The following is a 53,959-nucleotide window of genomic DNA, read 5'->3' as shown; positions in this document are numbered from 1 at the left end:
ACTAGCGGGTCGGTAGATCTGTTTGGCGCTGAAAAGTCGCTATTAGCGCTTCGAGTCCTGCCTGATCGTCTGCGGTAAAGCGCGCAGGTAGTGGGCTGTCCAGGTCTAGAACGCCCCATAGAAAGCCTTCTATCACAATAGGAATGACCAGCTCGGAGCGTGAGTCGGCATCGCAGGCAATATGGTCTGCGACGGCGTGTACATCATCGACCCGCTGTGTTTGCTGCTGGCGCGCTGCGGCTCCGCATACGCCTTTGCTAAAAGGGATGGGGTGGCAGGCGGGCTTGCCCTGAAAAGGCCCTAGCCCCAGGATCTCGGGTTGACGCTGAAGATAAAACCCCACCCAGTTTAGGTCAGGTACTTCCTGCTGAATAAACGCGCACATTTGAGCGCTGTTGGTAAGCCAGTCACGTGTATCAAGCAGGGCTTCGAGCTGGCGGTTGAGTAGCGCGTAATTAATGGTTGGCATCATTATCTCATCATAAACGCATCAGGCCGACACTAAGGTCGGCCTGATGAGGTGCTTGCTGAAGGGGTTATTCAGTCCAGCCCGGCACGGCAGCGCCTTTAAACAGCTCTTCAGCTTTGGCTGCTACTTCGTCGCGCTGATAGGCATCCACTAGTTGGCGAATATCTTCACGCTCTTCATCACCGCCGCGTACGGCAATAAGGTTCACGTAGGGAGACTCAGGCCCTTCTTTGATCAGGGCATCGTCAAGCTTCAAACCAGCTGGTTGGGCGAACGTGTTGTTGATAAACGCCATGTCGACATCGCGCAATACACGGGGCAACTGGGCAGCTTCAATTTCACGGAAGCGGAAGTTGCGCGGATTCTCGGCGATATCGATCGGCGTCGCTTCCAGATACTCCGGGTCGTTCAGTGTGATCAGGCCTTCGTTATGCATCAAAATCAACGCACGACCTTCATTGGAAGGATCGTTGGGCAGTGCAATCTGCGCGCCGTCGGGCAGATCTTCAATGCTATCGAATTTTTCTGAATAAGCACCGATCGGATAAACAAAGGTATAGCCTGCAACGGCAAGGTCATAGCCGCGATCGCTAACCATGGCATTCAAGTAAGGGGCGTGCTGGTAGGCGTTGGCATCAAGGCTACCGTCGGCCAGCGCAACGTTGGGCGTTACGTAGTCGGTAAATTCGATAATTTCTACATTAAGGTCGTACTCTTCTTTGGCGATCCGCGCCGCCACTTCCATGACTTCAGTTTCGGGGCCGGCAACGGTACCCATTTTCAGCGTGCGGGTTTCTGCGTTTGCAACGTTAACGGCCAGTGCCAAGGCTGTCAGGCTACCAATTATTAGTTTTTGCATGATAAGTCTCCTAATGCGTTGTATCGTCATTTTTTAATAATATTGGAATAAGAAAAATAATTCTAATGTTTTTTTGTTATAAGCGAGCATGACCAATTGCGACCACTATTTGCGATCACTTTTGCGCACCAGATAGTCGCCCAGGCTTTGAAAGCCTTGCACCATGACCACCAAAATAATCACGGTAATCAGCATAATAGTGGGGTTAAAACGGTTGTATCCATAACGGATGCCCAGGTCCCCCAGGCCGCCACCACCTACCGCTCCCGCCATAGCGGAGTAACTGACTAGCGTTACCAGCGTAATGGTTAAGCCTGTAATGATGCCGCCTCGCGCCTCTGGTACAAGTACCTTGCGAATAATCTGCCACGGGGTTGCGCCCATGGACTGAGCAGATTCCACCAGGCCCGGCGACACCTCATTGAGTGCGCCCTCTATCAGGCGCGCCACAAAAGGGATGGCCGCAATGGTTAGGGGAACTGATGCGGCGTTGATGCCTATCGAGGTGCCGACCAGCATGCGTGTGAACGGGATGATGGCTACCATCAAAATAATGAAAGGAATCGAGCGGCCAATATTAGTAATAATGCTCAATACCTGATTAAGCACTGGCTGGGCTAGAATTTGCCTTGGCCGTGTCGCGTACAACAATACGCCTAATGGTAGGCCGAGCAGTGTCGAAATGACGCCAGAGATGGCCACCATATACAGCGTATCCAGCGTGGCCTGTAAAATAAGGTCAAACATTGCGCTGGACATAACCAAGTACCTCGACTTCTAACTGGTGAGACTGAAGATAATCCATTGCCTGTTGCGTCTGCTCTATCGTGCCAAGCAGTTCTGCAATCATAAGCCCTAAGGTGCGGTCCTGAATGGACTCGACTTTGGCCTGTAAAATGCTGACATCCACATTGCACTCGCGGGCCAGGCGGGAGATAAGCGGTGTTGAGACGGCATCGCCAGAAAACGTTAGGCGTACGACGGGGTGAGTGGCCTCTCCTGGCGTATCGCTTAAGCGTTCGATCAGCTCTTTAGGGGGGCTAAGCTGGAGAAAATCGTTCAAAAATTCGCGGCCAAGCTGAGTGCTGGGGGCCGTGAAAAAGTCGCCGACTTCTGCGTCTTCCACTAGTGTGCCGTTGGAAATAAGGCTTACGCGGTGGCAAATTGACTTAACCACTTCCATTTCATGGGTAATCAACAAAATGGTGATACCCAACTGGTGATTAATATCACGCAGCAACTCAAGAATAGAGCCGGTAGTTTGTGGATCTAATGCCGATGTTGCTTCATCACACAGCAGCACATTGGGTTGGCTGGCCAGAGCGCGGGCGATAGCAACACGCTGCTTTTGGCCACCCGAGAGCTGCGCGGGATACTGTTTGGCTTTGTCAGCCAGCCCGACCATTTCCAGTAGCGGAAGTACGCGGTGTTGAATGGCGCTACGTTTTTCACCCATCAGTTCAAGCGGCAGAGCAACGTTATCAAACACGTTCCGCGTAGTAAGCAAGTTGAAGTGCTGGAAAATCATGCCAATGCGGTGACGTGCCTGGTTTAGGGCGCCGCCGTTTAAGCGAGTCATCTCTTGGCCATCCACGGTCACGCTGCCACTGGTTGGTCGCTCAAGTAAGTTAACGCAACGGATTAGCGTGGATTTTCCAGCGCCGGATAGGCCGATAACGCCGTGAATAGCGCCTCTAGGTACGTGCAAATTAACATCTTTCAAGGCGTGAACGGCGTTATTGCCGCTGCCATAAGTTTTACTGACGTTGCTAAGTTCAATCATAGCGTCTGCCTTAATAGGAGGCCAAAGACGGAGTGCAAGGGAGCAAGCGTAGGGCGAGGAATAAAAAAAAGGCCACCCTTTCGGGTGGCCATCAACGCTGGACACACCCTTTTAGCTGCACTTCACCAAACCTGTGGCTTGGTGGGCGCCCGCAATATGGGTACAAATCGGCGCCATTACATGGGCCGAAAGTCTAAGCAGCCCCTTCCTCTTTGTCAATTGAAACCGGCTGCTTTACGCGTGTGGCCGCTTAATTAGGCGCAGTCGTGCGTTTTTAAACGTTTTTAGGCGTACTGCACTTTGCTTTGCGTCCATCAAGGCATTTGATTAGCGTCACGCATGCTGCTCATCATACTTTCCCGGGTGCGGTGTGCGCATTGTTAACTTCTCACGGATAAACTTGCGCCGGGTTGATTTCGTGTTTGAATAGGCGTTTTCAAAGCGACGTAGTAAGGGTGGATTATGTTTACCGGCATCGTACAGGGCACCGCAAGTATAGTAGAGGTGCATGAACTTGACGCGTTTCGAACCCATGTAGTGGCATTACCGCCCGAAATGCGTGAAGGGTTGGAAATTGGTGCCTCAGTAGCCCATAACGGCGTGTGTTTAACGGTTACCGCTATTGATGGCGATAACGTTAGCTTTGATTTGATGCGCGAAACCCTGCGCTTGACTAATCTTGGTGCACTTGAACCGGGTGGGCGCGTCAATATAGAGCGTGCTGCACGGTTTGGCGACGAGATTGGGGGGCACTCGATGTCCGGCCATATTATCTGTATGGCCAGCGTCGTCGCGATAGAAGAAGCTCCCAATAACCGTCGGCTTTGGTTTTCTCTACCCGACACGGTTGGCCGCTTTGTGTTTGAAAAGGGGTATATCGGTGTTGATGGCATCAGTTTGACGGTCGGAGATGTGCGTCGCGCGGCAGATAATAGTGGCATTGAGTTCAGTGTGAATCTGATACCCGAAACGCTCTCACGCACCATGCTCAAAGAGCGTCTGCCTGGCGATAAGGTCAATATTGAAATTGATCCGCAAACACAGGTGATTGTCGAAACGGTCGAGCGCGTGCTGGCTAAACGATTATAAGAAAGCAGCGGGTGGTTGGCTGACCTGCTGGTTCGCTGATGGCCTGAAGATTGCTAGCGTTAGTGTCAGTGGAGGTGGCTCCGCTTAAACCGGCTGTGCGTTAGGTACTCGCATCGCGCGGGAGCTTTCGGTAATATGTGCGGCTTTTCTCGCTCCAAGGGGACGCATACTGCGTTTGCGCGAAGGATAAAACATACATGAAACTTCTGGATAAGTATTTCAAGCTCACTGAGCTAAATACGAATGTGAAAACAGAGGTGGTCGCCGGGATCACAACGTTCCTGACGATGGCTTATATCATTTTCGTAAACCCTAGCATCCTGTCGGAAGCGGGTATGGACTACGGTGCCGTCTTTGTCGCGACGTGCGTGGCGGCAGCGATTGGCTGCTTCGTGATGGGCATTTGGGCTAATTACCCCATTGCGCAAGCACCGGGGATGGGGCTTAACGCCTTCTTCACTTACGGCGTGGTGCTAGGTATGGGATATACCTGGGAAGCCGCGCTTGGTGCGGTCTTCTTCTCGGGTTTGATATTCTTCGTATTGAGTGTTTTTAAAGTCCGTGAGTGGATTATCAACTCGATACCACTCTCGCTACGCTTAGGGATTGCGGCAGGGATAGGGCTTTTTCTGGCCATGATTGCGCTTAAAAACGCAGGTATTGTGGTGGCTAATCCGGCGACTCTGGTCGCGATGGGAGATCTTTCACAGCCAGCGGCTCTTTATTCATTGCTGGGCTTTTTTGTGATTACCGCGTTGGCGTACCTGCGGGTCAAGGGCGCGGTATTAATTGGTATCCTGGGCATTACTCTCATTTCGATGCTGTTGGGCCATAATGCATACAACGGTGTGATGTCGATGCCGCCCTCTATCGCGCCTACCTTTATGGCGATGGATCTGGTGGGCGCCCTTGATGTGGCGATGCTCAGCGTTATTTTTGCGTTCCTGTTTGTTGACCTGTTCGATACATCCGGCACGCTGGTAGGGGTTGCTCATCGGGGTAATCTACTCGACAAGGATGGCAAGCTACCTCGTATCGGGCGCGCCATGATGGCCGATAGCACAGCATCCATGGCAGGCGCGGCTCTCGGCACCTCAACCACCACGAGCTATATCGAATCAACGGCGGGTATTGCATCGGGTGGGCGAACAGGCCTAACAGCCGTCGTGGTCGGTGTACTGTTTTTAATCAGTCTTTTCTTTGCGCCGTTAGCAGGCTCTATCCCGGCTTATGCCACTGCCGGTGCGCTGCTGTACGTTGCGGTACTCATGGCGGGCAGTTTATCCCATGCGAACTGGGAAGACCCAACCGATGCTGCTCCGGTATTAATTGCAGCATTGGCAATGCCGCTGACGTTTTCAATTGCTGACGGTATTGCCTTGGGCTTTATTAGCTTTGTAGGAATTAAAACGCTTTCAGGCCGGTTTAGCGACCTGAATCCTGCTGTCGTGATTCTGGCCTTGCTGTTTGCAGCGAAGTTTCTATTCCTGGGTTAATTACCCAGGCTATTTATTATTAATCTATGAGAGACGCGATGAGCATCTACGGTGACTACATTAAGTCGGTTATTCGCACCGTTCCTGATTGGCCTGAGCAGGGGGTGAACTTTCGTGATATCACTCCGTTATTACAAAACAGTGCGGCGTTTCGCAAACTAATTGATAGTTTCGTGCATCGCTATCAGGAAATGAACCTGGATGCCATCGCCGCGATTGATGCGCGTGGTTTCATTATCGGTGCACCGCTCGCCTATGAGCTAGGTTGTAGCTTTGTACCGGTGCGCAAAAAAGGCAAACTGCCTTTTAAAACGATCAGTGAAACCTACAAGCTGGAATACGGTCATTCGGAAGTAGAACTACATTCTGACGCTTTTCAGGAAGGTGACCGGATCCTGCTGATGGATGACCTGATTGCCACCGGTGGCACTATGCTGGCCGCCGCCAACCTTATTCAGCGTTCTGGCGGGCATGTCGTAGAAACCGCCACTATTATTGACCTACCCGAGTTGGGCGGTTCTCAGAAAATTCGCGATGCTGGCTTCAGCGTATTCGCGGTATGTTCTTTCAACGAAGACGAGTAACGCCTCTCATGAGCAGCGAACGCTATCACCAACACTTCATTATTTCCTGGGACCAGCTGCACCGAGATGTGCGTCAGCTTTGCCACCAAATGATGGAGCGGGACTTCAAGGGTATTGTGGCGATTACCCGTGGCGGGTTAATCCCGGCGGCACTTATTGCACGTGAGCTTAACGTGCGCCTGATTGATACGATCTGTATTAAAAGCTATGACCATATGGATCAGGGCGGTCTGAATATCATGAAGGGCGTTGACCATGATGGCGAAGGTTGGCTGTTGGTCGATGATCTGGTGGATACCGGTAAAACCGCGCGTGCGGTACGTGAAATGATGCCTAAAGCGCATTTTGTCACTATCTATGCCAAGCCAGAAGGGCGCCCCCTGGTTGACCAATATCTCACTGAAGTGGCTCAGCAGTGCTGGATTCAATTCCCTTGGGATATGGGAGTTGCCTATGTTGAGCCTCTCGTTGATCAAGTTAAAAGGACTTATGACTAATCCATTAACGAACGACTGGGGCCGGTGGCTCGGTGATGAATTTCAAGCCGACTATATGAAGGCGTTGAAACAGTTCTTGGCTCAGGAAAAAGCGGCTAAAAAGGTTATTTACCCTCACTCTTCTGATTGGTTTCGTGCGTTTGAACTGACGCCATTGGAAGAGGTGAAAGTCGTTATTCTAGGTCAGGACCCGTACCACGGCCCCCGTCAAGCGCATGGGTTAAGCTTTTCTGTTCAGCCGGGGGTGAAAATCCCCCCGTCGCTTGCCAATATTTATAAAGAACTGGCAAACGATGTGGGCGTTAAACCGGTGCCGCATGGCAGCCTGGTTAGCTGGGCCAAACAAGGCGTTTTGCTGTTAAACACGGCGTTAACCGTTGAGCAAGGCAATGCCGCGTCGCATCGCGGCAAAGGTTGGGAGCCGTTTACCGATCGAGCAATCGAAACGGTAAGTCAGCATGCTCCGCCGTGCGTGTTTTTGTTATGGGGTAGTCATGCGCGCCAGAAAAAAGCGCTGATTGATCAGCAGCGCCATTTAGTGCTGGAGTCTCCCCATCCTTCGCCGCTGTCTGCCCATCGGGGCTTTTTTGGCAATCACCAGTTTTCTCAAGCGAACCAGTTCCTGGTGGGGCAAGGACGTTCGCCCGTTGAATGGCAACTGCCCGAAAGCGCTTAACCTGATGGACAGATGCAGGTAGAATGCGCGCAATTTTGTATGCCTGAAGATGCGGCCTGAGTCGTTATCCTGATATCACACTGCAGTGAGGAAGCCCCATGAGTGTCTACGCCATTAACCATCCGCTTGTTCAACATAAGCTGGGACTGATGCGCGAAGTTGATTTGAGCACCAAGAGCTTTCGTGAACTGGCAGGTGAAGTGGCCAAGCTCTTGACTTACGAGGCCACGAAAGGTCTGGAGCTTGAGGATCACGAAATTCAAGGTTGGAACGGCGAGCCTATCGCCACGCGCCGACTTAAAGGTAAAAAAGTAACGGTTGTGCCCATTCTGCGGGCTGGTTTAGGCATGCTGGAAGGCGTTACGGATTTGATTCCCAGTGCGCGCGTCAGCGTTGTCGGCCTTTATCGCGATGAAGAAACGCTGCAGCCTGTGCCGTATTTTGCGAAATTCGCCAACGATATTGAAGAGCGCATGGCGCTGGTGATTGACCCGATGTTGGCAACCGGTGGTTCCATGATCGCCACACTGGACATGCTGCGTGAGCGGGGCTGTGAGCATATGAAGATCATTGTTCTTGTCGCTGCTCCCGAAGGCATCAAGCGTGTGCAGGATGCTTACCCAGACGTGGAAATTTATACGGCCTCGGTAGACGATCGGCTCGATGAGAATAGTTATATCGTGCCGGGATTGGGAGATGCCGGCGATAAGATATTTGGAACGCGTTAAGCGTTTTGCCTAACGGTGCCCCTTACGCTTTGCGTTGGGGGCATTTTTTTGCCTTTTCGATATAAATTGATTCCTGGGAGTTGAGTGATGAGTAATGCTGGCAGCCGGTCCGAGTCTTGGCCGAAGGTACTGCTGACCGGAGCACAAATGCTGTTTGTCGCATTTGGCGCGTTGGTACTGGTTCCACTGTTAACGGGCCTGGATCCAAGTGTTGCACTTTTTACTGCCGGTGCGGGAACGTTAATATTTCATGCGGTTACTAAGCAGTCGGTGCCGGTATTTTTGGCGTCCTCGTTTGCGTTTATCGCGCCTATCCAGGGGTCTATTGCCAGTTTCGGTGTTTCCGCGACGCTTGGCGGTTTAATGGTAGCCGGTCTTGTGTATGTCATTATTTCCCAGATCATACGCGTACGCGGTATCGGTTGGCTAAATCGTTTATTACCGGCGGTGGTGGTTGGCCCGGTCATCATGGTGATTGGCCTGGCGTTAGCGCCGGTGGCCGTTAGCATGGCAACCGGGGAAACCAGCGACAATATCAGCTATGGTCAAGCGATCTTTTTATCCATGGCCAGCCTGCTGGTGACGCTGGTATTAGCGGTATTTGGGCGTGGCCTGCTGCGCTTGATTCCCATTATGGGGGGTATTGTTACCGGTTATGCACTCTCCCTGGTGATGGGGGTTGTCGATTTTACACCGGTACATGAAGCGGCCTGGCTTGGAATACCCAGTTTTACGGCGCCTAGCTTTCATTGGGCGGCTATTTTATTCATGATTCCTGTGGCCATTGCGCCTGCGGTTGAGCATATCGGAGATATGGTGGCGATTGGTTCGGTAACGCGTAAAAATTATCTCGAAAAACCGGGCCTGCACCGTACATTGCTGGGCGATGGTTTGGCGACCATGGTGGCGGCACTGTTTGGCGGTCCACCCAATACGACGTATTCCGAAGTAACCGGTGCCGTAACACTGACGCGGGCGTTTAACCCTGTTTATATGATTGTCGCGGCGATTATCGCCATTCTGCTGGCCTTTATTTCCAAGCTGGGTGCACTGTTGCAAACGATTCCAGGTCCGGTAATGGGCGGCATTATGACGCTGCTGTTTGGCTCGATTGCTGTCGTCGGAATGAATACGCTAGTACGTGCGGGTCAGTCGCTAACCGCGCCACGCAATCTGGTGGTGGTGTCGTTGATTTTAGTGTTTGGTATTGGCGGCATGCAATTTGGGGGAGGTCAATTTACCCTGCAGGGCGTAAGCTTGGCGGCTCTCGTAGGTATCGTACTGAATTGGCTATTGCCTCGTGAGCGTGAAGGGGAGTAACAGCTCCCTCGTCCTTATCAGGATTCATTACCAGGGAAGGAGACATGTATATGGTAAGTAATGTAGCCACTGCATTTCCCGTACTCGGCGTTGTCGCTTGGAGTGGAACGGGAAAAACGACGCTACTAACGCAGTTGCTGCCACGGTTGCGCCAAGCAGGGCTAAAGGTAGCTGTCATAAAGCATGCCCATCACAGTTTTGAAGTGGATAAACCTGGTAAAGATAGCTATGAGCTGCGTAGCGCCGGGGCGGCACCGATGCTGGTCGCCTCACGGGAACGCTTTGCGCTAATGCAGGAAACGCCGGGTCAGGATGAGCCAGACCTGGCAGCGTTGCTGGCAATGATGGCTTACCATGAGCCAGACCTTGTGATTGTCGAAGGATTCAAAGCATGGCCCATTCCCAAGCTCGTACTGTATCGTAAGGGAATTGGAGAGCCGTCTATTCTTCATGATGCGACGATTCAGGCGGTGGCGCTTGATGATCAACCACCGGTTGAGCTTGACCCCCGGATTACCCCGCTAAACCTTAATGATATCGATGCAATTACTCACTGGGTGCGTACGTGGGCTAGCACTCAACCCAATGGCACATTTTTAAAACATAGGTGATAAACATGCAGCTAACCCACCTCAATACGCGTGGTGAAGCTAATATGGTCGATGTGGGTGATAAGCACGAAACACGTCGTGAGGCCGTCGCCTCGGGGCGGATTTTAATGCAGCCAGAAACGCTGAAGCTGCTAAGTGATGGCGAGTTACCCAAGGGCGATGTCATTGCAACGGCCCGGATTGCCGGTATTCAGGCCGCGAAGCGTACCCATGAATTGATTCCCTTATGTCATTCGTTGGCGCTTTCCAAAGTCTCCATTGAATTTGATATCGACCCTGCGCAGGGCTGTGTCCACGTGACGGCACTGTGCCGATTAAATGGACGCACGGGTGTTGAGATGGAGGCGCTTACCGCGGTGTCGGTCGCGTGTTTAACGCTCTACGATATGTGTAAAGCCGTCGATAAGGATATGTGTATCGACGCTGTTCAGCTTGAAAGCAAACGCGGCGGCGTACGTGGTGATTATCAGCGCAGTGCTCGCCCGCAAGCCCCCATTGTGACGGGAGAAGGGACGGCAGGCGAAGTGACACTAGGCGAACGCTGCGCCTCGCCCTGTGTTCGGGTGAAGTTTTTAGCCGAGCTGCGTGAACGTGTCGGTGTGAGTGATACGGTGCTTGACCTGGACCAGGTGCCGAGCCGTGATATTGCGGGTTTGAAGGCTGCGCTGAGCCAGCGTGATACGCGATTTAGCGTGCTCACCGACCAGCGGACGCTGTGTGCGATTAACCAGGTGATGGCCAACGATAGCGCACGGATTACTGACGAGGATGAAGTCGCCTTTTTTCCACCCGTGACAGGGGGCTAAACGATGAATATCCAGGTCCGAGTCCAGTCAGCGCCTTTTTCATTAGGCGATGGCTATGCGTCGACGCTCGCCCAGCGAACCGATATTGGCGCGGTTGTCAGTTTTACAGGGTTGGTTCGGGACTTTAACGAGTCGCCTGATGTCACCGGGCTTACCCTGGAACATTACCCCGGTATGACAGAGCGGACGCTGGAGCAGATAGGCGAACAGGCGTGGCAGCGCTGGGCGCTTCAAGCGGTTTATATTGTTCATCGGGTGGGCTACCTGGCGCCGGGGGACCCCATCGTTAGGGTGCTGGTGGCGAGCGCTCACCGGCGCGAAGCATTTGAAGCGTGTGACTTTATTATGGATTTTTTAAAAACCCAAGCGCCGTTCTGGAAAAAGGAGCATTCCACTCAGGGTGAGTATTGGGTGAAAGAGCGCGCTACCGATTGGCAAGATGCCGAGCGCTGGTCATAAGGCTATTACAGTGCCCGCCTGGCGAGTGCGCTGCGTTCTACAGGATTCGGTTACGCCTCGTTGCGTTTATAGAGGCGCTTCCGCAGCCATTATTTGTAAGTGGACCTCAGGCATGTGCTGCATGTGGTCCGCCAACCAATGAATCAAGCGTGGCTGTAGCGCAAGGCGCAAATCAGCCAGCGTATCCGCTTTAATCTCCTCCAGCTGATTGTCCAGCCATTCGCTAAAGCTATCTTCGTCGAGCGGGCTGGCGCTACTGCTATCCAGCATCAAGCGACCGATGCGCCACCATCCGGTATCGCTGGCCGCGACAGGCAGGGCGAGAAATAAACTGCCTCGGCGCGTCGTGGTTTTGGTGGCCTCCAGGCCCGGATGCGGTACAACGCTATTTTGATTAACGATACAGGGCGGTTGAGGGTGGCGGGCTTCGCAGCGCAGTCCCAAGTGGTCCATAACGATCATGTCGCCATTAACGGGTGCTAAAGGTGCGCTGATGCCCAAGGAGTCTGCAATCGCTTGGTGGGCCTGCTGGTGGCGCGCTTCGCCGTGCACGGGGATCAAATATTTGGGCCTGATCCACTGGTAGAATGTGATGAGTTCTTCTTGCGCAGGGTGGCCTGTGGCGTGCAGCTCTGGATGATTAACCTCATCAAAGATCGTGACCCCAAGTTGGACCAAGCGTTTTTTGAGCTGCTCAATGGGGCGTTCATTGCCGGGGATAGCTTTGGCAGAGAAAATGACGTTATCGCCAGGCTCAAGGTCAATAAACGGGTGGCGCCCTTGGGCGAGTCGTTGCAGTGCTGCACGAGGCTCACCCTGGCTACCTGTGGCGATAATCACCACTTCATCGGGGGGCAAATAGCCCAAATCATGAGGGGGGACAAGCGCTGGGAAGTCATCCATGTAGCCAAGTCCGCGTGCAATGCTCACCATGCGCTCCATGGATCGCCCCATCAAACTGACCCGACGGCCGCATTGATGAGCCGCCCGGCCAATGGCCAGTACGCGTGCCAGGTTGCTTGCAAAACAGGAGACCACGACGCGGCCTTTGCATTCCTTCAGGCTTTTAGCCAGCGCTTTAGCCACATCGCCTTCACTGCTGGAGTGGCCAGGCAGAGGGGCATTGGTTGAATCACCTACTACTAAATCAATCGGGGCAAGCGCTCGAAAGTGCGCCGCGTTAATGGGCGTGCCAATCAACGGCTCTGGGTCCAGCTTCCAATCCCCTGTGTGCATTATGCGGTAATCGCCCATCACGATGACCAGCGCGCAGCTTTCAGGGATCGAATGGGTAACCGGCAAATAGCGCACCGAAAAGGGTGCCGTTTCCATTGCTTCGCCCGGCTCGATAATCTTAATCGCGGCGCTACTTAGCTGGTGTTCAGCGAATTTTGCACGTAAGAGACCTGCCGCAAGCGGGGTGGCATAGATAGGGCAGTTCCACTTGGGCCATAACCAGGCAACCGCGCCAATGTGATCTTCATGTCCATGCGTTATAAATAACGCTTGGGGCGTTATGTTCAGTGCCTCGGCGGTGCCCAGGTTAGGTACTTGAAGGGGCGAGTTAGGCAAATCCTGGCGAATCATCATGCCGCAGTCGACCGCGATCCAGTGATCGTCGTATCCATACAGCGTTAGATTCATGCCGATTTCACCACACCCACCCAGCGGCAGTAGGCGCAGAGGTGGGCGGCGGCGAGGACGAAGTTGAACGCGTGGTGGATGCATCGGTTATGAAAAGCCTAAAAAGTAATGCCTTAACTATACGGGAAGGCAGGGGCGGCTAACAATGACCCCCGACATTAGATAACGGTGCTTCGTTAATAGGGTTCCGGTACACTAGGCAGCCGTTATTTACGGCGTCGCTATTTAGCCGCTGTTTGCGGCGCCGTTGCACTATGCCAATAGACGATACCAATAGTGGTTTGTCATTTGTATTTCGTAGGTCGTCAAGAGTACTTCACATGTCTCATTATTACCGTTTAGTCGTTTCCTGCCCCGATCAGGTGGGTATTGTTGCCCGTGTGTCTGGATTTATTGCTCAACAAGGCGGCTCTATCACCGAGGCCAGTCAGCATTCTGACTTGCAAACGGGCCGCTTTTTTATGCGTTATGAGATATTGGCCGATTCGCTTGGCATGTCCGTTGAAACATTACGCAGCGCCTTTGAGCCAATTGCTCAAGAGTTTTCCATGCAGTGGGCGCTAATGGATACTCAAAAGCGTCGGCGCGTCATCCTCATGGTCTCCCGTGAGTCTCACTGCCTGGTGGATTTACTTTACCGTTGGCAGGCAGGTGAGCTGGATTGTGATATCGCCGGTGTGATTTCTAATCACGAAGACATGCGCTCAATCGCTGAGTGGTACGGTATTCCTTATCACCATGTGCCGGTGGACCCGAATAATAAGGAAGAGTCGTTTACTCAGGTGCAGGAGCTTATTGATAACGCGCGAGCGGACTGTATTGTATTGGCGCGCTATATGCAGATCCTGCCCCCGTCGTTGTGTGAGCGCTATGCTGGGCAGGTAATTAATATTCACCACAGCTTCTTGCCTTCATTTGCCGGTGCCAAGCCTTACCATCAGGCTTATGAACGTGGCGTAAAACTAATTGGCGCGACGTGCCACTACGTGACGGAAGAGTTGGATGCCGGGCCGATTATTGAGCAGGATATTCATCGCGTGAGCCATTGCCATACGCCAACCGACCTGGTTCGCTTTGGGCGCGATGTAGAAAAAGCCGTATTGGCGCGAGGCCTGCGCTGGCATCTGGAGGACCGCGTTTTGATCCACGGCAATAAGACCGTTGTCTTTAGCTAAGCGTTTTTAAAACTGTTTAAGCTGAACCAGTAACAAAACAAGGGGGTGGTCATGAAAATGGCCACCCCCTTGATGCTTTTAAAATCCAATTTCACGCAAACGGCTTATTAGCCTAGTGCTTGGCCATTACCGCCACGGATGACGCCTACACCTACGCCTTCAATATCCAGGGATTGGGTTCGCAGGTCGATTTCAATCGGTGCAAAATCAGCGTTTTCCGCAATCAGCATGACCTGATGCCCTTGGCGTTGAAAGCGTTTTACGGTGACTTCATCTTCCAGCCGCGCAACGACGATTTGCCCATCACGTACACGGTCAGTGCGGTGCACCGCCAGTAAATCGCCTTCCAGGATGCCCACATCCTTCATGGATAAACCGCGTACCCGCAGGAGGTAGTCGGCTTTAGGGGTGAAATATTCTGCGGGTAGCGGGCAGTAACGGTCGATATGCTCCGCTGCAAGGATCGGACTGCCAGCGGCCACTTCACCGATGACTGGCAAGCCCATCGGCGGAAGATCATTGCTGTTGGCTGCAACGGTGGCGGGTAATTCGCTAACGTCCTGAGCTTCCTGGTTGGGGAGGCGAATCCCCCGCGACGTATTGCGAATAATCCGGATAACGCCTTTACGCTCAAGAGCACGTAGATGCTCTTCAGCGGCATTGGGGGATTTAAAGCCCAAGGCCTTGGCAATTTCGGCGCGGGTGGGAGGGTAGCCGAATTCACCCATGGTTTTTACTATAAAATCAAAAACATGTTGCTGACGTGCTGTGAGTGGCCGCGACATACCAAACTCCATAAACAATAAAAGACAGTCGGTATCTGTCTGCTTGATCAGTATGTGTTTAAGTATACAGTATGTTGCTCTATCCAGTACATGGTTAAAAAAGCAGCTTGTTAAAACACTGTCTGTGAGCGGTAAGACGTTTGAATTAACGCTAATGCGCAGGGTAGCCAAATAAAAAAACGGTGAATAAGGGTGATTGAGCCTGATTAAGATATGACTTACTATTCTGGCATGTTTTAAACACTCGTTTCTCCGGAGGCCATAATGGCACAATCTGACACGGTGTCACGCATTCTGGATACCGCTGAGGTGCTGTTTGCAGAGCGTGGCTTTGCTGAAACGTCACTGCGTAACATTACCAGTAAAGCGCGAGTAAACCTGGCGGCTGTTAATTATCATTTTGGTTCCAAGAAAGCCCTTATCCAAGCCGTATTCTCACGCTATCTAGACCCGTTTACTCAGCGTTTTCATGGTGCGCTCGATGAGCTTGAAGCCCACTATGCCGATCGCGCCATCCCCCTGGAAGAGCTACTTGAAACAATGGCCACCACGGTGCTGGCAGTGCCTGCTGAACGGGATAGCTTGAAAGTCTTCATGCGCTTATTGGGGTTAGCCTATAGCCAAGCGCAGGGGCATTTACGGCGCCATATTCAAGAGCAATATGGGGATGTGTTTACCCGCTTTACCGGGCTTGTGCGTAAGGCGACTCCTGATTTACCCGATGCCGAGCGTTTTTGGCGGCTGCACTTTATGTTGGGTACGGTTATCTTCACCTTGTCGGGGCTGGATGCGCTACGTGATATCGCCTCCAAGGATTATCAGGAGCAGGTGACTGTGCGTGATTTAGTGCGACGCTTGCGCCCTGTGGTCGTTGCCGCCATGAATGCTCCACTGCCGCAAGAGGTTGAAGGAGCGCAGCATGCGAACGCCCCTGTTAGCTGAGTTGCCACCTGAAAAAGACGGCTGGATCGAAATTGATACCGGCGCACAAATCCTGCGCTGGTGGCAGGGTCAAACACCAGACTTTGAGTGCGCTATCTCTACTGGACGCGCTGGCGTTGGCCAGCAAGAAGGAAGTAGCCAAACGCCGCATGGCTGGCACTATGTTCGCGCGGCAATTGGCCACGAACAGCCGGTCAATGCGGTATTTAGAGGCAGGCGTTTTACCGGTGAAATTTTCTCAAGTGACTTGGCCGACGCTCATCCGACACGTGATTGGATTTTGACGCGTATTTTATGGCTGTGTGGGTTAGAGCGAGGATTTAACCGTGCAGGCACGGTCGACTCTCAGCGCCGCTATATTTATGTACACGGAACGCCGCCCGATCAACCGATGGGCAAACCTGCTTCACATGGCTGTGTTCGTATGCGAAACGAGGACCTGCTTTATATCTTTGAGCGCGCCGTGCCTGGAACGCCTGTTTGGCTACATGGCAGCCATCTGTAATGGCCTTACGCAGAGGCTTTTTTGACTCTGTGCGTTGATCGTCTAAAATCATCGGCCCTTTTGTTGGATCCCTGCTAATGACTCAACCTATTGGCCCGGTCATGCTCGACCTGGAAGGGCCTGAATTATCCAATGCTGAAAAGCGCTTGCTGCTTGAACCTGCTGTCGGTGGCGTGATTTTGTTTGCCCGTAATGTGGAAGACGCCTATCAGGTGCGCAAGCTGTGTAGCGATATAAGGCGTATACGGGGCGATCTTTTATTGGCGGTTGACCAAGAGGGTGGCCGCGTACAGCGTATCAAAAAAGGGCTTACCCGCTTACCGGCCATGGCCCGGGTTGGCGAGCGTTATGCTCAAGACCCTGAAGAAGGCCGCTCTCTCGCCATAGACGCAGGTTGGTTGCTTGGCATGGAAATGGCCGCCTGTGGGCTGGATTTAAGCTTTGCACCAGTGCTTGATGTGGATAGCGGAGTTTCTAGCGTCATCGGCGACCGTAGTTTCAGTGGTGACCCTGAGCACGTTGCTCAATTAGGCGCCGCTTTTGTTGAGGGCTTACATCAGGCGGGCATGGGCGCTGTGGGTAAACACTTCCCTGGTCACGGCGGCGTAGCCGCGGATTCCCATGTCGCACTGCCCATTGATGAGCGTTCAATGGAGGCAATTAAACAGCGTGACCTTGTCCCCTTTGAACAGCTAGCCTCCCAGCTGGATGGCATTATGCCCGCGCATGTCATTTATCGAGCGTTTGATACACGCCCGGCGGGCTTTTCGCCCAGTTGGTTGGGGATGCTGCGTGAATCGCTGGGCTTTAAAGGCTGTATTTTTTCAGATGATTTAAGTATGGCAGGTGCTCACGAAGCGGGCTCGCCACGCGAGCGTGCCGCTGCTGCACTCGCCGCTGGCTGCGATATGTTGTTGGTGTGTAACGACCGTGCCGCTGCGCTTGAGGTCGTTGAAGCCAGCCAGGGCATCGCCAATAAGCGCCCTGCGAAACTCCGCTATGGCCGTGCACGACCTGATTTGGATGCGCTGAGCGCGCTGGGGCGTTGGCGACGTACGCATGCCAGGCTAGAAGCGCTGGCGGACTTCCCTAACCCCACCTGATTTTTCTTTTCGCAATATTGCTACATTTTTGGGAGTTACCCCATGTCCAAATTGGATAAAGAAGCGCTTGAGTCATTGGACTCAATGCGCCAGCTAATGGAAACAGCAGACTGCCTGATCTCTCAGGAAGAAGTCGAGCGGGCGCTGGATCGCATGGCGGAGGCCATTACTGAAGACCTGGGGGACAAACTGCCGGTTTTTTATTGTGTGATGAACGGTGGCTTGATTACGACCGGGCATCTGCTGACCCGATTGGGGTTTCCGCTGGAAGTGGACTATTTGCATGCCACGCGTTATCGCAACGAGCTGCGCGGTGGCGAGCTTTTCTGGCGTGTGTCGCCTGAAATTCCCATGGCCGGGCGCCACGTCGTCATCGTGGATGACATTTTGGATGAAGGATCGACGCTCGCCGCAATTCTTGCTTACTGTAAAGAAGCTCAGGCAGCCAGCGTTACGACTGCCGTCCTAGTGGATAAGCAACATAACCGCAAAGCGGTGCCGGGCTTGAAAGCTGATTACTGCAGCCTGGAAGTCGCGGACCGCTATGTGTTCGGTTTTGGTATGGACTACAAAGGCTACTGGCGTAACGCCCCAGGTATCTTCGCCCCCAAAGGCATGTAATTTTTAGCGTTGTACATTTAGTGCTGGTTTAGCGGGGGGAGAAGCGCCTCGCTAAGCCTGTCTCGGCAATCATTCGTGTCGAAATTTCTTCTACTGAAAAGCGCGTCGCATCAATAAACGGAATATGCATAATCCGGTAAAGCGCTTCGGCCTGTTCGACTTCCTGCAGACACTGATCCATTGAGCTATAGCGGCTGTTCGGCCGACGCTCATTGCGTATGGCGGATAGCCTGCGAGCATCAATAGTCAACCCAAACAACTTGCGCTGGTGCGGTGCTAACACCTTGGGCAGCTTGAGCGTGCCGTCTTCGTCAAGGTCGTCCTCGGTAAGCGGGTAGTTAGCCGCTCTAATGCCAAACTGAAGCGCTAAATAAAGCGATGTGGGTGTTTTGCCACAGCGCGATACGCCCACTAAAATAATATCGGCTTTGTCATATTGATGCGTACGGGCGCCATCGTCGTTATCGAGTGCGAAGTGTACCGAATGAATCCGGTCCATATAGACGTCGTCACTGCCAATCGAGTGAGTTCTTCCCACGCTGTAAGAAGAGTGGGTGCCTAATTCCTGCTCCAAGGGTTTCAAAAAGGTAGAAAAGATATCCACCTTGAAGCCCGGCGCTTGGCGAATTACATCGCGTATCTGCTGGTCAACGATGGTATCGATAATGATCGGTTGTTGCTCATCTCGAGCGGCAGTGGATTCAATAACCCGGGCAAGCGCTTCGGCTTTTTCAAGCGTATCGATATAAGGCTTGGTCAGCATGTTGATCTCAATATCGCTGAATTGAGCCAACAGGCTGCGACCCAGGCTCTCGGCCGTAATACCGGTACCATCGGAAATAAAGAAAGCTGTCCGCTTCATAATCACGCCCGTCAATTAAATAATAGATACGCTATTGTGTGCCGAGCGTTCGCTAAGCACAACGCCCCAGGCGACTACATAAACTGCCCGTATACGCCTTATGTTGTAAAAATCCTCCACTCCCTTCGCTATTAGACCAATGGCGAATAGGGTGGCACGGTGATAGGGTGACACGATCAATGATTGGCGATCTAAAAGATTGCATCAACGTCTTAAAGCGAGGGGGTTGCGTGGAAGAGTACATTCTGTGGTTCGATCAGTTAGGTATGGCCGACGTCGAACGCGTGGGTGGTAAAAACGCCTCGCTGGGCGAGATGATTTCCAATCTGTCGGGTGCCGGGGTAACCGTACCGGGTGGATTTGCCACTACGGCTCACGCATATCGTGAATTCCTCTCTCATGAAGGGCTTAACGAGCGCATTAACAGCACGCTATCGCGCCTGGACGTTGATGATGTTAAAGCACTGGCGGAAGCGGGTACTAATATTCGCCAATGGATCATTGATACGCCGCTGCCGCCCGCTTTTGAAAGTGCACTGTGTCAGGCCTATGAGCAACTGCAGGAGCAGCACCCTCAACTGAAAGTAGCGGTGCGCAGCTCGGCAACCGCGGAAGATCTGCCGGATGCCTCTTTTGCGGGCCAGCAGGAAACTTTCCTGAATATCGAAGGTTTCGATAATATCAAACGCGCTGTACACGAGGTGTTTGCCTCGCTGTTTAATGATCGCGCAATTTCCTACCGCGTTCACCGTGGCTATGCGCATGAAAACGTCGCACTGTCAGCGGGTGTCCAAAAAATGGTGCGCTCTGAGACGGGTGCCTCTGGGGTCATGTTTACCCTGGATACCGAATCAGGCTACCGCGATGCTGTCTTTGTGACGGCCTCGTGGGGGCTGGGCGAAACGGTTGTGCAAGGTGCCGTCAACCCTGATGAGTTTTATGTTCATAAGGGCACGTTAGCCGCTGGACGCCCGGCAGTTTTACGGCGTAACCTGGGGTCCAAACTCATCAAGATGGTTTACGGCCAGGAAACCAGTGCTGGTAAATCCGTCGACACCGTTGATGTGCCGCTTAATCAGCGTAATCGTTTCTGTATTAGCGACCAGCAGGTGATGGATCTTGCCCATCAGGCAGTGACGATTGAGCAGCACTACGAGCGCCCCATGGATATTGAGTGGGCGCTTGATGGTGACGACGGTAAGCTCTATATCGTGCAGGCACGCCCTGAAACGGTGGTCTCGCAGCAGGAAGGCGGCAAGTTAGAGCGTTTCCAGCTGCGCGAGAAGGGCCGTACCCTGATTACCGGCCGGGCGATTGGTCAGCGCATTGGCCGCGGCACGGTCAAAGTGGTCATGAGTCCGGAAGATATGGATAAGGTTCTTGACGGTGACATTCTGGTGACCGACATGACGGATCCAGACTGGGAGCCCATTATGAAGCGGGCTTCAGCCATTGTTACCAACCGTGGCGGGCGTACCTGCCATGCGGCGATTATTGCTCGTGAGCTGGGCATTCCGGCGGTGGTTGGGTGTGGTGACGCTACACAGCAGCTCAGAGAAGGCACCGATGTCACCGTTTCCTGTGCCGAAGGTGACACCGGCCACGTTTATGATGGCCTGCTGGATTTTGACTGCAAGGTTTCAAGCGTCGATGCCATGCCTGAAATCCCGTTCAAGATTATGATGAACGTGGGCAACCCTGATCGCGCATTTGGGTTTGCCAGCCTGCCTAACGCAGGCGTAGGGCTTGCCCGGCTTGAGTTCATCATCAATCGTATGATTGGCGTTCACCCTAAGGCGCTGCTGGATTACGCAACGCTGCCCGCTGATTTGCAGCAGGTGATTGACCTCCGTACCGCAGGCTATACCGACCCGGTAACTTTCTACGTGGACAAGCTGGTGGAAGGCATCTCCACGTTGGCAGCGGCCTTTTACCCTCAGCGGGTTATCGTGCGTTTGTCTGACTTCAAGTCCAACGAGTACGAAAACCTGATTGGCGGTAAGCTTTACGAGCCGGGCGAAGAGAATCCCATGTTGGGCTTCCGTGGGGCTTCGCGGTATATCTCGGACGCTTTCCGGCCCTGCTTCGAGCTTGAGTGTCGCGCCTTAAAATACGTACGCGACGAGATGGGGCTTGATAACGTCGAAATCATGGTGCCCTTTGTACGCACCACCGATGAAGCCAAGCAGGTGGTTGATCTGTTGGCAGAAAACGGCTTGAAGCGCGGCGATGCAAGCGGGCTGAAAGTGATCATGATGTGCGAGTTACCTGCTAATGCATTGTTGGCTGAAGAATTTCTTGAACACTTCGACGGCTTCTCAATCGGCTCTAACGATCTTACGCAGTTAACGCTGGGGCTGGACCGTGACTCAGGCATCGTGGCGCATCTGTTTGATGAGCGTAATGCGGCGGTGAAAAAATTGTTGGCAATGGCTATTCAGGCTTGTAAAGCCCAAGGCAAATATGTGGGTATTTGTGGGCAAGGGCCCTCAGATCATCCTGAATTGGCTAAGTGGTTGATGGAGCAGGGGATTGATTCGGTATCCCTCAACCCTGATGCAGTACTTGAGACGTGGTTTATGTTGGCAGGCGAGACAATCACCTAACGTCGACCTGTAAACCGCTATTTTGCGCCCGGCCATTGTGCCGGGCGCATGCGTTTTATAGGCTACTCTGTTGTGTGGTTACTTACTTGATATTTCCCAGGATGCGAGAGGGCAGTGTAATGTCCCCAAAAAGGATTAAATTAGCACTATCAGGATTGCTGTTAGTGCCGGTCTATAGCTTTGGGTTTAGCTATGAAACCCCCTCTATAACGCCAGAAGTTGGGTCGGGGTATGAGGAAAAACCCGGCTGGGCGGCGGAGTCGTTTGCAGTCGCGGCGGCTAACCCGTTGGCAACGGATGCAGGCTACCAAGTGTTGGCAAATGGTGGCAATGCCATTGACGCTGCTATCGCTGTGCAAATGGTGTTAACACTGGTCGAGCCCCAGTCCAGCGGCATTGGCGGTGGCGCTTTTTTAATGTTCTATGATGGCTCAAACGTTCAGGCTTACGACGGCCGAGAGACAGCGCCTGGTGCGGTGACAGGGGAGCTGTTCATGGAAAATGGCGAGCCGCTGCCCTTTGCAGATGCGGTAGCCAGTGGACTTTCTGTTGGTGTGCCAGGCACGGTGCGAATGTTGGAACAGGCGCATAAAGAGCACGGCCAGTTGGCTTGGGAGGCGCTTTTTGAACCCGCTATTACGCTTGCCGAGGAAGGGTTTGCCGTTAGTCAACGGCTGCACACCAGCCTTGCCAATGATGAAGCGTTACGTAGTGACCCGCTCGCCGAGAACTTCTATTACCAGCCTAACGGCGAGCCGCTAGCGGTTGGCGACACGTTAAAAAACCCGGCGTTGGCGAGCATATTACGCCAAATTGCGACCAACGGCAGCGCGGCCTTTTATGAGGGCGACATTGCTGAGGATTTAGTAAATCGTGTACAGAACCATCCGGTGCGGCCAGGCAGCATGACCCTTGAGGATGTTGGCGGCTACCAGACAATTGAGCGGGAACCGCTGTGTACGCCATGGCAACAGTGGGAAGTGTGCGGATTTCCTCCGCCTTCGTCTGGGCATATTACCATTATGCAAATACTGGGCCTTTTAGATCAGCAGCCGTTGTTGGAAGCACCCTTGGATAACGGCGTATCCAGCAGTGGTTGGCTGCATCAGTTTTTGGAGGCTTCTCGGCTGGCCTTCGCTGATCGCGGACGTTATATCGCGGACCCTGAGTTCGTAGAGGCGCCGGGTGGGGACTGGTCATTAATGCTGGCGCCAGACTATCTTTCAGAGCGTAGTAAGTTAATTGGCGACACCAGCATGGGCGATAGTGCGGAGCCAGGGAACCCCGGTGAGCTTGATGTTAGCTTTGCCTCACAGCCGGATCAGCCGGAATATGGCACTAGCCATATCAGTATTATTGATGCTGAAGGCAATGCCGTGGCGATGACCACGTCTATTGAGCAGGCGTTTGGTTCGCGCATCCTTGCTGATGGAGGAACCGGGCTGCCGGGTGGGTACCTGCTTAATAACGAGCTGACCGACTTTTCGTTTACCCCAGAGGTGGACGGCGAGCTGGTTGCTAATCGGGTTGAGCCTGGCAAGCGTCCGCGTTCAAGCATGAGCCCAACACTCGTCTTCGATAAAGAGTCGGGTGAACTGGTGGCAAGCCTGGGATCGCCGGGTGGTGCGGCTATTATTCATTACACCGCCCGCACGTTAGTGGCGATGCGTGATTGGGGGATGAGTGCACAAGAAGCGCTCAACTTGCCTCACGCCATTACCATGGGAGGCGATGTTTATTTGGAAGAGGGAGGCTTCCCCGAAGCGACCCTGGAAGTGCTTGAGGAGTACGGTCATACCATCAGTGAAAGAGAGCTAACCAGTGGGCTTCAGGCTATCCGTAGGCTGGAGGATGGGACGCTGTTTGGCGGTGCCGACCCGCGTCGCGAAGGCGTTGTTATGGGCGATTGATCCCACTTGGCTTTACGAAATGAGCTGTCAGTGGCGTGTTTAAGTACACGTCACTGACGTAGCCAATTGCGCAGCTTCACCAACAGAAGTTCCCCATCGCTTAGCGCTCGCCGTTCTTCAATCAATTCACGTAAACGCTCGGGATAGTCGGTAATAATCGCATCAACCCCTAAGTCGATCAGTGTGGACATTCTTGCCCGGTCATTAACTGTCCAGGCATGTATCTCATAGCCATAAAGCGCTGCAAGACGCACTTCCTCTGCTGTAATACGGTTATGGCGAAGCCCCAGGGCATCGAAGCTTCGACGGTCCAGCGTGCCTGGCAGGATTAACTGTGCCAGCAGTGTGACGCGTAGTTCAGGCGCCTGGCGTTTAATGTGGGCAGTCAGGGCGGGCGTCATCGTGGCTACCCGCATCTCCAGCATTGCATTGGGAAAGCCGCATTCTCCATACGCTGTTATAGGGTGATTGCTTTTAGCCCAGCAGGCATAGCGCATATCGGTTTCAGCACGCAGCAGGGCAATGACTGCATCAGCAAGTGCTTGTTCCTCGCCGGGCAGCGCTTTCATGTCGATCATCAACCCGGCATGGCCACGCACGCGTTCGAGTACCTCATCCAGGCCTGCGATAGGCTCGTTTTGAAAAGCATCACCGAACCAACTGCCTATGTCGTACTGACTAAGCTCTTCACGCGTTAAGTCGCCGAATTCTCTGTTATCACCGGTTAATCTTGCCAGACTCCGGTCATGGTAAATCATGACCTGCCCATCGGCGGATAAGCGAACATCCAGCTCTACGGCGTCAGCCTTATCGACGATGGCCTGGTCAACCGCGGCCAGGGTGTTTTCGGGGGCGACCATTGAACTACCACGGTGCGCGAACACCTTTACATTGTCGCGTAGCTCAAAACTATTCAGAATCCACCAGGCTTGTAAGGCGGCCAGTAGCAATACGCTAAGTTCAACCGCCCAGGCAAATCGGCCCGGGAGGACGTTTTTTGATGGAGGAGCAGGGCGCATCTTGTGATGCGCTAACTGAAGGTACAAACAAGCAGAAAGCAGTGCGTTAGCCGCAATACCGATAAAGGTAACGGCGAGGGTTAGCAGCAGGTAGCCTGTTAAATAGGCAAACATGATGGGAATTAGAAACGCATTGTGTTCTGGTAACCACCAGAGGAGCGGCGTCACCAGTGCATCAAAGGCGATGGTGGTGATAACAGGTAGCGCAATAATGAGCAGTAGCAGAATGAGCACGGCCGCGCCAATGGAGCGGTGCCAGCCTTTGGTTAAATGAAAACTGCGCGTCAAGGCGTGTAACGGGCTGCAGTTATCAAGCGCCACTAACGGAAGCGCCAACAGCCAACGCAGATAAAGCCAGGCCGCTAAGCTTAGCCAGGCCACTACAAGCGGCAACGCGCAGGCAATAAAGTACCAAAGCACTGGTGGCATGACGCGCTGTAAATAGTAAGGGTCCAGGCCGCTTAGCCAAACACTATAAAGCCATGCAAGTGCGGCCATGAAAGGGGCCAGCAGTAAAAGGTGCGTGCCTACCTGTAACACGACTAATCCTGCCAGTGCGGGGAGGCGACGAACGCTTAACCAGAGTGCATCAAAGGCTAACCGGTAATGATTGCCTCGAGGCCGAACGGCGACCTGGAGCATACCAGCCTGTTGCCAGTAAAGAATGAGAAAGGTGAAAACCAGGCCGACCAGCATGCAAGCTAGGCCCAGCGGGCTAAACAGCAGGCTGATCAGCTCGTCATTGGTAATCACTGTACGCTTTAATTGAGCGAGCAGACCTTGGGTTATCCACCCAATCACGGGTAATAACAGGGCAGAGGCAAGTAAGGTAAAAAACAAATGATAGGCGATCAAGGGGCGTAGATGATCGCGCAGTGTCTTCATTAAGGCCGAGCCAAGATGTGTCAGTGGCTGCATTGTCTTTTTAAATCATAAGGATGAACTAACAGAGTGGCAGCATCCGGAAGCCCTCGCAAGTCGCCGACCTCTTGCGGTAATAAAAACGCCCCACAACGAGAGGGTTGTGGGGCGTTCGGTCATCGTCTCAGAATTAACGAAACTTCATTAAGTCTGTGATGGTGCGAGCATCGGCGATAGGGTGGTTACGCTTCTTGAGCAACCGGAATCACGTTTGAGGCGATTTTCTGATACTCCTCAATTTCGTGGAAGTTCATATAACGATAGATCTCTCCTGCCATGGCGTCAAATTCACTCATGTAACGCTGATACTCTTCAACGCTTGGCAGGCGACCTTCCACCGCGGCAACCGCGGCGAGTTCCGCCGAGGCAAGGTACACGTTGGCACCATCGCCCAGACGGTTCGGGAAGTTACGTGTAGACGTAGACACAACGGTGCTTTTTGCCGCAACGCGTGCCTGGTTACCCATACACAGCGAGCATCCCGGCATTTCCATACGCGCACCGGCACGACCATAAATGCCGTAGTAACCCTCTTCGGTCAGCTGGTGCTGATCCATTTTGGTCGGCGGTGCCAGCCACAGGCGAGTTTTTAGACTGCCTGCAGGCTGCTTTTCAAGTAGTTTACCCGCTGCGCGGAAATGACCAATGTTGGTCATGCACGAGCCGATAAATACTTCATCAATCTTTTCGCCCGCAACGTCTGACAGCAAACGAGCGTCGTCAGGATCGTTAGGTGCGCAAAGCACAGGCTCTTTAATCTCGGACAGGTCAATTTCGATGACTTCGGCGTATTCGGCGTCCGCATCGGCACGCATCAGGCTCGGGTCGGCAAGCCACGCTTCCATACCCTCGATACGACGGTTGATAGTACGCTCATCGCCATAGCCGTTGGCAATCATCCACTTCAGCAGTGTGATGTTGGATTTCAGGTACTCGGTCACGCTCTCATCAGACAGCGTAATAGTACAGCCAGCGGCAGAGCGCTCAGCAGAGGCGTCGGAAAGCTCAAACGCCTGCTCGACCGTTAAGTCTTCAAGACCTTCAATTTCCAGTACGCGGCCAGAGAACGCATTCTTCTTGTTGGCCTTGTCAACGGTCAGAAGACCTTGCTTGATGCCGTAAAGCGGAATGGCGTGAACCAGGTCGCGCAGGGTAACGCCAGGCTGGCGCTTGCCTTTAAAGCGTACCAGTACGGATTCCGGCATATCCAGCGGCATAACGCCGGTGGCAGCAGCGAAAGCTACCAAGCCAGAACCAGCCGGGAACGAGATGCCCAGCGGGAAGCGAGTGTGCGAGTCGCCACCGGTACCTACTGTGTCTGGCAGCAGCATGCGGTTCAGCCAGCTGTGGATGATGCCGTCGCCAGGACGCAGCGATACACCACCGCGGTTCATAATGAAGTCAGGCAGCGTGTGGTGAGTGTCTACGTCCACCGGCTTCGGATAGGCCGCCGTGTGGCAGAATGACTGCATCACCAAGTCCGCTTGGAAGCCCAGACAAGCCAGGTCTTTCAGCTCGTCACGCGTCATCGGGCCAGTGGTATCCTGGGAGCCGACGGTGGACATTTTGGGCTCGCAGTACATCCCCGGACGAACGCCTTCCAGGCCGCACGCCTTACCGACCATTTTCTGCGCCAGGGTAAAGCCCTTGCCGGTGTCTTTGGGCTGTTCCGGGAGGCGGAATACATCAGAAGGCTCAAGGCCAAGGGACTCACGTGCTTTGCCCGTCAGGCCGCGGCCGATGATCAGAGGAATACGGCCGCCAGCGCGTACTTCGTCAAGGATCAACTGCGTTTTCAACGCAAACGTGGTGAGCACTTCATCAGTGCCGTGCTTGCATACCTTGCCTTCGTAGGGGTAGACGTCAATGACATCGCCCATTTCCAGCTTTGATACGTCCAGTTCAATCGGGAGTGCGCCAGAATCTTCCATGGTGTTAAAGAAGATCGGAGCAATTTTGCTACCAAAACAGAAGCCGCCCGCGCGCTTATTGGGAACGTAAGGGATATCGTCACCAAAGAACCACAGCACGGAGTTAGTAGCTGATTTACGTGAAGAGCCCGTACCCACAACATCACCGACATAAGCAACTGGGAAGCCTTTGGCTTTGACTTCTTCAATTTGCTTGAGCGGACCCATGGAGCCCGGTACTTCAGGCACAATGCCGTCACGCTCGTTTTTGAGCATGGCATTAGCGTGCAGCGGGATATCGGGGCGCGACCAGGCATCGGGTGCTGGTGACAGATCATCCGTGTTGGTTTCACCCGGCACCTTAAAGACGGTTAGGGTGATTTTTTCTTCTAAAGCAGGCTTGGAAAGGTACCACTCTGCTTCGGCCCAGGACTGAATAACGTCCTTGGCAACGCTGTTACCCTTTTTGGCACGCTCTTCAACATCATGAAAGGCATCAAACATCAGCAGGGTATGCTTGAGCTGTTCGCCGGCTTCACGTGTTAACTCTTCGTTATCCAACAGCTCTACCATGGAGACGATGTTGTAACCGCCTTGCATGGTGCCCAGCAGCTTAACCGCGTGGATTTTATCGATCAGCGGAGAGGTTGCTTCGCCCTTGGCGATGGCAGTAAGAAAGCCCGCTTTCACATAAGCGGCTTCATCGACGCCCGGCGGAACCCGGTTGGTGATCAGATCAAGAACAAATTCCTCTTCACCCGCCGGTGGGGTTTTTAGCAGCTCAATTAAGGCGGCAACTTGCTCGGCGTTTAGAGGCTTGGGTGGTACGCCTTCAGCGGCGCGTTCCTCGACATGTTGGCGATATGCTTCAAGCACGTTGGGGCCCTCTCATCTGCTTTATGGTGGCGAACACACATTTTCACGGTGTTTGAGCGTGCGCTCGGACACATGACATACGCTTGGAAACAGCGTCTGGTTGGATGGCACGGATTCTACGGCAAACTGTCGACAATGTTAAGAAGAAGGCGATAGGCAGGTGTTGTACTTTGTGTTGATACGCAAAAAATACCGCTTTAAAGGCCTGTATTTTGGCCGTTTGGGGCACTTTCTGGCAGGGTGTGGTGGGCCCGAGCACGCTAAAGGTGTGATTGCGGTTGCGCCGCGTTACCATGGCCTGGACGCTATAGCGTTACGGTTGCTTTCCAGGTTGAACTAACCTCACAGCGAAGCGTAGAGCGCCATTGTTGTTACTAATTAGCTATTACTATTAGCGGTGGCCAGCAATACGTACCCAAGAGACATGGCATGGCGTCGTTCTTGCGGGCCAGGAACGAGGTGAACGCTATCGGCGTTTAAATATTGTACAATTATGAAAAAATGCTCGGAAGAACGTTATGTCAATGCAATTGCCGGAATTAACACCCGCAGACCATAAGCTTCAAGCAGATGACTTGTTGCCCGAAAGTTTAAATGAATTTCTTGCCTGCTTAACGCCCGACAGCTGGCTTAAATGGGCGCTAGATAACCCGGAAATACTGCTCGTTGACCACGCTCAGTGTGAGAAAAAGGCCGCCTCGACGGCCATGAGTTTGCTGTATCGTTATGTAGACCAACCTCTTTTATTGAGCAAAATGTCTCAGCTCGCCCGCGAAGAATTGCTGCACTTTGAGCAAGTTGTGGGTTTAATGGAGAAGCGCGGCGTTGAATACAAACATTTAACCGCTTCCCGGTACGCTGAGGGCCTGCGACGCCATGTGCGCAGCAATGATCCAGAGCGTCTTATTGATATCCTCATTATTGGCGCCTTAATAGAAGCACGCAGCTGCGAGCGTTTTGCTCGCTTGATTCCTTACCTGGATGAAGAGTTGGCTAAATTTTATCGCACGCTGGTTAAGTCCGAAGGGCGTCATTTTGAAGACTATCTACTGCTTGCGCAGCAACAAACTAACGCTTCCATTGATGAAAGAATTGCTTTTTTTGTGGCCCGGGAAGCAGAGCTGATAACGTCACCCGATACGGCTTTTCGTTTTCATAGTGGTGTACCCGCTTAATACACCACTAGCCCAGGCAGGATATGTATCATGCGCGATACTCGTGAGTCTGATCAGCTAATCCTCTTTGGTCATTTTTCCCTCTCTCAGGGGGATGGTGTACTAACCCACTTTAGCTATGACAAAGTCAAAGCGCTGTTAGTCTACTTACTGCTTCACCGCCAGCCGGTGAACCGCTCGGTGCTCGCCGAGCTGTTATGGCCTGACCAAGGGCTTTCATCAGGCAGAACTAACTTGCGCCATGCCCTGCACTGCCTGCGTCATTCGCTCGGGGATAACGCTGATCACGTCTTGAAAGTGTCGCGCCAAACCATCGCTTTTAACCTGCCAGCGACTTGGTGCATCGATTTACATGAACTGCAGCAACTGCTGGAAGGCCCCCGCGAACTAGCAACGCTCGAAGCGGTGCTGACCTGCTATCAAGGGGACCTCGTTGAGGAGCTCCAGCTAACCAGCTGTAGCGAGTTTCAGCGGTGGCTCGTACAAGTGCGCAACGAATGGCGTCAGCGCGTCATTCGCTTTGCTGAGCAGGTCCTGGAAGCCCATGAGGATGCACCAGATGTAATGCTTGAAGGCCTGGTAAGCCGCTTTTCTGGCTATGCACCTTTTCATGAGCGCCTGGTACGCCAGCTTGCCGAGCAGAACCAAATCGCTGCTGCTCACGAGCAATACAATGGTTATTTACAGCTATTAGCACTTTCGGGGCAGCAGCCTGAGCCCAGTTTTTTACAGCTCGCAAGTTATTGGTCGGATGGGCCGCATGACCCTCGTGCCATGTCCCCTCAGGGTGCTTTTTCGCGTGTATTGGCAGCGGACAGCAAGCCGCTGCGCGACGATGAAATCGAGCTGCGCCAGCTCTCCGTGATGGCGATTCGGCTGCGCTTGAAGGGCGACTGGCAGGAGCGTGCGGCAGTGCGTAGCTGTCTGGGCCTGCAGCTGGAGTTACTGCGTTGGTTAGAGCAGCAGTGTCATCATCTGGGAGGGTTCTGGTTACCTGGGGCTACCGGAGGACTCGGGCTTGCCTGTTTTGGTACCCATGGACCCGCACACCAGCTTGCGGAGCTGGTAGCGCTTTACGAACACTGTCAACACGCGCTGCCGCAAGAGTCGGCGCGTCACTGGGAAGGGGAAGGTGAGCCGCCTTCCTTTGAGCTTGCCGCCGGGTTAAATAGCGGGCGGGTCGTCTATTTGGCAGAGCGTCAGCTGGCGGACCCGCTTGGTCAGGTGACGCAAGTTGCCTTGGAGCTAATGAGTGCGGCAGAGGGCAGTGAGCTGGTCATTTCTCAGGAGGCCAGCCAGCACATGCCCCCCGCGCTTGATCTACAGCCACGATTGGTGTCTCGGCTGGTGGCAAGCGATGGGCGTATTCGCCTGCGCGCGCTGGTCCTGGGGCAAAACGAAGGGGGGCGTGATGCGCTCCCGCCGAGCCTGGTGGGGCGTGAGGCCCCGTTGCGTACGCTCCGCGATGCCTTGGCGCGGGCGGGAATTGGGCTGCGCCAAAGCGTGCTTGTCCGAGGTGCTTCGGGCATGGGGAAATCTGCGCTCATGGTGGGGTTTCGTCAGCTTGAATTAAGTCGCGATGCCGCGATTTGTTGGCAGCCAACGACGCGATTATCCGTACTTGAACCTTACGGTATTGCCCGCAGCCTGGTGGCCTGGTATCTAAATGCGCCACCTGCGCTGGATACCTTGCATGCCATGCAAGCAACGCTGGGCTTGGGTCTTTTAGAAAAGAGCCGACAGCACCTGCTTGAAGAAGCGCTTGGGGTTAGGGACGTTCAAGAGGTGGCGCAGCTTGCGCAAAACGGCGAGGCGGCGGAGCTGGTCGTACAGTTGTTACATCGCTTGATTGAGCAGAAAACCAGTGAACGTACGCTGGTGCTAATGATTGATGATCTTCAATGGATTGATGAGCCCTCTTTTAAAGTGCTGGCAGGCCTTCAGGCGCGCTTGCCTATCAATACGGCGTTTATGCTGATTGCCAGTCATCATGGCCGTGAACCCTTACCGGTTAAGCTTCACTGGGGCCAGCAGATCACGTTGGGTAAGTTGGACGTTCAGCAATCATCACGCCTGCTTTCCCAGCTGTCACGCCGCTACCGCATACATTTAAGCCCCCGGCTGCGTAACCAGATCATAGAGCGGTGCGATGGCGTGCCGCTTTACATGCAGGAAATTTGCCGACGTCTGGACATGGACCGTCGTGAAGGGCGTAGTATCCAATTTGATGAGCTGCCGAAAGGGCTGCTGGGCTTGCTAGCCAGCCGTATTGATCAGTTGGAGGCCGACCGTGCTATTGCCCACGTGGCGGCAGTGCTTGGCAAACGTTTCCGGCTGGATTTTTTGTTGGAGTGCAGCGGCTGGGAGCCCGCTCGATTAACGCAAGCGCTTGAGCATATGCGTCAGCTCGAGATCATTGAACCCGTTAATAAAGAACTCGGTGAGCAAGAGTGTCAGTTTAGCCATCAGCTTCTTCAGGAAGCCGCCTATCTCTCCTGCCCGCGCGATGTACGCGTCAAACTGCATCAGCAGGTCGTCACGCTAATTGAAGAGCGTTTCCCCATGTGGATTAGCCGCCATCCTGGCGACTTTGCTGCACACTTGCGTAGAAGCGGTCATTACGCACGCGGCGCACGCTATTTTGAGCTTTCTGCTCGCGAGGCGCTAAAGGTCAGTGCTAACCGAACGGCGTTGCGGATGGCCGACGCAGGGTTGGCAAGCTTGCGCCACGTTGAGCATGAGATAGAGCGCGAGGTTAGTCTGCTTACGGTACGTGGCCAGGCCGCATTCTCCCTGGAAGGACACGGCTCACCCATCGCTCATGAAAGTTTTGTTCGCGCCCGAGAGTTACTGCGTGAGTCCGGCAGCGATATGCTGGATGACCCTGAAGAGCTTGAGCAGGTCTTTCTGGTTAAGTGGGGGCTCTGGGTAGGGCGCAGCCAGCGCTATGCGCATGCCGATGCGTTTGCGCTTGCCTCGACGCTTGCGGATATCGCGGAGCGACTGGAAGACCCGCGCTATCGCCGTTTAGCGGATTATGCACGCGCTCAATGCGAGTACTGGGCAGGACGTATCCAGCAGGCCCACGATCATCTGGATGAAATTGATCCGCTCAATGCACAAATGATGATTGAGTGGTTACCGTTCTCTGATCACCCGCAGGTAACGGCAGCGTGTTTTCAAGGCTGGGCGCTCTGTTTACGGGGCGACTATCAGCGTGCAGAGCGGCAAGTATCGGCGGCGCTTCGGTTGGCGGAAAAAATTGGCCACCCGGGAACGCTGGCAATGTCGCTGTTATTCGCGGCTTCACTCTATCGTCAGTTGGGGCATGTGCACCTGGCAGCGCGCCAGGCGGAGAGAGCGGCAGCCATGACCGTCACGCCCGACTTGCAATTATGGCAAATCTCGGCCCAAGCGGTGTTGGGATGGCAGCGCGCGTTGGCAGGGGATCAAGGAGGGCTTGCACAAATACGCGAAAGCCTTGAGCGGATGACCGAGCTTAAAGGGAGCGACCGCTACCAACGGCCCTCATTATGGTATATCGATGCTTGTATTGAGCTGGGTGAGCTTGATGTCGCAGAAGACTATTTGGATCAATGCCTTGTGATCGCCCGCGAGCGTACCACGCTGTTTTTGCCTGAGCTAGCGACGCTGCTGGCGAGCGTTCGGCATCAGCTTGGACATCCTGCGAACGAGGTTAGGGCGCTTGCCGAGATGGCCATCAGCCAATCCCGAGAGAATGGGAACCGCCACCAGGAGCTGGCGGCGCTTGAGCTATGGTTAATGCACATTGAGCCGGGCGACCCTACTTCCAAAGAGTCGTTCCGACATTTGTTGAATGATGTTAGCCATAGCGATGCGCCGGTGCTGGTGCGTTGGGTGAGCCTGCTGGATCGTCGTTTGACCCAGCCTGCGGGTGTAGAAGGTTAGGGATTATCCCGTTGCTGTTTCGAGGTATGCAAGGGTGGCGAGCGCCTGATCACGGTGCTCGCCACAAATGCTGGCATCAAAGTTAAAGTTGGCGCATACGGCGGGGCGGCTTGCATCGCCAAAAAGCCGACATAGATTCTGCTCATCCAACTGAATGCAGCGAACCCCAGCAGGCTTGCCTTGAGGCATCCCTGGAATCGGTGAGCTGATGGACGGCGCTATACAGCAAGCTCCGCAACCCGCCCGGCAGCCAGCGCTTTGCTTAACGATAATACCTGCCTCGCTCATGGCGTAAATTCCGCAAAGGCGCCTTTGTTAATCCCCTCGAATGCTTGAACGCGTGTGGCGTGGCCGCTTTCATCGGCGATGCTACGTGCCAGCCAGATGGCGATATTCTCAACGGTAGTGGGGCCCGGCAATACCGCACAGCGGTCTGCTGGCAGGCGAATGGAAAAGTCTCCCTGGGCGGCCTGGTAACGACAGGTCAAGAACACATCGTCCTGGTGTTCAATATCCGCTTGCTCAAGTAGGTAGCGGTTATCCAGCCAGTGCGCCCAGCGAGCTTCCTGCTCAGGTTGGCGCGTGCCCGATTGCCAAATAGAGAGTCTGGAGCGGTGGCCGTGGGCAATACGTTGGCAATTGCCCTGGTGCCGTTTAAGGCCATGGCTATAGCCATAGGCTGCTCCGGTCGTAGCTTCATCACTTAACGTTAGCGTGACACGGTCAACATTGACGGGGCGCTGTGCGGTCAACTCGCCACTTAAATACGCTGCTACCTCTTCAAGCGTAATAGATGCCCAGGGAAGCAGGCTAAAGGCTTCGGCAGGCCCACGAACCTCCAGGGGATAAGGCGTTTCGGTGCGAACGCAGAGGCCTTCCTCGCAATCAGTAATGCTTACACCGGGCGCCTGCGTGGGTACCAGAAGCGTATGGTCGAGGCCGCTGTCCAGGGTGTGTTTGATCCAGGGCTTTACCTCGCCAAAATCAAATAGCATGCCGTCTTCACCCAAGGCGCCTTCAAGGAGCGCATCTACTTGCCAGCTGCAGCCGATGAGTCCGCGCGTCGGGCACCAAACAGAGACATCCATATGGGTTAACTGATTTACAAAGAGAGCCATTAGTCAAACCCTGCGATTTTGTGAATTTGAAGTGTAAGGCGCCATTGTGGGTTAGCCATACAGTAATCCGTTGCCTGGGCGATGGTGTCGGACTGTTGCCCTAACGGGCTTACATCCATGGGCTGCAAAAAGAAGTGAGTAAACGCAAGGTCTTCAAAGACCGGGGGCAACGCGTCAGCCTGCGGATAAACAAGTTTTAATTCATTTCCCTGCGTAATGACTAAAGGGTTACTACCTTTGGGGCTAACGCACAACCAATCAATACCGGGAGGGGGCCGCAACGTACCGTTCGTTTCAACGGCTACTTCAAAGCCCTGCTGGTGTAGCTTGTCAATTAACGGTGTATCCAGTTGGAGCAGAGGCTCGCCGCCGGTAAACACCACATAAGGGGTGGCATTCGCGCTACCTTTTGGCCAGAGCGCATTAATATGCGCAGCCAGCTCGGCCGCTGTCGCGAACTGCCCGCCGTTTTGTCCGTCAGTACCGATAAAATCGGTATCGCAAAAGGTACATTTTGCATGAGCGCGATCCACTTCACGGCCTGACCACAAATTGCAGCCACTAAAACGGCAAAAAACGCTGGCACGACCCGCTTGTGCGCCTTCGCCCTGTAGCGTGTAAAAGGCTTCTTTAACGTGATACATCAGCGACTCACCTGAACTGTCGCATCGTAAGCCAAGGGGTCGAGCACATTGTTAGCGGCAAAGGCCTCCAAGCGCTCTCGGCAGCTGCCGCACTGACCACACGCTAACGCACGTCCTTCATAACAGGTCCAGGTATGCTGGTAATCAAGCCCCATGGACAAGCCATCGCGTAAAATATCCGCTTTTGATGAGTAGAGGTAAGGGGCATGCAGCGTAACGTACTCAAAGTTGGCAATACCCGCCACGTGATTCATGGCATCGACAAACTCGGGGCGACAATCCGGGTATAAAACATGGTCACCGCCATGGGCGCCATAATCCACGCGCCCAGCGCCTATGTTGACCGCTTTGGCAATCGCCAGGGACAGTAAAATCATATTGCGATTGGGAACGACAGTGGCGCGCAAATTATCATCTGCGTAGTCACCCGTCGGCATGGCCTGGTCAGCGTTGGTCAGTGCGGAGTTATCGATCAAACCGTGAATGGCTCGAATGTCGACTATCTGGTGAGGAATACCCAACTGACGGCACACTTGCGTAGCCACATCCAGCTCGCGTGCGTGACGTTGACCATAGTCAAAAGATAGTGCGTGGACCTCCAGTCCTTCACGCAGTGCGCGGTGAAGCACCGTATAGGAGTCCATGCCGCCGGAATAGATAACCACCGTCGCTGTCGGTGACGTAAAAGGGAGAGAAAACGTACTGGACATAAATAGTGCTCGCTGTCGGAGAATTTTTCGTGCGCGATAAGGCTGCACGGAGTGCCGGGGTCCGGTCCGGGAGGGCGGCAGTTTACGCAATGAGAACGTATCTGACCAGCCGTAGTCTGAATGATCGTCTCTCCTTATTCGTCATTCCCGATAAATTGAGCAGCATGCTACGCTCATTGTTTTGCTAAGCTTATCGTTTCCGGCGGTTACAGATGGTGCTTCGGTTTACAGGTAGCTTAGCGGTTAACAGTTAGTTTTCAGCGGTTCGAGGGGATCATGGCCACCATAGAGCACAGTGAAATTGTTAAAGCATCACCTGAGCGCGTATTTGAGTTATTGCGCCGCGTGGAAGATTTTGCTGATTATTCTGATTTAATACGTTCCATTGATGTATTGGGGGACGATCGCTATCGCTGGCATGTTCGTGCAGTAGGTATGGACTGGGCATTTGATGTGGAAGTGACTGAGATTCAGGCGCCGCATACGCTGGCTTGGGAGTCGCTTGATGGGGTGAAAAATCAGGGGCGCTACCGGCTGCGTGAAGTACCAGAAGGAACGGAGGTATCACTCACGCTTGGTTATGAAATTCATAATCGCTTTATGGAAAAAGCCGTTAATAAAGCTGCGAAGCCGCTCGTAGGTAAAGTGAGTCGGCAAATTCTTGAACGTGTTGAGGCTAGGCTGAATGCGTAATGCCTTTCGTATTGTGTGGCGTTTGGCGATAGCCGTTGGCGTTATAGCCATACTGGCGTATGTGTGGTTTTGGCACTCGCCGGATTTAATGGCGGTCAGGCATACCGTTGACGAATGGACACATCATCCCGCAGTAGTGGTTGGGGTGGTTGTTCTTATGGCTGTTACCTTGGCCGCTGGGTTGCCCGGGAGTATTGGCTTTTGGCTAATCGCACCCTTTTACCCACCTGTAATTGCCACCATTATGCTGACACTTGGGAGCGTGGCGGGCGCGTTGGGTGGCCATCAGTTAGCGGCACGTACCCGTAGCGCATGGCAACCCAAAGGGCTAACCCTAAAAGTCATGCAAACGCTTCAGGACAGGGGAGATCTATTAACCCAGTGCGCACTTCGTGTCTTGCCGGGTTTTCCTCACGCGGTGATCAACTTTGCAGCTGGGCTATGCCGTGTGCCACTGTCGATTTTTCTTCTTGCGGCAACGCTAGGCCTATCGATTAAGTGGGGCGTATACAGCAGCGCTATTCATGGGGCGCTTGAAGCGATAGAGGAAGAAAATGCACTTCAGTTTGAGGTGCTTCTACCGCTTGTTGCTCTTACGGTACTATTGCTTGTCGGTGCTTGGGTCAAGCGCCGCTCGAAAGCGGCGCCAGCGCGTTAACTCCCTTGGTGCATGGCGACATCCAACTCGTCGACTAGCTCGGCCCAGTCAGCGTCGTCTTCAATGGCTTCACGAAGAAATTCCGCTTGGCCTTCATTCCAACAGGGCGCATCGGAAAGCACCATCTCTTTGGGTAAAGGGCGATGGCGCTTGATGAAAACTTCAATCGACTCAGCGTCTGATGGCAGGCCCAGTTGTTCGAAAAGATCACTAAAAAGATGTACCGGTTTTTCCATAATTACGGGCTCCGTCAACTGGTTAGCATTGATTAAACATAGCGTAAATTACGGATATCACCACGCTTATTAGCGTTCGCCGACTAATGAAGCGAGGAAGCGTTGCCGCTGTGTCTCTACATCAAGCGGTTGAGCCAAAAGATGGACCAGTTTGGTAAAGGTGGCTTCTGGTGTCATGGCATCGCCTGAGAGCACGCCTGCATCTGTTAACCCCTCGCCCGCAGCGTACGCTCCCATATGAATGCTGCCTTCAGGGCAAAGGCTTATCGCCGCTAGCAATTTCCCCTCACCGGCCGCGCTAGCCAGTACATTCAATAGGGCTGGATCGTTAGGCAGATTGCCCGCTCCCCACAACTGGATAACAGCGCCTTTAACGCGTGAATCTCCAAGCCAGGCTTCCAGTTGCCAAGCGGCCAAACCGGGCCAGAGCGCGATACGAACCACTTCGCCTTTATCCAACCCTTGGTAGCTGGGGAGTTCAAAGCGTGGCGCGCCACGCTGTTGAGAGGCAAGACCACGGCTTGGGTAGTAAACAAAGTCATTGCCTACTCGCTCACCAAGTAGCGGATAACCTGGAGAGGTGAAGGCTGTTAATGCGTCACTGTGCAGCTTTATAGCTCGTACGCCACGCAATAACCGGTTTGCAAAAAAAATAGCGACTTCCTGAAGCTCGGCGGTTGCTGCAAACCGCAGCGCGCCATGAATATTATCAAGGGCGTCGCTGTTGGGTGCTTCCAGGGGGCGCATTGCGCCGGTTACAACGACGGGGCGCTCTAGGCCTTGCAATTGATAGGCAAGGCTAGCTGCCGTCCAGCTGAGCGTATCGGTACCATGAATCACGACAAATCCCCGGTAATCCGTTAACCGGGTAGCGATGTCGCTGGCTAACTGCTGCCACTGAAGTGGGGTCGCCGCGCTGGAATCAATCAGCGTGGTATAACTAATAACATCATAAGCAGGAAGCGATTGCTGTTGGGCAATGGGGAGCTGGCCAAGCGCGGTCGCCATGCGTTGGGTAAAGTTCGCGCCGGGAGTCAGCCCATTGGCACCTTGCTGCATGCCGATGGTGCCACCCGTATAAATAACCAAAATGCGTTCGTGGGTGGGAGTCGTTGCGGTTAAAGGTGAGAAGCTACTCATCACGGATTTCCTGGCGTAAATATTTGAAGGCCAAGCACTAAAAACTCCTGTTTGATTCTAGTGCAGGTTAGTAGCGGTGAACCAGAAGCGTGCCGCTTTGATCGTCCAGCTGGCGCGTGCGGCCAGCCAACAGGGCGAATCCACAGCAAACACCTACCAACGAGATCAAAAGCCAGGCAATCTGGTCTGCATGAACGCCGGATTGGAGCAGCAAGCCGACACTAAAAGGCCCAATAGCGGCAATGGTATATCCTCCGCCTTGTACCAGGCCGGAAAGTTGTCCTGCAAGGCGTGATGTCGCTGTTCTTAATACCAGCAGGCTGAGGGCCAAGCTAAAACTGCCGCCTTGGCCAAGGCCTAACAAAATGGCACCAGGCCATTTCCAGGCTAAGGGCGCTATAAGTAGCAGCCAAAGCCCTAGAGCCGTACTAAACAGTACGAGTAAGAGCGCTGGGCGCTGGTCTGACCCCATGCGGGCAAGCCAGGGTGCCCCCAGGGCTGAAACGAGTTGACACATGATCGAAATAGCCATTGTCCAACCCGCGCTGGCCTCATCATAGCCACGATCGACAAGCAGCGTTGGCAGCCATCCAAAAACGATATATGCCATGGATGATTGAATGCCCATGAACAGCATTACTTGCCACGTGAGCGGTTTGCGTAAAAGTTTAAGAAGTCCCGAAGATGGCGGTTGAGGCATACCATGAGAGGAAGTCGAGGGCATTTGCCATTGCCAGAGAATAAGAGCAAACAGCGCCAGTAACGACCAGCTCATCAAACTTGCCTGCCAGCTGCCTAGCCACACTGTCAGCGGCACGCTAAATCCTGCTCCCAACGCCCCCCCCAGACAGAGCGCCATCGTGTAGAGGCCCGTCAAAAGATCAGCACTTACGGGTAGCTCGCGTTTCACCAGTGCGGGCAGTAAAGTGCCGCTAATGCCTATGGCGGCGCCCGCCATTGCTGAGCCTATAAACAGGACGCCGGGCAACGGTAAACCGCGCAGAATCAAACCTACAGCCAACAGTAGTAGCGCAGCACTAAGCGCCCGCTCGCTACCTAGCCGTTTTGCTAAAAGCGGCGCAATAGGAGCAGCCAAGCCTAAAAACAGCACGGGAAGTGTTGTCAGTACGCCCGCTGCCGCGGGTGAGAGCCCGGCAGCTTCCTGAAGACGCGTAAGCAAGGGGGCCACTGAGGAAAGGGCAGGGCGTAAATTTAGCCCCACCACAACCATCAGTAAAATAAAGGTAACGGAACGTCGAGATAACATCAGTGCGGCCTACTTAAGATAAGGGCGTAAATCGCCGCGGACTGCATCCAGTAGCGTAATGAAGTGATAATCCTGTGGTGTTTCCATGGAGTCCACACGGACGCTAGTGCGCATACCTTGATTGATATCCAGCTTATCGAAAATCTCAAGTGTCACTTTCTGAGCAGGTTTATCACCTGGTGCCAGAATGCCATCTTCAAGGGTAAAGGTTTCGATTAACGTGGCGCGCACGCGGGTGCTGTTTTCTTCGCTGAGTACGCGGCGAATAAACAGCCAGCCTTCGCAAGGTAGCGCTACATTATCGTCACGCTCACGTAGGAACAGCGTCCGGTAGCAAGCGCCTTCGTTAGCGGCTTTCTCCGCCATGCTGCGGTAGGCTTGTATGACCTGCTTTGAAGAGGCACGTGCATCTTCCAGGCGTTGCACGATTCCCTGGTGTTCACGACTAAGCTGTTCTTGGCGTTGAAAACTGAGCCACTGCCGATATTCATTAATAAGTTGAGAAGATGACATGATCGCTCCCTGATAATGTAGTAGCCAACGTAGTGGAATATGCGAGGGCATAACCTTCGCATATTCCTTGTTAGCAGGCTAGCGGCGTGCGCGCCGACGGCGCTCGCCGCTGGCATTTCCATTATCGCTAGTTGGTTTGCGTCGTGCTTGAGGTTGGCGCTGGCGACGACCATTCTCAATGGGCTCTGGTTTGATCGTGGGATCTGGCTCAAACCCGGGCTCTATATGTTTGGGTAGGTTTTGCTTGATCAGCCGCTCGATATTGCCCAGCAAACCGTGCTCGTCCACACACACCAGTGATACTGCTTCACCATTGCTACCCGCTCGGCCTGTCCGGCCAATGCGGTGGACATAGTCTTCCGCCACATTGGGCAGGTCGAAGTTAACCACGTGGGGAAGCTCGCTAATATCCAGCCCACGTGCGGCGATATCCGTCGCGACTAATACTTGCAAGTCACCACTTTTAAAAGCCCCCAGTGCACGGGTACGAGCGCCCTGACTTTTGTTGCCATGAATAGCCATGGCAGGGATATCCTGTTTTGAAAGCTGTTCGGCAAGCCGGTTGGCGCCATGTTTGGTACGGGTGAAAACCAGCACTTGGAACCAGCCGTGGCGCTGAATCAAATGCGCCAACAGCTCACGCTTTTTTTCGCGGTCTACGCGATAAACCGCTTGGAGAATTTTCTCGGCGGTTGTGTTGCGTGGAGCCACTTCAATAAGGGCGGGGTTATTGAGTAACTGCTGCGCCAGCGTCTGAATTTCATTTGAAAACGTGGCGGAAAATAGCAGGTTTTGGCGCTGTTTGGGCACTAGGCGTAGTACACGTTTAATATCGTGAATAAAGCCCATATCCAACATGCGGTCGGCTTCATCAAGCACTAGAATTTCGATGGCTGAAAGGTCAACGTGGCCCTGCTGCTGAAGGTCCAATAGGCGGCCGGGGGTGGCAATCAGTACGTCCAGGCCTGCTTTAAGTGCATCGACCTGGGGCTGTTGGCCTACACCACCAAAAATAGTGTGCGAGCGTAAAGAGAGATGCTTCCCATAGGTGGATACACTTTCACCTACCTGAGCAGCAAGCTCCCGAGTAGGCGTCAATACCAGCGCACGCACCTGGCGTTTGCCTGGCCGTTTTCCACCGGAAAGACGCTGTAGCATGGGTAGGGTAAAGCCGGCCGTTTTACCCGTGCCCGTTTGGGCGCTTGCGAGCAAGTCGCGACCTTCTAATACGACAGGAATAGCCTTTAATTGGATCGGAGTAGGCTGGGTATAGCCTTGCGCCGTAACGGCGTGTAATAAATCTTCTTGCAGACCAAGTTCAGAAAAGCTCATGCGTTCTCCGCAGCCACCTAACAAGGCAACAGCTGCTTAAAAGCGTTGTTGCTAGGCGTAATTTTTCAAAAGACGAGAATGGTTATCCTCGCGACAGCAAAGCTTGCCAAGCCGCGATGATCGTTGATTAGCCACGTATGACCATAACGAAAAAAAGTGGTCAGTATGGAAGAGACGGGCATTTGACTGTGGGTGTTACGCTATCGCAACACTCAAAATATACCCGTCAGTGTAACATGAAGATTACCTCAGACGGGCATACTTGTGGTGATTGGTTGGCGGGCTCTCAAGCGCTTTGGTTATTTCATCCCGCTTAAACCGGCTAATGGAAATAGTTACCCTGACGTATCTGATCGGCAATTTGTCTCGCAACATCCTCCCAACTAGCGCTTAGGGCACGTACCAGGGCGGGGTAGCCGTCCTCATCCAGTATTGTTTGCGCAGAAAAACTCTTCATGGCCAACAGTTCATCACTTGGGCTGCGTAGCTGCCACTGCCCGGTGACCACCGCTAAGCCATCGTAGCGGCCTTGAAATTGATCAACATCAAGCCGCAGGGTGAGCGCTTCAGGTTGGCTGCTGTCATCACGGACTACGCGAATAAGCGGTAGCTCTTGCGACAACTGTGTCCGTAAGCTGCGTGCAAGCTGTCTGTCGATACTTTCAGCCCATTGGTGCTCTCGCGCCTGGTTCAGCGTAATGTCATCCAGTTGCATGACGATGCCATCGACGTCGAGATAGTGAGCAAGGCGTGGCGAGCGCAGCTGTAGCGTGCCTTGGGGGCTGCTTGGGGTATTGGCCAGCCCGTTACTGGGTAGCATATAACGCGCCGGGGGCGTCACACTGCTTGCGCAAGCAGCCAGCATGAGCGATAGGGACATTAGCAATAAGGATTTTAAAACGAGTATACGCATAATATTCCCCTGTTTAGCGCGGTGCACGCGGTATAGGATCTTGAGTATCCAGATTATCAAACAGCAGCGCCCGCGGATTATCGTTCAGTGTGCGGGTTAGTGGTTGAAGGTCGCGCATTAATCGATCCAGGCGCTCGATAGCCGATGTCAGATCCTGGTAAGCCGGTGAGGAAGGCGACACGCCCTGAAGGGTGCCTTGAAGCTCGTTAAGCGTAGCATTGAGGTTGCCGCCTACTGCACGAGTTTCAGGGTCGCTTAGCAGCTGGTTGAGCGACTCGCTGACACCGCGGACTTCATTAAGCATGCTTTCAGAGGCTTGTAAACTACTGTCCAGGCCCGCCAGTAAAGGCTCCACTTCAAGCGCGTTCAGCTTGTCGAGTAGATCGGTAATTTGGGATTGGATTTGGGAAAAACCACCCGACACCGTGGGGAAAACCGTGCGGCCAGAGAAAGTCGACGCAATGTAGTCCTCGTCGGTGTCTCGCTGAAAGTTCAGATCCACAAATAAAGCGCCGGTTAGCAGGTTACCGTTTTTAAGCGACGCACGAAGGCCAAGCGTAAACATGCGGTTAAAGCGCTCTTCCCACTCTTCCAAATCAATATCCGAATTCTCGATGCCAAGCCGCTGGGGCTCAAGGCGAATGAGTACGGGGATGGCGAAGCTTGCGCGTGAACTCGGCTGTGGTGATGTAAAGTTCCAGGGGACAGCGGCCACGGTGCCTATGCGAACACCTCGAAACTCGACGGGCGCACCGCGTGAAAGGCCGCGAACGGTGTCATCCACTAACAGAACGTATTCCAGGTACTGATTGAAGGTACCCTCGCGAGCGTCATCCTCATCCCCGTACAGATTAAAGCGGGCGCCTGCTTCTACAGGACGTCCCATTGGTAAGTCTTCGGGCACCCCAAACGTGACACCTCCGCCTAACAGGGTTTCAAGTGATTCAACGTTAACGCGAAAGCCGTTTGAATCAAGGCGTAGGTCAATGCCGCTTGAGGACCAGAAGCGGGTGCTGTCGGTCACCAGCAGTGTATAGGGCTCTTCGATAAATACCTGGTGATGCATGGTGCGTGATTCGGGGTCGAAACTTGCTTCTTCAACGCGGCCCACCGTATAGCCCTGGTAGGAAACCGGGTCGCCGACACGCAACGAATTGCCGAGTTGACTAATGAGATTGATATTGATACCGGCCATTCCGGCAGTGGCGACGGGGGGAACGTCGCTTACCGGAAAGTCACGCCGCTGTTCTTCAGAGCTTCCTGGCTCAAGCTGTATATAAGCGCCAGAGAGGACGGTGCCCAGGCCGCTAATCCCTTCACGTCCGATACGAGGCTTTACCACCCAAAAGCGGCTATCTTCACGCAACAAGGTTTCAGCCTGAGGCTGAATGCGTGCTGTAATCACAGCACTGCTTAGATCTTCAGAGAGCTGGACACTTTGCACGAGGCCGATTTCAACGTTGCGGCTGCGGATTGAGGTATTTCCCGCTTCGATACCTTCGGCGTTGTTCATGGTTAATGTGATAAGTGTGCCGCGGCTGGTGTAATTATCGTACACCAGCCATAACCCAATAATGATAGCCACAAAAGGCACAATCCAAATAGGGGAGATGCGTGATTGTGGCGAAGGCCTGGCTTTGTTCATGTCAGGCTCTTGCTTGTTAGCTATGGGGGTGTCGTTACCCATTAATGGCTCCCAGAGTGGCTATTATTTGATGTGGACGCTGTCGTTGTAGGAGCATCCCATATTAAGCGGGGGTCAAACGTCATGGCGGCTAGCATTGTCAATACCACGACCGAGCCAAACGCCAGCGCGGCTGGACCTGGCGTGATCGACATAAGTGAGCCAGCGCGTATCAAGGCAACCAGAATAGCCACTACAAAAACATCAACCATCGACCATCGTCCGATAAATTCGGTAATGCGATAAAGCCGCGTGCGGCTGATGGTATTGGGTTGGCTGTTGCCTCGGACGACAATACATAGCCATGAAAGCGCCAGCAGTTTACCGACAGGCACAATAATGCTGGCAACGAAAATAACGGTGGCGACTGGCCATGAGCCCATCTGAATCAGTTCAACGACGCCTCCTATGATGGTCGAAGAACCGCTATGCCCCAGGCTCGTCGTGGTCATAATAGGGTAAACATTCGCAGGGATATACATGACAGTCGCTGCGCCTAGTAGTGCCCAGGTGCGTTGTAAGCTATAGGGGAGTCGGGAATGAAGTTTCTCATGACATCGAATGCAGCGAGATTTATGTCCTGGGGTGAGTGAATTGACAAGCCCACAGGTTGGGCATCCTGTTAGGCGCTGACTAGCGGCGGTTGCTCCTGTTTGGGTGCCCTCTGGCGCCAAGGGTTCTCCTTCGAGGGAAAACCACATCCAGTCGGCATCAATGGACTGGATGGTCATTAATAAAAGTACCGCAAAGATGCAAAAACCCCAGAAGGAGATACCCAACTCAATTTGCGCCATACCGGCTATTTTAATCAGGCTTACCAGCGCCCCTATAATAAAGACATCCGCCATCATCCAGGGCGTCAAGTGGGCAAGTGAGCGGGCAATGTCGCGACTATAGGCGAGTGGCTTGCCGTGTAAAAGCCCCAGCTGCAGCCAAATCACGCTAAGCAGATAAAGGGTCGGCAGCACAACGATGGTCATGATGACGATAATGGCCACGACCGGTTGGTGAAAGGCAATTAGCGTGGTGGCCGTTTGTGACAGCTCTATGCGATTACCGACGCCACTAACGCTGAAGCTTACAAACGGAAACGAAATAGCCACGATTAATGCAATTAATGCCGCAATGGCAAGTGCCATACTGCGCTGAGCGGGGTAGCGGTGGCGTTTTACGAGTACATGTGAGCAGCGCGGGCAGCTGGCCTTTTCGCCCGAGCGTAAGGGGGGCAGCGCGGATACCCAGTCGCACTCATGGCAGGCGCGTAAACGTCGTCGCTGAACGCGAGACTCAGGTGGCTGCCGATCCACTAGAGGCGCATTAACGGAAAGTGAGGAACGCTTTAATAAACGGAAGTGGGGCAAAGGGGACACTCTCACTGCGAATGCGATGTAAACCGAATGAACACCGGGCCTTTTTTATATCAAACCCAAATAGATCCATGCTGGCATAACCCGATGCTTGACCCGACTGAAGGGTTAGTCAAGGATGCAGCCGCGATAGTGCCTAATATTCTGCCATAAGGAAATAAAATGTTGCTTCCACTTGTAGCTGTAGCGATGGGACTGGTGTTGCTCATCTGGAGTGCTGAGAAATTTATTGATGGCGCAGCTGCAACGTCACGTTGGCTCGGTCTTTCGCCTTTATTGATTGGTATGTTGGTCATTGGATTCGGTACCTCAGCCCCTGAGATGATGGTGTCAGTATTGGCAGCCTTGCAGGGGAATCCCGGGCTTGCAGTAGGGAATGCCTATGGTTCCAATATTGCCAATATTGGTTTGGTATTGGGTTTTGTTGCACTCATTGCACCGTTAGCTGTGCACTCCAGCGTCATCCGCAAAGAGATGCCGATTTTAATTCTGGTCACACTGATCACTGGGATTATGCTCTGGGATGGTTGGGTGTCTCGCTGGGAAGCGGCCCTTTTATTGGTGGCCCTCGTCATATTTATCGGCGTAAGCATCTTTCGTTCAAAAAAGCAAAAGGACGACGCGCTGGTTGAGGAAGTCGCTGAGACGCTGGACAGTAACCCCATGTCGCGTGGTAAAGCGATTATGTGGACGTTGGTTGGGTTGGTGTTCTTGGTTGCAAGCTCGCGTATGTTGGTTTGGGGAGCGGTAGAAATTGCGCAACGTTTTGGCGTGAGTGATTTGATTATCGGGCTAACCGTCGTAGCCGTTGGTACCTCACTGCCCGAGCTTGCTTCTTCGATTAGCGCACTGCGCCGTAAAGAGCACGATATGGTGCTGGGTAACGTTGTTGGTTCTAACTTGTTTAATAGCCTTGCTGTAGTGGGGCTTGCGGGGGTTATTGCACCTATTGATGCTGGGCGGGAAGTGCTGGTGCGTGATTGGAGCATTATGACCTGCATGACCCTGCTAATGGTTCTCTTCGCATTTTCCTGGAAAGGACGTCCGCGTCGAATTAATCGCCTCGAAGGCGCTGTTCTTTTTACGCTTTTTATTGCGTATACCGGATATATGATAAGCGTTGTCGTATTATCTTAATGAATAATTGGCATTATTTGATGTGCGTCAATGCGACACGCTTTGCGAAAGATAGACCGGTGTATAGTGAGAGGTAAGCCAGTAATATGGCAATATAAATAAAAACAGGCTAGATGCTTATAATTAAAGGCTGAATCTTTAAGTTTCAGCTAAGCTTGCGTTAACAAAAACTGGGGTATTAATTCAGGTTAGGAGCGTGCAATGGAACTCGATCCCTTAATGCTGTCGCGAATACAATTCGCGTTTGTTATCTGTTTTCACACGATCTTTCCGGTTTTCACCATTGGGTTGGCCTCTTATATTGCGCTTTTACAAGCACTTTTTTTTAAGACGCAAAATCCTGCATGGGACCGTTTGGCACTGTTCTGGACGAAAGTATTTGCCGTGGTTTTTGGCATGGGGGTGGTGTCGGGAATCGTGATGTCGTTTCAGTTCGGTACGAACTGGAGTAATTTCTCTCTGGCGACCTCCAATTTTATAGGTCCCTTGCTCAGTTATGAAGTCGTGACAGCCTTCTTCCTTGAAGCTGCCTTCCTTGGCATATTGCTGTTTGGCCGTGGAAAAGTGCCACAGGGTATCCATTTGATGGCGGCTGCCTTGGTGGCGCTGGGCACCTTTATTTCAGCGTTCTGGATCCTCGCGGCAAACAGTTGGATGCATACACCGGCAGGCGTTGAGTTGATCGACAATCGTTTCCATGTGATTTCCTGGTTTGACGCGATTTTCAATCCTTCCTTCCCTCATCGCTTTGCACACATGGCTGTAGCTTCCTTTATCACCGGCGGGTTTGTCGTGGCAGGCGTTAGCGCCTGGTTTTTGTTGCGTGGAAGAGATCCAGAGGCTAACCGTCGTGCGCTTTCCATGTGCTTATGGTTGCTGCTTTTCCTGACGCCTCTTCAGGCGTTTATAGGCGACTCCCACGGGTTGAATACGCTCAAATATCAGCCAACGAAGGTCGCAGCAATGGAGGGGAACTGGGAAACATCTACCAGCGTGCCATTGCTCTTGTTTGCGCTACCGGACCAGGAGGCGCAGAGAAACCTTTATGAGATTGGCATTCCTAACGTGGCCAGTCTCATACTTACCCATTCGCTGCATGGTGAAGTTCCAGGGCTTACGGCCGTGCCACCTGAAGACCAGCCTCCTGTTGCCATCGTCTTTTGGGCGTTTAGGGTGATGGTTGGCATTGCCTTAATAATGATTGCTGTCTCCTTTGTAGGCTTATTCTTGCGGCGCAATCAACGTATTTATGAGAGTCAGCTGTTTTTGAAAACATTGGTCGGCATGATTTCTTTACCCTTCATTGCGGTTCTGGCTGGCTGGATAGTGACCGAAGTAGGTCGGTCCCCTTGGCTGGTATACAACATCATGTCTCATGCAGAGGGTGTGACACCTTCGCTAACAGGCTGGATGGCGCTGTTTACGCTTATTGGGTATGTGCTGGTATATGCGGTGGTTTTTTATGCTGGTATTTACTATCTAACCCGGGTGGTTCGCAACGGCATGTTGCCTGAGCAAGAACAGGCGTCTGTTAATAGGGATGCTGACCGTCCCAAGCGGCCACTCTCTGCCGCCCACACCCCTTTTGATGATGACATTGATCCGGCGAGGAGCTAACCATGGAAATGTTTGATCTGTCGATTATTTGGGCTGGCATTATCGGGTTCGGCGTCATCATGTATGTACTGATGGATGGCTTTGATCTTGGCTTGGGAATTCTATTTCCCTTTGCCCCTGATGAAGAAGCTCGTGATGTCATGATGAACTCTGTGGCACCGGTCTGGGACGGTAACGAGACTTGGCTGGTTTTGGGAGGGGCTGGCTTGTTAGCGGCTTTTCCCTTGGTTTACTCGATTTTCTTACCGGCACTCTATATCGGTGTTTTCTTGATGCTGGCAGGGTTGATTTTTCGTGGCATTTCGTTTGAATTCCGCTTTAAGTCGCGCCGTAACCGCCGCTGGTGGAATCGCTCCTTTGCCTGGGGTTCGGCGGTCGCTGCGTTCGCTCAAGGCGCTGTGGTTGGTGCATATATTCAGGGCTTTCAAACCGAAGACTTTGTTTATACCGGGGGCGCCTTTGATTGGTTAACGCCGTTTACGGTGTTAACAGGCTTGGGGCTTATGGCAGGCTATGCGCTTTTGGGCTCAACTTGGCTGATTCTAAAATCAGAAGGCCACGTACAGGATTGGGCGTATAAAATCACGCCTATGCTGCTGGCAATGGTGCTGGTAGTCTTCGCCATTGTTAGTATCTGGACGCCGTTCGTGAACCCGGTTGTTTGGGATCGCTGGTTTGGTCATCTGCACTTGATCTGGATTTTCCCAGCGCTAGCGCTCTTCTTCGCCTTTCTTGTATACCGCTCGGTAAAGCAGCGCCGTGAGAGCTATCCTTTCCTTGCGACTATCGGTATTTATGTATTTACCTATCTGGGCTTGATCGTGAGCCAATGGCCGATGATAGTGCCGCCTAACTACACCTTGTGGGATGCGGCGTCAGCACCTGAGTCACAGCTTTTCTTGTTGATTGGTGTGCTCTTTGTTATCCCCTTTATCCTGATGTATACCGCATGGACGTATTGGGTATTTCGCGGCAAGGTGCGTGTAGGTGAAGGTTATCATTAAGCCAGAGGCAATCAGATGACGGAGCAGTCGCTAACCGCGCGCTCCTGGTTAAAAATGCTGGCAACCTTAGAGCGGCGAAGATTAAATCTCGCCGCTTTTCTTGGCATTTTAGCTGGGGTTCAAACGGTTATTATTGTAGTGGGATTGGCCTGGTTAGTAGAGCAGTTGGTTATTGATCAACAAGCGCCTTATCCATTTTTAAACGTATTAATAGGGCTGGCGCTGTGCGTGCTTGGGCGCGGAGTATGCCTGTGGGGGCAAGAGGTAATAAGTCTGGAGGCTAGCCTGCGTATTCGTCAGTACGCCCGACGTCAACTGCTGGATAAATGCTGGACATTGGGTCCTGTGTGGTTGGCTTATCATCAAAGCGGCGCCTTGGCGACGCAGGCGGTAGAAAACATAGAGGCACTAGATGGTTATTTTTCTCGCTTCTATACGCAGCTAAGAATTACTTCTCTCTTACCGCTACTGATTCTATTGGTGGTGCTACGACTGGATTATGTCGTCGCTCTCTTCTTGTTGCTTTCTGCGCCCATCATCCCGCTATTCATGGCACTAGTAGGCATGGGAGCTGAGCGTATAAATCGGGATCAGTTTGCAGCGGTTGCACGGCTCTCTGCCCACTTTCTTGACCGTGTTCGTGGAATGTCGACGCTTCAGCTATTTGGTCGCACGGCGAGTGCTCATCAGGACGTTTGGTGGGCAACAGATGATTACCGTCGTTTAAGCATGCGAACGTTGCGCTTGGCTTTTTTATCGTCTGCAGTGCTCGAGTTTTTCGCGTCGGTCGCCATTGCCGTAGTAGCGATATACGTAGGGTTTGGCTTACTGGGATATATTGAGTACGGGCCTGCGCCTTCTTTAACGCTCTTTACGGGCTTAGCCGTATTGCTGCTCGCTCCTGAGTTTTTCCAGCCGTTACGCACCTTGTCACAGCACTACCATGATCGTGCTACTGCTTTAGGTGCCGCAGAAAGCCTGGTAACGGTGCTGAATGAGTCGAGCATACAGCGAAGTACGTTTGATGAACCTGCAGCTGATGACGATATTGCAGTGCTACAAAATGTCAGCGTTGACTATCCGATCCGCGGTCGGGTGTTAGGGCCAATGGATCTGACGATCAAAAAAGGCAGTGTCATTGCGATTAGTGGTCCATCCGGGAGCGGGAAGTCGACACTGTTGGCGTTATTGGCCGGTTTTTTGACGCCATCAAGCGGCACGCTTCAGTTGGCTCAGCCGCGTTACGCGTGGCTGGACCAGCAGCCGGGCCTGTTGCATGGCACCTTGGGGGATAACTTGCGGCTGGCAAACCCTGATGCCGATGCTTCCGCAATGCTTTCAGCGCTTCACCAGGCTGGTCTGGAGGAGCTTCTAAACCAATTGCCTGATGGTTTGGATACCATGATAGGAGAGCGCGGAGTAGGGTTGTCGGGTGGTCAGGCCCAGCGGCTGGCGTTGGCGCGTATTTATTTAAGTGATGCTGATTTAATCCTGCTCGATGAGCCTACAGCAAGCCAGGATGCTGAAACCGAAGCCTCTGTGATTAGTGCATTGTTAGCATGGGCTGCACAGGGGCGTACGGTGATTATGGCAACGCATCACCCGGCTGCGATTAGGGCGGCTCAGCTCCACTTTTATATGCAGGACGGCCGTTTAAAGGAGGTGCGTGATGCAACCTAATGCGTCCTCACAAAAAAGTGAGCTGTCCCAAGCGCGCCAGGCATTGTCGCCCTGGGTAGCGTTAATGATGAAGCGTCGAAGGCGGTTCGCAATCGGCGCGCTCCTTATTTGCTTAACGCTTGCTGCGGGGCTTTCACTGCTGGGCCTTTCTGGGTGGTTTATTACCGCATGTGCATTAGCGGGCATCGCTTTTTTGCTTGGCTTACCTGTTCAGTTGGATGTGTATGTACCTGGCGGAGGAATACGCTTCTTTGCGCTATTACGTACTGTCGCCCGCTATATAGAACGTCTCTATAATCACGATACGGTGCTTCGCCTCTTGGCTGATTTACGCTACCGCGTGTTTGGCCAGCTTATGCGATTGGATGAGGCGGCGTTGCAGCGCGAGCGTGTCAGTGACTGGCTGGGACGTTTAACCGCTGATATAGATGCTCTCGACAATCTTTATCTTCGTTTGCTGATGCCACCCCTGGTTAGCTTGGTAGTTATTGTGGGGTTAACCCTCTTTATTGCTATTTGGTTGCCTGCTTTAGCGCTGTGGGTCGGCGTGGTTCTGCTGGTTCTGTGGGCAAGTGTTACCTATGGCATGGCGCGCTTGGGGTATGCGCACAGTCATCGCCAAGTGGCTGACCAGGAAGGGTTACGGCGTTTAGTCGTTGATCAGTTGCAGGCCTCAGCTGAGTTAATTGCCTATCGCAGTGCTGCGTGGCACCGTCAGCAGGTGGAGGTGCACGAAGATGCAGCGCTTGATAATCAACGGCGCCTTGGCCGAAGCGTTGCTATGGGTAATAGCCTCATTAGCGTTATTACCGGGTTGCTGCTGTTAAGCGTTGTATGGCTGGGTGGCGTGCTGGTGGCGAGTGGGGTAATAACCGGGCCTATTCTGGTGATGTTGCTGCTGGTGATTCTGGGTGTGAATGAGGTTTTTGTACCGCTTCCGGGTGCTTTCGCTCGCTTGGGGGGCAGTACCGCTGCAGCAGAGCGTTTAAATGCACTTGGGCCCGAGTGCCAGCAGAGTCAACACCAGTCATTTTCCGGCCAACAGCTTGACCTTGAGTTGCGGAAAGTCACGCATTGTTATCCTTCTAGCCTGATGCCAGCGCTCGATAGTGTTTCATTTCATTTGGCAGCGGGGGAGTGGGCTATCATTACCGGGCGCTCAGGTGCGGGTAAAAGTACCCTGGCGGCGCTTTTGACGGGGCGGCTTGCTCCTTCTAAAGGTATGGTTAATGTAGGAGGCTGCGTGCCTACTGCTGTGCCAGAGAAGGAGCGTTCGCAACACATTGCTTTGTTAACCCAGCAGGTAGACCTTTTCGATGCGTCATTGGAAGAAAATCTACGCTTGGGGAATCCTGATGCTGATGATGAAGCGCTTTGGGATGTGCTGAAAGCAGTAGCGCTCGATGGGTGGGCTCAATCTCTTCCGGGCCAGTTGCAAACACCCGTAGGTGAGCGAGGGCAGCAACTGTCTGGTGGGCAGGCGCGGCGGGTGGCGCTGGCTCGGCTGTTGCTCATGGACCCTTCGGTGGTTATTTTAGACGAGCCTTTTGCGGCGATTGATCATGATACGGCCGTAATAGTAGCTAACACGCTTTCTCGCTGGTTAGTCGGGCGCACCACCATCTTCTTTGTTCACCATGAAGTGGGTAGCTTGCTAACGCGACAGATAACCCATCACTGGCACTTAAGTGTCGGGAAGCTCAGCTCAGGTAAGTAACCGCTTGAGTTGGGCGTTAAGGAAAAATGATGCAGGATTTTTTACGTAACCTCCCTAAAGTCGAGCTTCACTTGCATATTGAAGGCTCGCTGGAACCGGAGCTTATGTTTGCTCTGGCAGAGCGAAACAGTATCGAATTACCTTATTCCTCCGTCGAGGAGGCCAAGGCAGCCTATCAGTTTAAAGATCTACAAGGTTTCTTGAACCTCTATTTCCAGGGCATGAGCGTTCTTCGTCATGAGCAGGATTTTTATGACTTGGCGATGGATTATTTCAAGCGCGCTAGTAGTGAGGGTGTCGTCCATATCGATATACATTTTGATCCTCAGGCACATCTACAGCGCGGCGTTTCTCTGGACGTGGTCATGTCCGGATTACTGCGTGCCAAGCAAGAGGCAGAGCAGTCTCTGGATTTAAGTGTCGGAATGATCATGGCCTTTTTGCGTGACCGGCCTGCCGAAGAGGCACTTCAAGTGCTGGAGCAGGCAGCACCTTACTGGAGTGAGCTTGACGCCATTGGTCTGGATAGTGCTGAGCGCGACCATCCACCCTCAAAATTTGTTGCCGTTTTTAAACGCGCCCAAGAGTTGGGGTTGGCTCGGGTGGCTCATGCAGGAGAGGAGGGGCCGGCCTCCTATATCATTGAGGCATTGGATTTGCTTGATGTGTGCCGCATTGATCACGGTATTCGCTGTCTGGAGAGTGACGAGGCGGTGGAGCGTCTATATCAAAAGCAAACCGTGCTGACCGTATGCCCCTTATCCAACGTAAGCTTAAATGTGGTTGATAGCTTAACCGATCATCCTCTGCCGGCCCTTCTTGATAAAGGGCTTAATGTGACGATTAGCTCGGATGATCCGGCTTACTTTGGTGGTGGTCTATTGGCTAATCACATCGCTTGTGCTCAATCATTCGGCTGGGATGAAGAGGCTTTCCTGACTCTTAACCGTAATGCCATAAAAGAAGCCTTTACAACGGAATCCAGGCGCCAAGAGCTGCTGGCCCGCCTTGATGTGGTCGAGTATTAGGCTGGCTAGCGTATAAGGGCTATTGACTTAGCTTCTTGTATCAATGCGTTAGTGCTTTAAAGTAATTGCAAAAAAGTTGTTGACCCATCAGGAAAAGTGGGTAGAATACGCCCCACATCGAACGGGCAGCGCCCTTCGGT

At 53.2% G+C, this 53,959-nt stretch carries 49 protein-coding genes; 28 read left to right on the top strand and 21 right to left on the bottom strand.

The window, feature by feature from the left end; all coding sequences use genetic code 11:
- Position 1: 1 nt before the first annotated feature.
- The 4 genes from ACT3T7_RS16780 to ACT3T7_RS16765 all read right to left on the bottom strand — a co-directional run bounded on the left by ACT3T7_RS16780 (position 2) and on the right by ACT3T7_RS16765 (position 3,111).
- Positions 2 to 469, bottom strand: a complete 468-nt coding sequence (locus ACT3T7_RS16780; protein ID WP_444631650.1) for a GAF domain-containing protein — start codon at positions 467 to 469, stop codon at positions 2 to 4.
- A gap of 67 nt (positions 470 to 536) precedes the next feature.
- The gene (locus ACT3T7_RS16775; protein WP_172118430.1) at positions 537 to 1,328 is read right to left on the bottom strand and encodes a MetQ/NlpA family ABC transporter substrate-binding protein; all 792 of its coding nucleotides are present in this window, start codon (positions 1,326 to 1,328) and stop codon (positions 537 to 539) included.
- 105 nt (positions 1,329 to 1,433) lie between these two features.
- Positions 1,434 to 2,087 (bottom strand): methionine ABC transporter permease, encoded by a 654-nt coding sequence (locus tag ACT3T7_RS16770; RefSeq protein ID WP_087107396.1) that lies wholly within the window; start codon positions 2,085 to 2,087, stop codon positions 1,434 to 1,436.
- Positions 2,068 to 3,111: a methionine ABC transporter ATP-binding protein gene (locus tag ACT3T7_RS16765; RefSeq protein ID WP_444631649.1), complete on the bottom strand. Its 1,044-nt coding sequence runs from the start codon at positions 3,109 to 3,111 to the stop codon at positions 2,068 to 2,070. Before ACT3T7_RS16765 ends, ACT3T7_RS16770 begins: the two co-directional genes overlap by 20 nt.
- 462 nt (positions 3,112 to 3,573) lie before the next feature.
- Here ACT3T7_RS16765 and ACT3T7_RS16760 point away from each other — a divergent pair, with 462 nt between their 5' ends.
- From ACT3T7_RS16760 to moaE, 10 genes are all read left to right on the top strand, one after another.
- Positions 3,574 to 4,200, top strand: a complete 627-nt coding sequence (locus ACT3T7_RS16760; protein WP_444631648.1) for a riboflavin synthase subunit alpha — start codon at positions 3,574 to 3,576, stop codon at positions 4,198 to 4,200.
- A gap of 197 nt (positions 4,201 to 4,397) precedes the next feature.
- The gene (locus tag ACT3T7_RS16755; RefSeq protein ID WP_172118433.1) at positions 4,398 to 5,696 is read left to right on the top strand and encodes an NCS2 family permease; all 1,299 of its coding nucleotides are present in this window, start codon (positions 4,398 to 4,400) and stop codon (positions 5,694 to 5,696) included.
- Positions 5,697 to 5,734: 38 nt separating this feature from the next.
- Positions 5,735 to 6,280 (top strand): adenine phosphoribosyltransferase, encoded by a 546-nt coding sequence (locus tag ACT3T7_RS16750; protein WP_172118434.1) that lies wholly within the window; start codon positions 5,735 to 5,737, stop codon positions 6,278 to 6,280.
- An 8-nt stretch (positions 6,281 to 6,288) separates the two neighbouring features.
- On the top strand, positions 6,289 to 6,777 hold the full coding sequence (gene gpt / locus ACT3T7_RS16745) for a xanthine phosphoribosyltransferase (RefSeq protein ID WP_087107385.1): 489 nt from the start codon (positions 6,289 to 6,291) through the stop codon (positions 6,775 to 6,777).
- On the top strand, positions 6,770 to 7,453 hold the full coding sequence (gene ung, locus ACT3T7_RS16740) for a uracil-DNA glycosylase (RefSeq protein ID WP_444631647.1): 684 nt from the start codon (positions 6,770 to 6,772) through the stop codon (positions 7,451 to 7,453). The genes gpt and ung overlap by 8 nt, the downstream gene beginning before the upstream one ends.
- A 98-nt stretch (positions 7,454 to 7,551) precedes the next feature.
- Positions 7,552 to 8,181 (top strand): uracil phosphoribosyltransferase, encoded by a 630-nt coding sequence (gene upp, locus ACT3T7_RS16735; RefSeq protein ID WP_087107382.1) that lies wholly within the window; start codon positions 7,552 to 7,554, stop codon positions 8,179 to 8,181.
- Between the two features lie 87 nt (positions 8,182 to 8,268).
- Complete coding sequence (locus ACT3T7_RS16730; protein WP_444631646.1) at positions 8,269 to 9,501, top strand: uracil-xanthine permease family protein; 1,233 nt, start codon at positions 8,269 to 8,271, stop codon at positions 9,499 to 9,501.
- Positions 9,502 to 9,551: 50 nt separating this feature from the next.
- Complete coding sequence (gene mobB, locus ACT3T7_RS16725; protein WP_172118438.1) at positions 9,552 to 10,112, top strand: molybdopterin-guanine dinucleotide biosynthesis protein B; 561 nt, start codon at positions 9,552 to 9,554, stop codon at positions 10,110 to 10,112.
- A 5-nt stretch (positions 10,113 to 10,117) separates the two neighbouring features.
- A complete protein-coding gene (moaC, locus tag ACT3T7_RS16720) occupies positions 10,118 to 10,918 on the top strand; it encodes a cyclic pyranopterin monophosphate synthase MoaC (RefSeq protein ID WP_172118439.1) in 801 nt (266 codons plus the stop codon).
- 3 nt (positions 10,919 to 10,921) lie between these two features.
- Complete coding sequence (moaE, locus tag ACT3T7_RS16715; RefSeq protein ID WP_444631645.1) at positions 10,922 to 11,377, top strand: molybdopterin synthase catalytic subunit MoaE; 456 nt, start codon at positions 10,922 to 10,924, stop codon at positions 11,375 to 11,377.
- A 66-nt stretch (positions 11,378 to 11,443) separates the two neighbouring features.
- On the opposite strand, the gene ACT3T7_RS16710 is transcribed toward moaE, so the two are convergent.
- On the bottom strand, positions 11,444 to 13,021 hold the full coding sequence (locus ACT3T7_RS16710) for a ribonuclease J (protein WP_172118476.1): 1,578 nt from the start codon (positions 13,019 to 13,021) through the stop codon (positions 11,444 to 11,446).
- 320 nt (positions 13,022 to 13,341) lie between these two features.
- Here ACT3T7_RS16710 and purU point away from each other — a divergent pair, with 320 nt between their 5' ends.
- The gene (gene purU / locus ACT3T7_RS16705) at positions 13,342 to 14,196 is read left to right on the top strand and encodes a formyltetrahydrofolate deformylase (RefSeq protein ID WP_172118441.1); all 855 of its coding nucleotides are present in this window, start codon (positions 13,342 to 13,344) and stop codon (positions 14,194 to 14,196) included.
- Positions 14,197 to 14,303: 107 nt separating this feature from the next.
- Here purU and lexA read toward each other — a convergent pair whose 3' ends face one another.
- On the bottom strand, positions 14,304 to 14,981 hold the full coding sequence (gene lexA, locus ACT3T7_RS16700) for a transcriptional repressor LexA (protein ID WP_172118442.1): 678 nt from the start codon (positions 14,979 to 14,981) through the stop codon (positions 14,304 to 14,306).
- A gap of 264 nt (positions 14,982 to 15,245) precedes the next feature.
- Here lexA and ACT3T7_RS16695 point away from each other — a divergent pair, with 264 nt between their 5' ends.
- From ACT3T7_RS16695 to ACT3T7_RS16680, 4 genes are all read left to right on the top strand, one after another.
- The gene (locus ACT3T7_RS16695) at positions 15,246 to 15,923 is read left to right on the top strand and encodes a TetR/AcrR family transcriptional regulator (protein ID WP_172118443.1); all 678 of its coding nucleotides are present in this window, start codon (positions 15,246 to 15,248) and stop codon (positions 15,921 to 15,923) included.
- Complete coding sequence (locus ACT3T7_RS16690) at positions 15,901 to 16,428, top strand: L,D-transpeptidase family protein (protein WP_444631644.1); 528 nt, start codon at positions 15,901 to 15,903, stop codon at positions 16,426 to 16,428. Before ACT3T7_RS16695 ends, ACT3T7_RS16690 begins: the two co-directional genes overlap by 23 nt.
- 77 nt (positions 16,429 to 16,505) lie before the next feature.
- Entirely contained in the window at positions 16,506 to 17,531 is a 1,026-nt protein-coding gene (gene nagZ, locus ACT3T7_RS16685) for a beta-N-acetylhexosaminidase (protein ID WP_444631643.1), read from the top strand.
- A gap of 42 nt (positions 17,532 to 17,573) precedes the next feature.
- On the top strand, positions 17,574 to 18,152 hold the full coding sequence (locus ACT3T7_RS16680; RefSeq protein ID WP_087107361.1) for a hypoxanthine-guanine phosphoribosyltransferase: 579 nt from the start codon (positions 17,574 to 17,576) through the stop codon (positions 18,150 to 18,152).
- Positions 18,153 to 18,180: 28 nt separating this feature from the next.
- On the opposite strand, the gene ppsR is transcribed toward ACT3T7_RS16680, so the two are convergent.
- On the bottom strand, positions 18,181 to 19,014 hold the full coding sequence (gene ppsR / locus ACT3T7_RS16675; RefSeq protein WP_444621895.1) for a posphoenolpyruvate synthetase regulatory kinase/phosphorylase PpsR: 834 nt from the start codon (positions 19,012 to 19,014) through the stop codon (positions 18,181 to 18,183).
- Positions 19,015 to 19,244: 230 nt separating this feature from the next.
- On the opposite strand from ppsR, the gene ppsA reads away from it, so the two are divergent.
- Entirely contained in the window at positions 19,245 to 21,620 is a 2,376-nt protein-coding gene (gene ppsA / locus ACT3T7_RS16670) for a phosphoenolpyruvate synthase (protein WP_444631642.1), read from the top strand.
- Between the two features lie 119 nt (positions 21,621 to 21,739).
- Entirely contained in the window at positions 21,740 to 23,530 is a 1,791-nt protein-coding gene (ggt, locus tag ACT3T7_RS16665; RefSeq protein ID WP_444631641.1) for a gamma-glutamyltransferase, read from the top strand.
- 50 nt (positions 23,531 to 23,580) lie between these two features.
- Here ggt and ACT3T7_RS16660 read toward each other — a convergent pair whose 3' ends face one another.
- A complete protein-coding gene (locus ACT3T7_RS16660; RefSeq protein ID WP_444631640.1) occupies positions 23,581 to 25,467 on the bottom strand; it encodes a glycerophosphodiester phosphodiesterase family protein in 1,887 nt (628 codons plus the stop codon).
- A 185-nt stretch (positions 25,468 to 25,652) separates the two neighbouring features.
- On the bottom strand, positions 25,653 to 28,256 hold the full coding sequence (gene acnB, locus ACT3T7_RS16655; protein ID WP_444631639.1) for a bifunctional aconitate hydratase 2/2-methylisocitrate dehydratase: 2,604 nt from the start codon (positions 28,254 to 28,256) through the stop codon (positions 25,653 to 25,655).
- A gap of 172 nt (positions 28,257 to 28,428) precedes the next feature.
- Between acnB and ACT3T7_RS16650 the strand changes: the two genes are divergently transcribed.
- From ACT3T7_RS16650 to ACT3T7_RS16640, 3 genes are all read left to right on the top strand, one after another.
- Positions 28,429 to 28,596 carry a hypothetical protein gene (locus ACT3T7_RS16650; RefSeq protein ID WP_172118452.1) on the top strand — a complete coding sequence of 56 codons (168 nt, stop codon included), beginning with the start codon at positions 28,429 to 28,431 and terminating at the stop codon, positions 28,594 to 28,596.
- 178 nt (positions 28,597 to 28,774) lie between these two features.
- On the top strand, positions 28,775 to 29,431 hold the full coding sequence (locus ACT3T7_RS16645; RefSeq protein ID WP_444631638.1) for a tRNA-(ms[2]io[6]A)-hydroxylase: 657 nt from the start codon (positions 28,775 to 28,777) through the stop codon (positions 29,429 to 29,431).
- Positions 29,432 to 29,461: 30 nt separating this feature from the next.
- Positions 29,462 to 33,361 (top strand): AAA family ATPase, encoded by a 3,900-nt coding sequence (locus ACT3T7_RS16640; RefSeq protein ID WP_444631637.1) that lies wholly within the window; start codon positions 29,462 to 29,464, stop codon positions 33,359 to 33,361.
- 3 nt (positions 33,362 to 33,364) lie between these two features.
- Here ACT3T7_RS16640 and ACT3T7_RS16635 read toward each other — a convergent pair whose 3' ends face one another.
- The 4 genes from ACT3T7_RS16635 to queC are packed head-to-tail and all read right to left on the bottom strand — an operon-like array spanning position 33,365 to position 35,833.
- Positions 33,365 to 33,649 (bottom strand): YkgJ family cysteine cluster protein, encoded by a 285-nt coding sequence (locus ACT3T7_RS16635; protein WP_193054664.1) that lies wholly within the window; start codon positions 33,647 to 33,649, stop codon positions 33,365 to 33,367.
- Positions 33,646 to 34,479, bottom strand: a complete 834-nt coding sequence (locus tag ACT3T7_RS16630; RefSeq protein ID WP_444631636.1) for a 6-carboxytetrahydropterin synthase — start codon at positions 34,477 to 34,479, stop codon at positions 33,646 to 33,648. Before ACT3T7_RS16630 ends, ACT3T7_RS16635 begins: the two co-directional genes overlap by 4 nt.
- A complete protein-coding gene (gene queE / locus ACT3T7_RS16625; protein ID WP_172118456.1) occupies positions 34,479 to 35,123 on the bottom strand; it encodes a 7-carboxy-7-deazaguanine synthase in 645 nt (214 codons plus the stop codon). Before queE ends, ACT3T7_RS16630 begins: the two co-directional genes overlap by 1 nt.
- Positions 35,123 to 35,833, bottom strand: a complete 711-nt coding sequence (gene queC, locus ACT3T7_RS16620) for a 7-cyano-7-deazaguanine synthase QueC (RefSeq protein WP_444631635.1) — start codon at positions 35,831 to 35,833, stop codon at positions 35,123 to 35,125. Before queC ends, queE begins: the two co-directional genes overlap by 1 nt.
- A gap of 276 nt (positions 35,834 to 36,109) precedes the next feature.
- Between queC and ACT3T7_RS16615 the strand changes: the two genes are divergently transcribed.
- On the top strand, positions 36,110 to 36,526 hold the full coding sequence (locus ACT3T7_RS16615; protein WP_172118458.1) for an SRPBCC family protein: 417 nt from the start codon (positions 36,110 to 36,112) through the stop codon (positions 36,524 to 36,526).
- A complete protein-coding gene (locus tag ACT3T7_RS16610) occupies positions 36,519 to 37,184 on the top strand; it encodes a VTT domain-containing protein (RefSeq protein ID WP_172118459.1) in 666 nt (221 codons plus the stop codon). The genes ACT3T7_RS16615 and ACT3T7_RS16610 overlap by 8 nt, the downstream gene beginning before the upstream one ends.
- On the opposite strand, the gene ACT3T7_RS16605 is transcribed toward ACT3T7_RS16610, so the two are convergent.
- The 8 genes from ACT3T7_RS16605 to ACT3T7_RS16570 form a co-directional block, all read right to left on the bottom strand.
- Positions 37,181 to 37,420 carry a DUF2789 domain-containing protein gene (locus ACT3T7_RS16605; RefSeq protein ID WP_172118460.1) on the bottom strand — a complete coding sequence of 80 codons (240 nt, stop codon included), beginning with the start codon at positions 37,418 to 37,420 and terminating at the stop codon, positions 37,181 to 37,183. The two genes, ACT3T7_RS16610 and ACT3T7_RS16605, sit on opposite strands and share 4 nt — an antisense overlap.
- 69 nt (positions 37,421 to 37,489) lie before the next feature.
- Positions 37,490 to 38,560, bottom strand: coding sequence for an asparaginase (locus ACT3T7_RS16600; protein WP_444631634.1), 1,071 nt, complete (start codon positions 38,558 to 38,560; stop codon positions 37,490 to 37,492).
- A gap of 67 nt (positions 38,561 to 38,627) precedes the next feature.
- Complete coding sequence (locus tag ACT3T7_RS16595; protein WP_444631633.1) at positions 38,628 to 39,827, bottom strand: MFS transporter; 1,200 nt, start codon at positions 39,825 to 39,827, stop codon at positions 38,628 to 38,630.
- 9 nt (positions 39,828 to 39,836) lie between these two features.
- A complete protein-coding gene (locus ACT3T7_RS16590; protein ID WP_444631632.1) occupies positions 39,837 to 40,340 on the bottom strand; it encodes a hypothetical protein in 504 nt (167 codons plus the stop codon).
- Between the two features lie 78 nt (positions 40,341 to 40,418).
- Positions 40,419 to 41,672 carry a DEAD/DEAH box helicase gene (locus ACT3T7_RS16585; protein ID WP_444631631.1) on the bottom strand — a complete coding sequence of 418 codons (1,254 nt, stop codon included), beginning with the start codon at positions 41,670 to 41,672 and terminating at the stop codon, positions 40,419 to 40,421.
- Positions 41,673 to 41,994: 322 nt separating this feature from the next.
- Positions 41,995 to 42,585, bottom strand: coding sequence for a PqiC family protein (locus ACT3T7_RS16580; RefSeq protein WP_444631630.1), 591 nt, complete (start codon positions 42,583 to 42,585; stop codon positions 41,995 to 41,997).
- Positions 42,586 to 42,598: 13 nt separating this feature from the next.
- Positions 42,599 to 44,272 (bottom strand): intermembrane transport protein PqiB, encoded by a 1,674-nt coding sequence (gene pqiB, locus ACT3T7_RS16575; protein ID WP_172118465.1) that lies wholly within the window; start codon positions 44,270 to 44,272, stop codon positions 42,599 to 42,601.
- The gene (locus ACT3T7_RS16570; protein WP_444631629.1) at positions 44,272 to 45,576 is read right to left on the bottom strand and encodes a PqiA/YebS family transporter subunit; all 1,305 of its coding nucleotides are present in this window, start codon (positions 45,574 to 45,576) and stop codon (positions 44,272 to 44,274) included. Before ACT3T7_RS16570 ends, pqiB begins: the two co-directional genes overlap by 1 nt.
- A 222-nt stretch (positions 45,577 to 45,798) precedes the next feature.
- Here ACT3T7_RS16570 and ACT3T7_RS16565 point away from each other — a divergent pair, with 222 nt between their 5' ends.
- The 6 genes from ACT3T7_RS16565 to ACT3T7_RS16540 all read left to right on the top strand — a co-directional run bounded on the left by ACT3T7_RS16565 (position 45,799) and on the right by ACT3T7_RS16540 (position 53,819).
- Positions 45,799 to 46,773, top strand: coding sequence for a calcium/sodium antiporter (locus ACT3T7_RS16565; protein ID WP_087107318.1), 975 nt, complete (start codon positions 45,799 to 45,801; stop codon positions 46,771 to 46,773).
- A gap of 201 nt (positions 46,774 to 46,974) precedes the next feature.
- Positions 46,975 to 48,390, top strand: a complete 1,416-nt coding sequence (locus ACT3T7_RS16560; protein ID WP_444631628.1) for a cytochrome ubiquinol oxidase subunit I — start codon at positions 46,975 to 46,977, stop codon at positions 48,388 to 48,390.
- A 2-nt stretch (positions 48,391 to 48,392) separates the two neighbouring features.
- Positions 48,393 to 49,394: a cytochrome d ubiquinol oxidase subunit II gene (gene cydB / locus ACT3T7_RS16555; protein ID WP_444631627.1), complete on the top strand. Its 1,002-nt coding sequence runs from the start codon at positions 48,393 to 48,395 to the stop codon at positions 49,392 to 49,394.
- 15 nt (positions 49,395 to 49,409) lie between these two features.
- Positions 49,410 to 51,074: a thiol reductant ABC exporter subunit CydD gene (gene cydD / locus ACT3T7_RS16550; RefSeq protein ID WP_444631626.1), complete on the top strand. Its 1,665-nt coding sequence runs from the start codon at positions 49,410 to 49,412 to the stop codon at positions 51,072 to 51,074.
- Entirely contained in the window at positions 51,064 to 52,791 is a 1,728-nt protein-coding gene (gene cydC / locus ACT3T7_RS16545; RefSeq protein ID WP_444631625.1) for a thiol reductant ABC exporter subunit CydC, read from the top strand. The genes cydD and cydC overlap by 11 nt, the downstream gene beginning before the upstream one ends.
- Positions 52,792 to 52,820: 29 nt before the next feature.
- Positions 52,821 to 53,819, top strand: a complete 999-nt coding sequence (locus ACT3T7_RS16540) for an adenosine deaminase (RefSeq protein WP_444631624.1) — start codon at positions 52,821 to 52,823, stop codon at positions 53,817 to 53,819.
- Positions 53,820 to 53,959: the final 140 nt, after the last annotated feature.

The organism is Halomonas sp. 111 (assembly GCF_052379685.1).
GTDB lineage: Bacteria > Pseudomonadota > Gammaproteobacteria > Pseudomonadales > Halomonadaceae > Vreelandella > Vreelandella citrativorans.
This window is presented reverse-complemented; position numbering and strand designations above follow the sequence as displayed.

Bases quoted from the DNA above. Each gene is read 5' to 3' on its own strand.
- moaE (WP_444631645.1), top strand. From the start codon at position 10,922: ATGAATATCCAGGTCCGAGTCCAGTCAGCGCCTTTTTCATTAGGCGAT.
- cydD (WP_444631626.1), top strand. From the start codon at position 49,410: ATGACGGAGCAGTCGCTAACCGCGCGCTCCTGGTTAAAAATGCTGGCA.
- ACT3T7_RS16690 (WP_444631644.1), top strand. From the start codon at position 15,901: ATGCGAACGCCCCTGTTAGCTGAGTTGCCACCTGAAAAAGACGGCTGG.
- ACT3T7_RS16595 (WP_444631633.1), bottom strand. From the start codon at position 39,827: ATGTTATCTCGACGTTCCGTTACCTTTATTTTACTGATGGTTGTGGTG.
- ACT3T7_RS16565 (WP_087107318.1), top strand. From the start codon at position 45,799: ATGTTGCTTCCACTTGTAGCTGTAGCGATGGGACTGGTGTTGCTCATC.
- ACT3T7_RS16765 (WP_444631649.1), bottom strand. From the start codon at position 3,111: ATGATTGAACTTAGCAACGTCAGTAAAACTTATGGCAGCGGCAATAAC.
- ACT3T7_RS16660 (WP_444631640.1), bottom strand. From the start codon at position 25,467: ATGCAGCCACTGACACATCTTGGCTCGGCCTTAATGAAGACACTGCGC.
- ACT3T7_RS16645 (WP_444631638.1), top strand. From the start codon at position 28,775: ATGTCAATGCAATTGCCGGAATTAACACCCGCAGACCATAAGCTTCAA.
- ACT3T7_RS16760 (WP_444631648.1), top strand. From the start codon at position 3,574: ATGTTTACCGGCATCGTACAGGGCACCGCAAGTATAGTAGAGGTGCAT.
- ACT3T7_RS16640 (WP_444631637.1), top strand. From the start codon at position 29,462: ATGCGCGATACTCGTGAGTCTGATCAGCTAATCCTCTTTGGTCATTTT.
- ACT3T7_RS16755 (WP_172118433.1), top strand. From the start codon at position 4,398: ATGAAACTTCTGGATAAGTATTTCAAGCTCACTGAGCTAAATACGAAT.
- ACT3T7_RS16750 (WP_172118434.1), top strand. From the start codon at position 5,735: ATGAGCATCTACGGTGACTACATTAAGTCGGTTATTCGCACCGTTCCT.
- ACT3T7_RS16580 (WP_444631630.1), bottom strand. From the start codon at position 42,585: ATGCGTATACTCGTTTTAAAATCCTTATTGCTAATGTCCCTATCGCTC.
- ACT3T7_RS16630 (WP_444631636.1), bottom strand. From the start codon at position 34,479: ATGGCTCTCTTTGTAAATCAGTTAACCCATATGGATGTCTCTGTTTGG.
- mobB (WP_172118438.1), top strand. From the start codon at position 9,552: ATGGTAAGTAATGTAGCCACTGCATTTCCCGTACTCGGCGTTGTCGCT.
- nagZ (WP_444631643.1), top strand. From the start codon at position 16,506: ATGACTCAACCTATTGGCCCGGTCATGCTCGACCTGGAAGGGCCTGAA.
- cydC (WP_444631625.1), top strand. From the start codon at position 51,064: ATGCAACCTAATGCGTCCTCACAAAAAAGTGAGCTGTCCCAAGCGCGC.
- ACT3T7_RS16635 (WP_193054664.1), bottom strand. From the start codon at position 33,649: ATGAGCGAGGCAGGTATTATCGTTAAGCAAAGCGCTGGCTGCCGGGCG.
- ACT3T7_RS16615 (WP_172118458.1), top strand. From the start codon at position 36,110: ATGGCCACCATAGAGCACAGTGAAATTGTTAAAGCATCACCTGAGCGC.
- ppsR (WP_444621895.1), bottom strand. From the start codon at position 19,014: ATGAAGCGGACAGCTTTCTTTATTTCCGATGGTACCGGTATTACGGCC.
- ACT3T7_RS16710 (WP_172118476.1), bottom strand. From the start codon at position 13,021: ATGAATCTAACGCTGTATGGATACGACGATCACTGGATCGCGGTCGAC.
- ACT3T7_RS16585 (WP_444631631.1), bottom strand. From the start codon at position 41,672: ATGAGCTTTTCTGAACTTGGTCTGCAAGAAGATTTATTACACGCCGTT.
- ACT3T7_RS16590 (WP_444631632.1), bottom strand. From the start codon at position 40,340: ATGTCATCTTCTCAACTTATTAATGAATATCGGCAGTGGCTCAGTTTT.
- queC (WP_444631635.1), bottom strand. From the start codon at position 35,833: ATGTCCAGTACGTTTTCTCTCCCTTTTACGTCACCGACAGCGACGGTG.
- lexA (WP_172118442.1), bottom strand. From the start codon at position 14,981: ATGTCGCGGCCACTCACAGCACGTCAGCAACATGTTTTTGATTTTATA.
- ACT3T7_RS16770 (WP_087107396.1), bottom strand. From the start codon at position 2,087: ATGTCCAGCGCAATGTTTGACCTTATTTTACAGGCCACGCTGGATACG.
- ACT3T7_RS16695 (WP_172118443.1), top strand. From the start codon at position 15,246: ATGGCACAATCTGACACGGTGTCACGCATTCTGGATACCGCTGAGGTG.
- ggt (WP_444631641.1), top strand. From the start codon at position 21,740: ATGTCCCCAAAAAGGATTAAATTAGCACTATCAGGATTGCTGTTAGTG.
- ACT3T7_RS16610 (WP_172118459.1), top strand. From the start codon at position 36,519: ATGCGTAATGCCTTTCGTATTGTGTGGCGTTTGGCGATAGCCGTTGGC.
- ACT3T7_RS16540 (WP_444631624.1), top strand. From the start codon at position 52,821: ATGCAGGATTTTTTACGTAACCTCCCTAAAGTCGAGCTTCACTTGCAT.
- pqiB (WP_172118465.1), bottom strand. From the start codon at position 44,272: ATGGGTAACGACACCCCCATAGCTAACAAGCAAGAGCCTGACATGAAC.
- gpt (WP_087107385.1), top strand. From the start codon at position 6,289: ATGAGCAGCGAACGCTATCACCAACACTTCATTATTTCCTGGGACCAG.
- ACT3T7_RS16605 (WP_172118460.1), bottom strand. From the start codon at position 37,420: ATGGAAAAACCGGTACATCTTTTTAGTGATCTTTTCGAACAACTGGGC.
- upp (WP_087107382.1), top strand. From the start codon at position 7,552: ATGAGTGTCTACGCCATTAACCATCCGCTTGTTCAACATAAGCTGGGA.
- queE (WP_172118456.1), bottom strand. From the start codon at position 35,123: ATGTATCACGTTAAAGAAGCCTTTTACACGCTACAGGGCGAAGGCGCA.
- cydB (WP_444631627.1), top strand. From the start codon at position 48,393: ATGGAAATGTTTGATCTGTCGATTATTTGGGCTGGCATTATCGGGTTC.
- ACT3T7_RS16730 (WP_444631646.1), top strand. From the start codon at position 8,269: ATGAGTAATGCTGGCAGCCGGTCCGAGTCTTGGCCGAAGGTACTGCTG.
- purU (WP_172118441.1), top strand. From the start codon at position 13,342: ATGTCTCATTATTACCGTTTAGTCGTTTCCTGCCCCGATCAGGTGGGT.
- ACT3T7_RS16600 (WP_444631634.1), bottom strand. From the start codon at position 38,560: ATGAGTAGCTTCTCACCTTTAACCGCAACGACTCCCACCCACGAACGC.
- ACT3T7_RS16680 (WP_087107361.1), top strand. From the start codon at position 17,574: ATGTCCAAATTGGATAAAGAAGCGCTTGAGTCATTGGACTCAATGCGC.
- ACT3T7_RS16560 (WP_444631628.1), top strand. From the start codon at position 46,975: ATGGAACTCGATCCCTTAATGCTGTCGCGAATACAATTCGCGTTTGTT.
- ung (WP_444631647.1), top strand. From the start codon at position 6,770: ATGACTAATCCATTAACGAACGACTGGGGCCGGTGGCTCGGTGATGAA.
- ACT3T7_RS16780 (WP_444631650.1), bottom strand. From the start codon at position 469: ATGCCAACCATTAATTACGCGCTACTCAACCGCCAGCTCGAAGCCCTG.
- ACT3T7_RS16775 (WP_172118430.1), bottom strand. From the start codon at position 1,328: ATGCAAAAACTAATAATTGGTAGCCTGACAGCCTTGGCACTGGCCGTT.
- moaC (WP_172118439.1), top strand. From the start codon at position 10,118: ATGCAGCTAACCCACCTCAATACGCGTGGTGAAGCTAATATGGTCGAT.